54 protein-coding genes (2 of these 54 running past the window's edge) are annotated in these 56,856 nt (G+C 63.9%); 30 read left to right on the top strand and 24 right to left on the bottom strand.

The window, feature by feature from the left end:
* Positions 1-862, top strand: the final stretch of a protein-coding gene (locus YUA_RS0113475; RefSeq protein WP_027531173.1) for an NAD(P)/FAD-dependent oxidoreductase. Its footprint begins 1,049 nt before the window's first position; only the last 862 of its 1,911 coding nucleotides appear in the window; its start codon lies beyond the left edge, outside the window; it ends in the stop codon at positions 860-862.
* A gap of 140 nt (positions 863-1,002) precedes the next feature.
* On the opposite strand, the gene ald is transcribed toward YUA_RS0113475, so the two are convergent.
* Positions 1,003-2,118: an alanine dehydrogenase gene (gene ald / locus YUA_RS0113470; RefSeq protein ID WP_027531172.1), complete on the bottom strand. Its 1,116-nt coding sequence runs from the start codon at positions 2,116-2,118 to the stop codon at positions 1,003-1,005.
* A gap of 134 nt (positions 2,119-2,252) precedes the next feature.
* Here ald and YUA_RS0113465 point away from each other — a divergent pair, with 134 nt between their 5' ends.
* A complete protein-coding gene (locus tag YUA_RS0113465; RefSeq protein WP_027531171.1) occupies positions 2,253-2,732 on the top strand; it encodes an Lrp/AsnC family transcriptional regulator in 480 nt (159 codons plus the stop codon).
* Positions 2,733-2,770: 38 nt separating this feature from the next.
* Here YUA_RS0113465 and YUA_RS43870 read toward each other — a convergent pair whose 3' ends face one another.
* Positions 2,771-3,187, bottom strand: a complete 417-nt coding sequence (locus YUA_RS43870; protein ID WP_245285168.1) for a low affinity iron permease family protein — start codon at positions 3,185-3,187, stop codon at positions 2,771-2,773.
* A gap of 111 nt (positions 3,188-3,298) precedes the next feature.
* On the opposite strand from YUA_RS43870, the gene YUA_RS0113455 reads away from it, so the two are divergent.
* On the top strand, positions 3,299-5,656 hold the full coding sequence (locus YUA_RS0113455; RefSeq protein WP_027531170.1) for an Orn/Lys/Arg decarboxylase N-terminal domain-containing protein: 2,358 nt from the start codon (positions 3,299-3,301) through the stop codon (positions 5,654-5,656).
* 6 nt (positions 5,657-5,662) lie between these two features.
* Positions 5,663-6,241: a GNAT family N-acetyltransferase gene (locus YUA_RS0113450; RefSeq protein ID WP_027531169.1), complete on the top strand. Its 579-nt coding sequence runs from the start codon at positions 5,663-5,665 to the stop codon at positions 6,239-6,241.
* A gap of 3 nt (positions 6,242-6,244) precedes the next feature.
* Here YUA_RS0113450 and YUA_RS51005 read toward each other — a convergent pair whose 3' ends face one another.
* From YUA_RS51005 to YUA_RS0113435, 3 genes are all read right to left on the bottom strand, one after another.
* Entirely contained in the window at positions 6,245-6,457 is a 213-nt protein-coding gene (locus YUA_RS51005; protein WP_027531168.1) for a hypothetical protein, read from the bottom strand.
* A 121-nt stretch (positions 6,458-6,578) separates the two neighbouring features.
* Complete coding sequence (locus YUA_RS0113440) at positions 6,579-7,019, bottom strand: flagellar basal body rod protein FlgC (RefSeq protein WP_027531167.1); 441 nt, start codon at positions 7,017-7,019, stop codon at positions 6,579-6,581.
* Positions 7,020-7,133: 114 nt separating this feature from the next.
* On the bottom strand, positions 7,134-8,183 hold the full coding sequence (locus YUA_RS0113435) for a hydroxyacid dehydrogenase (RefSeq protein ID WP_027531166.1): 1,050 nt from the start codon (positions 8,181-8,183) through the stop codon (positions 7,134-7,136).
* Between the two features lie 257 nt (positions 8,184-8,440).
* Between YUA_RS0113435 and YUA_RS0113430 the strand changes: the two genes are divergently transcribed.
* Together YUA_RS0113430 and YUA_RS0113425 are read left to right on the top strand one after the other, a co-directional pair.
* The gene (locus YUA_RS0113430) at positions 8,441-9,007 is read left to right on the top strand and encodes a thiamine pyrophosphate-binding protein (RefSeq protein ID WP_027531165.1); all 567 of its coding nucleotides are present in this window, start codon (positions 8,441-8,443) and stop codon (positions 9,005-9,007) included.
* Between the two features lie 8 nt (positions 9,008-9,015).
* On the top strand, positions 9,016-9,612 hold the full coding sequence (locus YUA_RS0113425; RefSeq protein WP_027531164.1) for a thiamine pyrophosphate-dependent enzyme: 597 nt from the start codon (positions 9,016-9,018) through the stop codon (positions 9,610-9,612).
* 75 nt (positions 9,613-9,687) lie between these two features.
* Here YUA_RS0113425 and YUA_RS0113420 read toward each other — a convergent pair whose 3' ends face one another.
* The 8 genes from YUA_RS0113420 to YUA_RS0113385 form a co-directional block, all read right to left on the bottom strand.
* Entirely contained in the window at positions 9,688-10,071 is a 384-nt protein-coding gene (locus YUA_RS0113420) for a DUF1236 domain-containing protein (protein WP_027531163.1), read from the bottom strand.
* A 114-nt stretch (positions 10,072-10,185) separates the two neighbouring features.
* Complete coding sequence (locus YUA_RS0113415; RefSeq protein ID WP_027531162.1) at positions 10,186-11,073, bottom strand: 2-hydroxy-3-oxopropionate reductase; 888 nt, start codon at positions 11,071-11,073, stop codon at positions 10,186-10,188.
* A gap of 210 nt (positions 11,074-11,283) precedes the next feature.
* Positions 11,284-12,069, bottom strand: coding sequence for a hydroxypyruvate isomerase (gene hyi, locus YUA_RS0113410; protein WP_027531161.1), 786 nt, complete (start codon positions 12,067-12,069; stop codon positions 11,284-11,286).
* Positions 12,070-12,080: 11 nt separating this feature from the next.
* The gene (gcl, locus tag YUA_RS0113405; RefSeq protein WP_027531160.1) at positions 12,081-13,871 is read right to left on the bottom strand and encodes a glyoxylate carboligase; all 1,791 of its coding nucleotides are present in this window, start codon (positions 13,869-13,871) and stop codon (positions 12,081-12,083) included.
* 152 nt (positions 13,872-14,023) lie between these two features.
* Entirely contained in the window at positions 14,024-15,826 is a 1,803-nt protein-coding gene (locus YUA_RS0113400) for an adenine deaminase (RefSeq protein ID WP_027531159.1), read from the bottom strand.
* 85 nt (positions 15,827-15,911) lie between these two features.
* Entirely contained in the window at positions 15,912-16,712 is an 801-nt protein-coding gene (locus YUA_RS0113395; RefSeq protein ID WP_027531158.1) for an NYN domain-containing protein, read from the bottom strand.
* Positions 16,713-16,816: 104 nt separating this feature from the next.
* Positions 16,817-17,656: an IclR family transcriptional regulator gene (locus YUA_RS0113390; protein ID WP_027531157.1), complete on the bottom strand. Its 840-nt coding sequence runs from the start codon at positions 17,654-17,656 to the stop codon at positions 16,817-16,819.
* A gap of 68 nt (positions 17,657-17,724) precedes the next feature.
* Positions 17,725-19,854 carry an acetate--CoA ligase family protein gene (locus YUA_RS0113385; RefSeq protein WP_027531156.1) on the bottom strand — a complete coding sequence of 710 codons (2,130 nt, stop codon included), beginning with the start codon at positions 19,852-19,854 and terminating at the stop codon, positions 17,725-17,727.
* 345 nt (positions 19,855-20,199) lie between these two features.
* Between YUA_RS0113385 and YUA_RS0113380 the strand changes: the two genes are divergently transcribed.
* The 4 genes from YUA_RS0113380 (at position 20,200) to YUA_RS0113365 (ending at position 24,551) form a co-directional block, all read left to right on the top strand.
* Positions 20,200-20,892 (top strand): GntR family transcriptional regulator, encoded by a 693-nt coding sequence (locus tag YUA_RS0113380; RefSeq protein WP_198029421.1) that lies wholly within the window; start codon positions 20,200-20,202, stop codon positions 20,890-20,892.
* A 66-nt stretch (positions 20,893-20,958) separates the two neighbouring features.
* Positions 20,959-22,692 carry an oxalyl-CoA decarboxylase gene (oxc, locus tag YUA_RS0113375; RefSeq protein WP_027531154.1) on the top strand — a complete coding sequence of 578 codons (1,734 nt, stop codon included), beginning with the start codon at positions 20,959-20,961 and terminating at the stop codon, positions 22,690-22,692.
* A gap of 66 nt (positions 22,693-22,758) precedes the next feature.
* Positions 22,759-24,036, top strand: a complete 1,278-nt coding sequence (gene frc / locus YUA_RS0113370; protein WP_027531153.1) for a formyl-CoA transferase — start codon at positions 22,759-22,761, stop codon at positions 24,034-24,036.
* A 332-nt stretch (positions 24,037-24,368) separates the two neighbouring features.
* Complete coding sequence (locus YUA_RS0113365) at positions 24,369-24,551, top strand: hypothetical protein (RefSeq protein ID WP_027531152.1); 183 nt, start codon at positions 24,369-24,371, stop codon at positions 24,549-24,551.
* Between the two features lie 12 nt (positions 24,552-24,563).
* Here the strand turns inward: YUA_RS0113365 and YUA_RS0113360 are convergent, their stop codons facing one another.
* From YUA_RS0113360 to YUA_RS0113335, 5 genes are all read right to left on the bottom strand, one after another.
* A complete protein-coding gene (locus tag YUA_RS0113360) occupies positions 24,564-24,788 on the bottom strand; it encodes a hypothetical protein (protein WP_027531151.1) in 225 nt (74 codons plus the stop codon).
* Positions 24,789-24,842: 54 nt separating this feature from the next.
* Positions 24,843-25,085 (bottom strand): transcriptional regulator, encoded by a 243-nt coding sequence (locus tag YUA_RS48135; protein WP_084292499.1) that lies wholly within the window; start codon positions 25,083-25,085, stop codon positions 24,843-24,845.
* A gap of 97 nt (positions 25,086-25,182) precedes the next feature.
* The gene (locus tag YUA_RS0113345; protein WP_026201564.1) at positions 25,183-25,392 is read right to left on the bottom strand and encodes a cold-shock protein; all 210 of its coding nucleotides are present in this window, start codon (positions 25,390-25,392) and stop codon (positions 25,183-25,185) included.
* 620 nt (positions 25,393-26,012) lie between these two features.
* A complete protein-coding gene (locus YUA_RS0113340; RefSeq protein ID WP_198029411.1) occupies positions 26,013-26,258 on the bottom strand; it encodes a helix-turn-helix transcriptional regulator in 246 nt (81 codons plus the stop codon).
* 5 nt (positions 26,259-26,263) lie between these two features.
* Positions 26,264-26,830 (bottom strand): DUF2975 domain-containing protein, encoded by a 567-nt coding sequence (locus tag YUA_RS0113335; protein ID WP_027531149.1) that lies wholly within the window; start codon positions 26,828-26,830, stop codon positions 26,264-26,266.
* 139 nt (positions 26,831-26,969) lie between these two features.
* Between YUA_RS0113335 and YUA_RS0113330 the strand changes: the two genes are divergently transcribed.
* Together YUA_RS0113330 and YUA_RS0113325 are read left to right on the top strand one after the other, a co-directional pair.
* Positions 26,970-27,407 carry a DUF2147 domain-containing protein gene (locus YUA_RS0113330; RefSeq protein ID WP_084292497.1) on the top strand — a complete coding sequence of 146 codons (438 nt, stop codon included), beginning with the start codon at positions 26,970-26,972 and terminating at the stop codon, positions 27,405-27,407.
* A 156-nt stretch (positions 27,408-27,563) separates the two neighbouring features.
* Positions 27,564-28,007 carry an SRPBCC family protein gene (locus YUA_RS0113325; RefSeq protein WP_027531147.1) on the top strand — a complete coding sequence of 148 codons (444 nt, stop codon included), beginning with the start codon at positions 27,564-27,566 and terminating at the stop codon, positions 28,005-28,007.
* 158 nt (positions 28,008-28,165) lie between these two features.
* On the opposite strand, the gene YUA_RS48130 is transcribed toward YUA_RS0113325, so the two are convergent.
* Positions 28,166-28,429, bottom strand: coding sequence for a DUF3551 domain-containing protein (locus tag YUA_RS48130; RefSeq protein ID WP_084292495.1), 264 nt, complete (start codon positions 28,427-28,429; stop codon positions 28,166-28,168).
* 192 nt (positions 28,430-28,621) lie between these two features.
* Positions 28,622-29,953 (bottom strand): Hsp70 family protein, encoded by a 1,332-nt coding sequence (locus YUA_RS0113315; protein ID WP_027531146.1) that lies wholly within the window; start codon positions 29,951-29,953, stop codon positions 28,622-28,624.
* Positions 29,954-30,249: 296 nt separating this feature from the next.
* Between YUA_RS0113315 and YUA_RS51000 the strand changes: the two genes are divergently transcribed.
* The 13 genes from YUA_RS51000 (at position 30,250) to YUA_RS0113250 (ending at position 45,277) form a co-directional block, all read left to right on the top strand.
* On the top strand, positions 30,250-30,387 hold the full coding sequence (locus YUA_RS51000) for a hypothetical protein (RefSeq protein WP_198029410.1): 138 nt from the start codon (positions 30,250-30,252) through the stop codon (positions 30,385-30,387).
* A gap of 249 nt (positions 30,388-30,636) precedes the next feature.
* Positions 30,637-31,926, top strand: a complete 1,290-nt coding sequence (oxlT, locus tag YUA_RS0113305; RefSeq protein ID WP_027531145.1) for an oxalate/formate MFS antiporter — start codon at positions 30,637-30,639, stop codon at positions 31,924-31,926.
* Between the two features lie 258 nt (positions 31,927-32,184).
* Entirely contained in the window at positions 32,185-33,519 is a 1,335-nt protein-coding gene (oxlT, locus tag YUA_RS0113300; RefSeq protein ID WP_027531144.1) for an oxalate/formate MFS antiporter, read from the top strand.
* Between the two features lie 179 nt (positions 33,520-33,698).
* A complete protein-coding gene (locus YUA_RS0113295) occupies positions 33,699-34,124 on the top strand; it encodes a CBS domain-containing protein (protein ID WP_027531143.1) in 426 nt (141 codons plus the stop codon).
* Positions 34,125-34,228: 104 nt separating this feature from the next.
* Positions 34,229-35,248 (top strand): 2-dehydropantoate 2-reductase, encoded by a 1,020-nt coding sequence (locus YUA_RS0113290; RefSeq protein ID WP_027531142.1) that lies wholly within the window; start codon positions 34,229-34,231, stop codon positions 35,246-35,248.
* An 11-nt stretch (positions 35,249-35,259) separates the two neighbouring features.
* Positions 35,260-36,033, top strand: a complete 774-nt coding sequence (locus YUA_RS0113285; protein WP_035970994.1) for a fumarylacetoacetate hydrolase family protein — start codon at positions 35,260-35,262, stop codon at positions 36,031-36,033.
* 325 nt (positions 36,034-36,358) lie between these two features.
* Complete coding sequence (locus YUA_RS0113280) at positions 36,359-37,765, top strand: hypothetical protein (RefSeq protein ID WP_027531140.1); 1,407 nt, start codon at positions 36,359-36,361, stop codon at positions 37,763-37,765.
* 258 nt (positions 37,766-38,023) lie between these two features.
* Positions 38,024-38,227, top strand: coding sequence for a hypothetical protein (locus tag YUA_RS0113275; RefSeq protein ID WP_035970948.1), 204 nt, complete (start codon positions 38,024-38,026; stop codon positions 38,225-38,227).
* A 54-nt stretch (positions 38,228-38,281) separates the two neighbouring features.
* Positions 38,282-38,926 (top strand): hypothetical protein, encoded by a 645-nt coding sequence (locus tag YUA_RS0113270; RefSeq protein ID WP_027531138.1) that lies wholly within the window; start codon positions 38,282-38,284, stop codon positions 38,924-38,926.
* Positions 38,927-39,117: 191 nt separating this feature from the next.
* Positions 39,118-40,113, top strand: coding sequence for a nitronate monooxygenase family protein (locus YUA_RS0113265; protein ID WP_027531137.1), 996 nt, complete (start codon positions 39,118-39,120; stop codon positions 40,111-40,113).
* A 25-nt stretch (positions 40,114-40,138) separates the two neighbouring features.
* Positions 40,139-41,110, top strand: coding sequence for a zinc-binding dehydrogenase (locus YUA_RS0113260; RefSeq protein WP_027531136.1), 972 nt, complete (start codon positions 40,139-40,141; stop codon positions 41,108-41,110).
* A 237-nt stretch (positions 41,111-41,347) separates the two neighbouring features.
* Positions 41,348-42,721 (top strand): cation diffusion facilitator family transporter, encoded by a 1,374-nt coding sequence (locus YUA_RS0113255; RefSeq protein WP_027531135.1) that lies wholly within the window; start codon positions 41,348-41,350, stop codon positions 42,719-42,721.
* Positions 42,722-42,946: 225 nt separating this feature from the next.
* Positions 42,947-45,277 carry a PAS domain-containing sensor histidine kinase gene (locus YUA_RS0113250; RefSeq protein ID WP_027531134.1) on the top strand — a complete coding sequence of 777 codons (2,331 nt, stop codon included), beginning with the start codon at positions 42,947-42,949 and terminating at the stop codon, positions 45,275-45,277.
* A 3-nt stretch (positions 45,278-45,280) separates the two neighbouring features.
* On the opposite strand, the gene YUA_RS0113245 is transcribed toward YUA_RS0113250, so the two are convergent.
* The gene (locus YUA_RS0113245; RefSeq protein WP_027531133.1) at positions 45,281-46,174 is read right to left on the bottom strand and encodes a LysR family transcriptional regulator; all 894 of its coding nucleotides are present in this window, start codon (positions 46,172-46,174) and stop codon (positions 45,281-45,283) included.
* 225 nt (positions 46,175-46,399) lie between these two features.
* Between YUA_RS0113245 and YUA_RS0113240 the strand changes: the two genes are divergently transcribed.
* From YUA_RS0113240 to YUA_RS0113220, 5 genes are read left to right on the top strand one after another with little or no spacing between them, the layout of a single operon-like run.
* The gene (locus YUA_RS0113240; protein WP_027531132.1) at positions 46,400-46,888 is read left to right on the top strand and encodes a formate dehydrogenase subunit gamma; all 489 of its coding nucleotides are present in this window, start codon (positions 46,400-46,402) and stop codon (positions 46,886-46,888) included.
* Complete coding sequence (locus tag YUA_RS0113235; RefSeq protein WP_027531131.1) at positions 46,885-48,441, top strand: NADH-quinone oxidoreductase subunit NuoF; 1,557 nt, start codon at positions 46,885-46,887, stop codon at positions 48,439-48,441. The genes YUA_RS0113240 and YUA_RS0113235 overlap by 4 nt, the downstream gene beginning before the upstream one ends.
* 10 nt (positions 48,442-48,451) lie before the next feature.
* A complete protein-coding gene (fdhF, locus tag YUA_RS0113230; protein WP_027531130.1) occupies positions 48,452-51,325 on the top strand; it encodes a formate dehydrogenase subunit alpha in 2,874 nt (957 codons plus the stop codon).
* 4 nt (positions 51,326-51,329) lie between these two features.
* Complete coding sequence (gene fdhD / locus YUA_RS0113225) at positions 51,330-52,160, top strand: formate dehydrogenase accessory sulfurtransferase FdhD (RefSeq protein WP_027531129.1); 831 nt, start codon at positions 51,330-51,332, stop codon at positions 52,158-52,160.
* Positions 52,147-52,383 (top strand): formate dehydrogenase subunit delta, encoded by a 237-nt coding sequence (locus YUA_RS0113220; RefSeq protein ID WP_027531128.1) that lies wholly within the window; start codon positions 52,147-52,149, stop codon positions 52,381-52,383. The genes fdhD and YUA_RS0113220 overlap by 14 nt, the downstream gene beginning before the upstream one ends.
* Here YUA_RS0113220 and YUA_RS0113215 read toward each other — a convergent pair.
* The 3 genes in view from YUA_RS0113215 to YUA_RS0113205 are tightly spaced (each overlapping or abutting the next) and all read right to left on the bottom strand, a layout consistent with a single transcriptional unit that may run on beyond the window.
* Positions 52,349-55,327 carry a bifunctional [glutamine synthetase] adenylyltransferase/[glutamine synthetase]-adenylyl-L-tyrosine phosphorylase gene (locus tag YUA_RS0113215; RefSeq protein ID WP_027531127.1) on the bottom strand — a complete coding sequence of 993 codons (2,979 nt, stop codon included), beginning with the start codon at positions 55,325-55,327 and terminating at the stop codon, positions 52,349-52,351. The genes YUA_RS0113220 and YUA_RS0113215 overlap by 35 nt on opposite strands.
* Positions 55,324-56,784, bottom strand: a complete 1,461-nt coding sequence (locus tag YUA_RS0113210; RefSeq protein WP_027531126.1) for an ATP-binding protein — start codon at positions 56,782-56,784, stop codon at positions 55,324-55,326. Before YUA_RS0113210 ends, YUA_RS0113215 begins: the two co-directional genes overlap by 4 nt.
* On the bottom strand, positions 56,768-56,856 hold the final stretch of the coding sequence (locus tag YUA_RS0113205) for a response regulator transcription factor (protein ID WP_035970992.1). The gene runs 592 nt beyond the window's last position; the window shows 89 of its 681 coding nt (coding positions 593-681); its start codon lies beyond the right edge, outside the window; its stop codon occupies positions 56,768-56,770. The genes YUA_RS0113210 and YUA_RS0113205 overlap by 17 nt, the downstream gene beginning before the upstream one ends.

The raw sequence follows: 56,856 nt of genomic DNA, 5'->3' as shown, positions 1-56,856 counted from the left end.
CGAGGGCGCGCGCTGGCTGCTCGCGCATCTGCCGCTCTATGTGCAGTGGTATCGCTTCAACATGTTCTGGCGCTACGGCGACGGCCTGTTGCCGTTCCTGCGCAAGGACCCGGCCTGGCCGCATCCGGAGCGCGCCGTCAACAAGGGCAACGACCGGCATCGCCAGGAACTGACCGACTTCATCCTGACCGAGCTGAAGGACCGGCCCGACCTGATCGAAAAGTGTGTGCCGACCTACCCGCCCTATGGCAAGCGCATCCTGCTCGACAACAACTGGTTCACGACCTTGCGGCGGGACAATGTCGAGCTCGTCACCGACGCGATCGACCATTTCGACGAAACCGGCATCGTCACCGCCGACGGCAAGCACCGCCCCGCCGACATCATCGTGGTCGCCACCGGCTTCAAGGTTGCGGAGATGGCGGCGCGCCTCAACATCAGCGGCCGCGACGGCAAGAACCTGCGCGATGCCTGGGCCAACGACAATCCGACGGCGTTCCTCGGCCTCACCGTGCCGGATTTTCCCAACTTCTTCTGCATGCTCGGCCCGAACGCTGGCCCGGCCCATGGTGGCAGCGTCATCTTCCAGTCGGAATGCCAGAGCCGCTACATCTCCGCCTGCCTCGTCGACATGATCGAGCGCGACGTCGCCGCGATCGATGTGCGCCGAGAGGTGCTCGACGACTATGTCCGCAAAGTCGATACCGAGCACGAGGCGATGATCTGGACCCATCCCGGCATGAGCACCTACTACCGCAACTGCAGTGGCCGCGTGTTTTCGGCGATGCCGTGGCGGTTCGTGGATTACTGGCGCATGACGCACGATCCGGATCTGCGGCAGTACAGGCTGACAAAGGCGTGAGGCAATTCGTCAGCATGGACTCTGGCCGAAGCTTGAGTGGCGCTCGTCCCCATCGTCATTGCGAACGAAGCGAAGCAATCCAGAGTCTTTCCGCGGAGGGATTCTGAATTGCTTCGCTACGCACAGCAATGACGGCCCTATCAGGCCGCCAGCCCACTCCCGACCGGCGCGAATTCCATCCCAAGGCTCTCCGCCACCGCCTTGTTGGTGATGCGGCCGCGATGGACGTTCAGACCGTTGCGCAGATGCGGACTTTCCAGCACTGCGGCAAAGCCTTTGTTGGCGAGCATCAGGCCGAACGGCAGCGTCGCATTGTTCAGTGCCTGGCTCGACGTCACCGGCACCGCGCCTGGCATGTTAGCCACGCAATAATGCACGACGCCGTCGACCTCATAGGTCGGCTCCGCATGCGTCGTCGCATGCGAGGTTTCGAAGCAGCCGCCCTGGTCGATCGCGACGTCAACCAGCACGGCACCCGGCCGCATCGACGACAGCATCGCACGCGTGACGAGCTTTGGCGCACTGGCGCCGGGCACCAGCACCGCGCCGATCACGACGTCCGCGCCAAACACCTCGTCTTCGACGGACTCGATGGTCGAGAAGCGGGTGCGCACACGACCGGCGAAGAGATCATCGAGCTCGCGTAAGCGCGGGATCGAGCGGTCGATCACGGTGACTTCGGCGCCGAGGCCTGCGGCCATGCGCGCGGCCTGCGTTCCCACGACACCGCCGCCAAGAATGACAACGCGCGCCGGCTGCACGCCTGGGACACCGCCCAACAACAGCCCGCGACCGCCAGCCGATCGCTTGAGCGCGGCGCCGGCGGCCTCGATGGCGAGGCGGCCGGCGACTTCGCTCATCGGCGCAAGCAAGGGAAGGTGACCGGCCGCGTCGGTGACGGTTTCATAAGCAATCGCAGTGCAGCCCGAGGCAAGCAAGCCCTTGGCCTGTTCGGGATCGGGCGCAAGATGAAGATAAGTAAACAGGATCTGGCTTTCGCGGAGCCGGGCCCATTCGCTCTTCTGCGGCTCCTTCACCTTCACGATCATGTCGGACTCGGCGAAGAGGTCGCGCGCGCTCGCAGCAATGGAGGCCCCTGCCCGCTGATACACCTCGTCGGACGCGCCGATGCCGCTGCCCGCGCCAGTCTCGACCGTTACCAGATGCCCGGCCGCGACATATTCGCGAACGGCGCCCGGGGTAAGCCCGACGCGATATTCCTGGACCTTGATCTCCTTGGGCACACCGACGCGCATCCTGGGCTCCTTTTTGATTCACCCTGTGATCGTAGCGACGAGGCCGGTTTGGTTTCGTGCAAATATCCGCTAGCTTTGGCCTTCCCGCGCCGGTTTCGGTCGCGGAAGTGTCCTTTCACGCTGGAAACGAAACCTTGGCCCTCGACCGGAAAGATCTCGCCATCCTCGCGGAACTCACGACCAATGCGCGGGCCAGCCACACCGAGCTCGCCAACAAGGTTGGCCTGTCGAGCACCGCGCTGGCGCGGCGGCAGAAGACGCTGGAGGATGACGGCTACATTCAGGCCTACCAGGCCGCGCTGGATCTGGCGCAGTTCGGCCTCACCACCACGGTGCTGGTGCGCATTGCGCTGGAGAGCCAGAGCGACGAGGCGCTGAAAGCGTTCGAGGCCGAGGTGATGAAGTGCCCCTCCGTCGTGCGCTGCTTCCTGATGTCGGGCACCGACGACTACATCCTGATCGTGCTCGCCCGCGACATCCAGGATTTCGAGCGCATCCACCGCACCGAGCTGTCCCGCCTGCCGCGCGTGGCGCGGGTGCAATCGAGCTTCGCGCTGCGCGAGGTCGTCAATCGCGCGGTACCGACCGTGGTGTTCGGCGAGACGAAGCGGTAGCCAACGCGTCCTCCTGGAATTCGCCGACCAGTCTGCGCTCAATTGCCGCGCGTCTCGCGTCGCTTGGATTCGATCTCCGATTCCGGCTTTTCCTCGATGCCGACGAGGTCTTTCCGCGGAGCATTTGCTCGAATGAGCTCGTCAAGCTTCAGCTGGAGTGCGGTGCTGTCCCTGTTCTGTGTGTTCTGTATCAGGAACACCATCAGAAACGTGACGATGCTGCTGCACGTGTTCATAATCAGCTGCCAGGTATCGGAGAAGTCGAAGATCGGGCCACTGACCAGCCAGACCACCACGAAGCAGACCGCGAAAGCGAACGGCCCGGGACGGCCGCTCCGGGTTGCGATTTCCGAGGCAAGTCGCGAAAACCAGTGCTCTTTTCGTCCCTGTGTCAAATCGGCACCGGCAGCCGGATATCTGCCGTTCCCTCGAATCCACCTGCTGAGCCCCGGCACGATGCGGGCATCGGCAGTCAACCAGCCAGAACCGCGAAGGTTTCAGCGACGGTCATAGAACTGTCATCGAATGTGCAGAGACCTGTCCGTCTCGCACATTCGGGACACGCCATGGACTATTTCAAGCGCTTCAACTTCCTGTTCGCCGCACCTGTGTTCGACGCCGACGACCTCGAGGGCATCCGCTTCAACCAGATCGTCGAGGAGATCCAGCGTTCCGGCTTCGAGGTCGTCAGGGCCCGCAAGCTGGAAGACGCCGAAATCGCGGTGCAGACCGATGCCGCCATCGGCTGCATGGTGGTGGATTGGGGCAAGAAGGGGCTTGAGGGCAAGACCTCCGCGCTGATCAACCTGATGCGGCGCCGGGGCCTCGACTTCCCGATCATCCTCCTGATCCGGCGCAAGCGCTTCGAAGACCTGCCGGTCGAGGTGCTCGACTTCATCGACGGCTATGTCTTCCTCTCCGAGGAGACACCGACCTTCATTGCCAAGAATCTGATCAGCCGGCTCAAGCAATATGCCGAGACGCTGAAGACGCCTTTCTTCGGTGCGCTGGTCGACTACGCCGAGGAGGGCAACCAGCTCTGGACCTGTCCCGGTCACAATGGCGGCGTGTTCTACAACCGCAGCCCGATCGGCCGGGTCTTCGTCGAGCATCTCGGCGAATCCGTGTTTCGCGACGACCTCGACAATTCGGTGCTCGATCTCGGCGACCTCCTCACCCATGAGGGGCCTGCCCTGAAGGCGCAGAAGGAAGCGGCGGCGATCTTCGGTGCGGAAAAGACCTATTTCGTGCTCAACGGTACCTCGACCTCGAACAAGGTCGCGCTCGGCGCGCTCGTCACCGACGGCGACCTCGTGCTGTTCGACCGCAACAATCACAAGGCCGCCCATCATGGTGCGCTGATGATCGGCGGCGGCATCCCGGTCTATGTCCCGACCATCCGCAACGCCTGGGGCCTGATCGGCCCGATGCGCTGGGACATGCTCGACGAGAAAGCCCTGCGCGAGACGATCCGCAATCATCCCCTGGTCACCGACAAGGACGCCTGGCGCAAGGAGCGGCCGTTCCGCGTCGCCGTGGTCGAGCAATGCACCTACGACGGCACGATCCACAACGCCGAAATGATCCTGAAGCGCATCGGCCATCTCTGCGAATACATCCTGTTCGACGAGGCCTGGGCCGGCTTCATGAAATTCCATCCGCTCTATGCTGGCCGCTTCGCGATGGGCCTCGCCAACCTCCCGCCGGAGGCACCCGGCATCATCGCGACGCAGTCGACCCACAAGCAACTCGCGAGCTTTTCGCAGGCCTCGCAAATCCACATCAAGGACCGCCACATCCGCGGCCAGAAGCGCCGCGTCGAGCATCGCCGCTTCAACGAAAGCTTCATGCAGCACGCCTCGACCTCGCCGTTCTATCCGCTGTTCGCCTCGCTCGACGTCGGCGCGCAGATGATGAAGGGCCGCTCCGGCGAAGTGCTGTGGGACGACACAATTCGGCTGGGCATCGAGCTGCGCAAGAAAATCCGCGCGATGCGCCGGGAGTTCGAGGAGAAGGAGCAGAACGCGGACCGGCGCTGGTTCTTCGAGCCATTCGTTCCCGATCGCGTCGCCATCCCTGACGTCAGCCGCCCCGGGTCCGCGCATAACGTCGCCTGGGAGACGCTGTCGACCGACGAACTCGCCACCAATCCCGCGCTCTGGCAACTCTCACCTGACAGCAATTGGCACGGCTTTCCCGGCATGGCCGAGGGCTTTGCCATGACCGATCCGAACAAACTGACGCTGCTCACCCCCGGCTTCGACCGCGCCACCGGCACCTATGCCGAGCACGGCATCCCCGCCCCGGTCGTCGCGCAGTACCTGCGTGAAAACCGCATCGTCCCTGAAAAGAACGACCTCAACTCGCTGCTCTTCCTGCTCACCCCGGGTGTCGAGGCGAGCAAGGCCGGCACGCTGATCTCCGGCCTCGTCGCGTTCAAGAGGCTGCACGACGACAATGCGCTCCTCGCCGACGCAATCCCGGAATTCTATCAGCGGCGGCAGGCGCGCTATGCCGGCGTGCGGCTGCGTGACCTCTGCGGCGAGATGCACGGATTCTTCCGCGCCGCCGACGTCAGCACGCTCCAGGCGCGGCAGTTCATGCCCGAGCACATGCCTGAGATCGCGATGTCGCCGCGCGATGCCGCTCGCTTCCTGTTCAAGAACGACGTCGACTATCTGCCGATCGAGGCGATCGCCGGTCGCATCGCCACCACGCCCTTCGTGGTCTATCCGCCTGGCATTGCCACCATCGTCCCCGGCGAGCGGCTGACGGAGCGGGCAAAGCCCATGGTGGATTATCTCAAGATGTTCGAGACTTGCTTCAATACATTTCAAGGCTTCGATGTGGAGATCCAGGGCGTCTACAAGGAGGTCGATGCGCGGGGGCGCATCGGGCTCTATACTTACGTCGTTGCCGAGTAGGTGCCGATGAACGAAACAGCGATTGCACGCACCGATGACGAGCCGGTTCTGGTCCGGCCGTCGCGCGAGAGCGATATCGAGGCGATGCTGGCGATCTACCGCCATCACGTCCGCAACGGCGTGCCGCGCGATGTCGAGGGAACCGGCGCGCCGGAGCCCGATGATCTGCGCGACCGGCGCAAGAATTTGAAGCAGACCCGGCTGCCACATCTGGTCGCGACCTATCGCGGCGAGGTCGTCGGCTACGCCTATGCGGTGCTGTTTCGCAAGCGACCGGCCTATCGCTACACGGCCAAGCACTCGATTTACGTCCACCACGGGCATCTCGGCCGCGGGGTCGGACGGCTGCTGCTCCAGGACCTGATCGATGCGTGTGCGGCCGCCGGCTTCCGCCAGATGATCGGCTATATCGATGCCGACAACGCGCCCTCGCTGGCCCTGCACGAGAAGTTTGGATTTTCGCGCGTCGGCCTGCTTTGCGGCGTTGCCTATCGGCACGGCCGCTGGTCGGACACCGCCATGGTGCAGCGTTCGCTCGGCGCCGGCGTAACCGCGCCGCCATCGCTGACGACACCCGGACGTTAAACCCTACGAGGGAAAGTCAGCCGGTCTGACCTGGATGCGGTCGGCATGCAGCGACCAGTGATGCAACGCCTGGTCCTTACAAAACCTCGCCTTCGCCCGCTCCCTGGCTTCGTCCTCGTCGGCGGCGTCGATCTCGAGCGCCCCCTGGCAAACCTCGATCTGCCGCCCGTACTGGCCGAGCACGTCCTTCATGAACCTGACGACATAAGTTGACATGGGACCTCCTGCCTGCCCCGGCGGCACTCTAGCCCTATTTAGCCCGGCTGAGGAAAGGAGATTTTGACGCGGATCAAAGTCCGGCGAGGTTCCCGCCGCCGATTCAGGCGGCGGTTCGGCATCACGTCTTGATGTCGAGAAGCGACTCTGTCGTTTCCGAGTAAGCTTGAATAACCTTCGCATTGGCGATGAAGCTGTACTTTGCGGTCGCCAGTTGAACGAATTCACTGGCGAGATCGACGTTCGGCGCTGCGACCAGGCCATCCTGGTTTGCGTAGGGAGCGCTTGGGTCGGATTGTGCGGTATAGCTCGGCGAAACGGTCGACACCGTCGCAACCGTACCGCCCGGCGTCGAGCCACTCGATTGGTCGACCTGATCGACCCGCAACGGCACATAAGCCGCGGGATAAGCCGAACTCGTGCTCGAACTGCCGGCACCGGCCGCTGCGCCTGACGCAGGGAGCGGGCCGGTCGTACTGACATTGGCGATATTGCTCGCGGCCACGCTGACACGCAAACTCGCTGCAGAAAGTCCGGATGTAGCAATCGAAAATATGCTCATGGACTCTCATCTACAGGACAAGTCATACGCGTTCATTCACGCCATCGATAAGATGCCCCGCTTTGCATTTTGATCGTGGTAACCAATGATTGGAGCGCAATAGCCCTTCGCGCCCTATCCCGGCGTGACGCCAAAGGCCTGCTTGAAGCGCTCGGCATAAACAGGCCAGACCTCGGGATTGATGGTGCGCGGCGGACGCTTGCCGTCGAGCGTCTCCAGCACCTGCTCGGCGGCGATACGGCCCATATTCTGGCGTGCCTCGTTCGTGACGCCTGCCGTGTGCGGGCTCGCGAGCACGTTGTCGAACTGGAGCAGCGGGTGCTCCGGCGGCGGAGGCTCCTTGGACCAGACGTCGAGGCCGGCACCCGCAATGCGCTTGTCGCGCAGCGCCCCAAGCAGCGCGTCCTCGTCGTGAATGAACCCGCGCGCGGTGGTGATGAAATAAGCGTGTGGCTGCATCAGGCCGAACTCGCGCACGCTGATCATGCTGCGGCTGCCCTTGTTGAGCGGACAGGAGATCGAAACGAAATCGGCGCGGCGCAGCAGCTCGTCGAGCTCGACCTTCTCGCCGCCCCGCGCGGCCATCACCTCGGCCGTGAGGTAAGGATCGTAGGCCAGCACCTTCATGCCGAGCAGGCCCTTGCAGAGTGCTGCGATGCGGCGGCCGACATTACCGAGACCAATGATGCCGACGGTCTTGTGCTCGACCTCGTTGCCGACGAGCTCGTTGCGGTTGACATTGGATTCACGGCGCAAGCGACGGTCGGACTGGATGATGCGCTTGGACAAGGTCAGCATCATCGCCAGCGCGTGCTCGGCGACCGAATGCGCGTTGCCGCCCGACTGGTTCACGACCAGCACGCCCGCATCCGTGCAGGCCTCGACGTCGACGGGGTCGAAACCGGCGCCGTTGCTGGAGACCAGCAGCAGGTTCGGCGTGCGCTTCAGGAAGGAAGCGTCGACATGGAAATGCGGCGCCAGCTCGTCGCGGGCGGCGCCGATCTGGTAGACATGGGCCGCGCTCAGGATCGGGGCGTAGAGGTCCTCGGGGCTCTCGTTCTCGATGCGGTCGAGCCGCACGTCGGGCCGCGCCTTCAGGATGTCGACGTAGATCGGATTGGCCAGGTATTTGACGTAGAAGACACGCTTGCTGTTGACCGACATCCAGGACCCTTCCGGTTCTCTCGTGGAGACCCGCAAGGCCTGCGCGATGCGCGCCCCGTCCATGCGTCCCTCCCGCTTTCTCATTATCCCACTTATGGCATGGCGGTGCCGGTCACGGCAGGCCGTCTGGCGCAGATCACGGTGCCGGCCCGGACATGTTGACAATCCTGCCCGCTCCGTCAAGTTTCGGCAGACCGCCGCGACGATCAAGACAATGGTCAAATCCAAGAAACCTGCGCGGCTGAAGGGAGAACGCGATGGCGACTGCGGAACAGCAGACCTCGTCCCAGCCGGGACCAGGGTCCGGCGACAGAAGCTGGCACAGCATCGTCCTGCAGACCCTGAAGCGGAACGAGATCAGCATCATTCCCTACGTGCCCGACCGCGTGCTGACGCCGTTGATCAAGAATTTGCACGCCGATCCCTTCTTCACGACCTTTGCGACCGCCCGCGAGGAAGAGGCCGTCGGCATCGTCTCGGGCGCCTGGATGGGTGGACGACGCGGCGCGGTCCTGATGCAGACCTCGGGCTTTGCGACGCTCGCCAACACGCTCGCCTCGCTCGCGGTGCCCTACCAGATTCCGCTGATCATGTTCGTGTCCGAGCGCGGCACGCTCGGCGAATTCAATTACGGCCAGTCGCTGGTCTGCCGCACCATGCGCCCGGTGCTGGATTCGCTCGCGCTGGAGCACCACACCATCACCCGGCTCGACGAGCTCGAATTCATCGCCGACCGCTCGATCAAGCAGGCCGTCACGACGCAGGCGCCGGTGGCGCTGATCCTCAACCCGCTGCTCACGGGCGGCAAGGTCTTTGACAAGTGAGCCCGGCCATGAACGCGCCCAACACCAAAGTGATGAACCGTTTCGATGTGACGAAGCGCCTGATCGCGAAGTTGAAGCACGAAGAAGCGGTAGTCGGCGGCATCGGCAACACCAATTTTGATCTCTGGGCCGCCGGCCACCGGCCGCAGAATTTCTACATGCTGGGCAGCATGGGTCTCGCCTTCCCGATCGCGCTTGGCGTCGCGCTGGCCCAACCCGACCGCCGCGTCTTCGCGCTCGAAGGCGACGGCTCGCTGCTGATGCAGCTCGGCGCGCTCTCGACCATCGCGGCGCTGAAGCCAAAGAACCTGATCATGATCGTGATGGACAACGGCATCTACCAGATCACCGGCGCGCAGCCGACGCCGGCCGCGGGTGTTGCCGATCTCGTCGCCATCGCCTTGGGCTCGGGTCTCGGCAAGAGTGCCTGGGCGGCGGACGAGGAGGATTTCGAGCGGCTGATCGACGAGGCCATGTCGGCCGACGAGCCCAGCCTGATCGCGCTGCGCATCGACGATAAGCCCGGCGTCGGCACCACCCGCAGGGATCCCGTGCAGATTCGCGAGCGCTTCATGCATGGCCTCGGCGTGCGCGAGCCGCTCTGATCGCCAGTCCTTGACGACAGAGCCCCGCGGAGTGCCACCCCGCGGAGCCCGATGTTCCAGTCGCTTATGCGCCGATCAGTCGATGATCTTGACAACGCGGCGCGTGCGCGGCTCGACGATCACGCGGCGATCGTTCACGACCGCATAGCGATACTCGGTGTAGTTCGGCACCGGACGCAGCACCACGGTCGGGGGCAGCGGCTCGCCGACGACGACGCGCTCGTGGACCACGACCGAGTCATCGCGTGGGATTCCGCCGAGGATCGCATTCGGAATTTCCAGGCCCGCGCCGACGGCCGCACCCACGGTGCCGCCGACCATCGCCCCGACCGGACCGCCGACGTCGCCGCCCGCGCGCGCGCCGTTCCTGGCGCCCTCTTCGGTCGTCGACTGAGCAAAGGCTGCACTCGACGCCAGCAGCGCCGCGGCAGCCAACGAAATCGCAAGACGGGTCTTCATGTCCACACTCTCCAGTGTTTGTTGATGCGACTTCAACCGCGGGGCTGGAACATTGTTCCAGTTCCGCTGCGACGAAAGTCGCATCACATCCGGAGAGCGTTACCGCGTAACAGTTCAGGTCGCGGCGATTTCGTGCCCCGCCATCAGTTCCAGCGCCCGCACCATCGCCGAATGATCCCAGCCCTTGCCGCCATGCGCGGTGCAGGACGAGAACAATTGCTGCGCCACCGCCGTGCTGGGCAGGAACAAGCCGAGCGCGCGGGCACCTTCGAGCGCGAGATTGAGATCCTTCTGGTGCAGCTCGATACGGAAGCCGGGATCGAAATTGCGCTTCACCATGCGCTCGCCATGCACTTCGAGAATCCGCGACGAGGCAAAGCCACCCATCAGCGCCTTGCGCACCAGCGCGGGGTCGGCGCCGGCCTTGGACGCGAACAGCAGCGCCTCGCTCACCGCCTCGATCGTCAGCGCGACGATGATCTGGTTCGCGACCTTCGTCGTCTGACCATCGCCATTGGCGCCGACATGCGTGACGTTCTTGCCCATCTTGTCGAAGATCGGCTTCATGGTGTTGAAGGCCCGCTCCGGCCCGCCCACCATAATGGTGAGGCTCGCCGCCTTGGCGCCGACCTCTCCGCCCGACACCGGCGCATCGAGATAGTCCGCGCCGAGCGCCTCGATCTTCTTCGCGAACTCCTTGGTCGCAAGCGGCGAGATCGAGCTCATGTCAACCACGATCTTGCCCTTGGAGATGCCGCCCGCGACGCCATCCTTGCCGAACAGCACGGCTTCGACATGCGGCGTATCCGGCACCATGATGATGACGGCGTCGGCCTCCTCCGCCACTTCCTTCGCAGACTTGCATGCGACGCCGCCCGCCGCTACCAGCTCCGACGCGACCGGCGCGACGTCATGCAGGAGAACGCGATGGCCTGCGGCCAGAAGATGGCCGGCCATCGGCCGTCCCATGGTGCCAAGTCCGATAAAGCCGATGTCGATCATGTCTTGATTTCTCTCAGTTGCGTTGGCGAAATCCAACCACGTGCTCGGTGCACCTCTCCCGCTTGCGGGAGAGGTCGGCACGCAGTGCCGGGTGAGGGTTCTATCCGTCCAGGGATCTTCACCGCATCTCCCGAACCCCACCGCGGAGATACCCTCACCCCAGCCCTCTCCCGCAAGCGGGAGAGGGAGCGCACTGCCGCTGTGACGTCCTCAGGTCTCGAAAGTCTGCGCGGCGTGCCAGGAGAGGCCTTCCAGCGTCGTGGTTCGCGGCTTGTATTCGCAGCCGACCCAGCCGCGATAACCGATCGCGTCAAGATGGCGGAACAGGAAGGGATAGTTGATCTCGCCAGTGCCGGGCTCGTTGCGGCCGGGATTGTCGGCGAGCTGGATGTGCGCGATCTGCGGCAGATATTCCTGCATGGTGCGGGCGAGATCGCCCTCCATGATCTGCATGTGATAGATGTCGTACTGGATGAACAGATTGTTCGACCGCACTTCGGAAATCAGCTGCACCGCCTGCTCGGTGCCGTTGAGGAAGAAGCCGGGAATATCGAGCGTGTTGATCGGTTCGACCAGCAGCTTGATGTTCTCCCGCGCCAGCGTCGAGGCGGCAAAACGCAGATTGCCAACCAACGTCTCCTGCAGTTCGCGTGGATCGGCATCGACAGGCGCAATGCCAACGAGGCAATTAAGCTGGTCGCAATCGAGCGCCTTGGCGTAGTCGATGGCGCGGAACACGCCGTCGCGGAATTCGGCGGTGCGATCGGGCATGATCGCGATGCCGCGCTCGCCGCCGGCCCAGTTGCCGGCGGGCAGATTGTGCAGCACCTGGGTCAACCCGTGGGCCTCAAGCTGCTCGCGCAGAAGCGCCTTGTCGAAATCATAGGGAAAGAGATATTCAACCCCGGAAAAGCCCGCCGCCTTCGCCGCGGCAAAGCGGTCGACAAACGGCATCTCGTTGAAGAGCATGGTGAGGTTGGCGGCGAATTTCGGCATGATGCTGTCCCCTATTCAGCCGGTTGCAACACGCCGGGTCGCTTCTTCCCGACCTCGTCGAGCGGCAGGTCCAGCACCTCCTCGAACTCGACGATGTTGTCGATCTCCGTACCCATCGCGATATTGGTGACGCGTTCGAGAATGAACTCGACAACCACGGGCACGCGGTGCTTCTTCATCAACTCGCGCGCGGTCGCGAATGCGGCTTGCGTATCCTTGGGATCGGTGACGCGGATCGCCTTGCAGCCGAGGCCTTCGGCGACCGCGACGTGGTCGACGCCGTAACCATTGAGCTCCGGCGCGTTGACGTTCTCGAATGAGAGCTGGACGTGATAATCCATATCGAAGCCGCGCTGCGCCTGGCGGATCAAGCCTAGATAAGAGTTGTTCACGACGACGTGGATGTAGGGCAGATTGAACTGCGCCCCGACCGCGAGCTCCTCGATCAGGAACTGGAAGTCGTAATCGCCTGAGAGCGCGACGATGTCACGATCCGGGCACGCCGCGCGCACGCCAAGCGCGGCCGGCAGTGTCCAGCCGAGCGGCCCCGCCTGGCCGGCATTGATCCAGTTGCGCGGCTTGTAGACGCCCAAAAACTGCGCGCCTGCGATCTGGGAGAGGCCGATTACGGTGACATAGGTGGTGTCGCGGCCGAACGCCTTGTTCATTTCCTCATAGACTCGCTGCGGCTTGATTGGGACGTTGTCGAAATGGCTTTTGCGCAGCATGGTCTTCTTGCGGTCGCGGCAGGCCGCGGGCCACGCCTGGCGCTCGCGGAGCCTGCCGGAACGCCGCCACTCCCTGGCGACGGTGACGAAGAGCTCGAGCGCTGCCTTCGCGTCCGAGACGATGCCGAGATCGGGATTGAACACGCGACCGATCTGGGTCGGCTCGATATCGACATGCACGAAGGTGCGGCCCTTGGTGTAGGTCTCGACCGAGCCGGTGTGACGGTTGGCCCAGCGATTGCCGATGCCAAGCACGAAATCGGACTCCAGCATGGTGGCATTGCCGTAGCGGTGGCTGGTCTGCAAGCCCACCATGCCGGCCATCAACACGTGATCGTCGGGGATCGCGCCCCATCCCATCAGCGTCGGGACCACAGGCACGTTGGCGATCTCGGCGAATTCGACCAGCAGATCCGACGCATCGGCATTGATGATGCCGCCACCCGCCACGATCAGCGGACGTTCGGCCGCATTGAGCATCTCCAGCGCCTTCTCGATCTGTTTTCGCGTGGCGGTCGGCCTGTAGACCGGCAGCGGCTCATAGGTCTCGTCGTCGAACTCGATCTCGGCGAGCTGTACGTCGAGCGGCATGTCGATCAGCACCGGCCCCGGCCGGCCCGAGCGCATCACATGAAAGGCCTGGCTGAACACGCGCGGCACCAGCGCCGGCTCGCGCACCGTCACCGCCCATTTGGTCACGGGCTTTGCGATCGACTCGATATCGACCGCCTGGAAGTCTTCCTTGTAGAGCCGTGCGCGCGGCGCCTGTCCGGTGATGCAGAGGATCGGAATGGAATCGGCGATCGCCGAATAGAGCCCAGTGATCATATCGGTGCCGGCCGGCCCCGAGGTGCCGATGCAGACGCCGATATTGCCGGCCTTGGCCCTGGTATAGCCCTCGGCCATGTGGGAAGCACCCTCGACATGGCGTGCCAGGATATGGCGGATCGATCCGCGCTTCTTCAGCGCCGAGTAAAGCGGATTGATCGCCGCCCCGGGAACGCCGAAGGCGGTGGAGATGCCTTCCTTCTCCAGGATGCGCACGGCCGCATCGATAGCTCGCATCTTCGCCATATCGGACCTCGCTTGGTTTAAGTCAGCGAGCGAGATCATCGGGTGCGCAGGATGCGATCTCAACGAGATCGATTTTATTTTCCACGATGCGGCAGCCGTGGAGAAATTACGGTAGTCTCAATCAGTTAGATCGAGAAATACGTGAAAGCAGATCACTCGAACAGCGGCGCCAGCTCCATCTGCGGCACCAGCACCAGACCCTTGTCGGTGATGCGGATTTCGGGAATGACCGATAGCGGAATCAGATTGAAGCCCATGTAGGGGATGGTGCATCCGGCCTCGGCCCATTCCTGCTTCAGCACCTTGACCTCTTCGGCCACCTCCGTGACGCGCTTGTCGGAGAGCAGGCCCGCGATTGGCAGCGGGACCAGCGCCCTCACCTTGCCGTCGGCGACGACGCAGACACCACCCTGCTGCGCCTTGATCGCCGCGATCGCCACCTGCATGTCGCCCTCGTTAGTTCCGGCAACGATGATGTTGTGGCTGTCATGTCCGACGCTGGAGGCGACCGCGCCACGCTTCAGACCAAAATCCTTCAGCAGGCCATAGGCGACGTTGCCTGCCGACTTGCCGTGGCGCTCGACCACCGTGACGAAGCACAAGCCATAGCGGGCGAACAGCGACGGCCAGTCCCTGGCCGGCTCGATCGCGACTTTCTCATGGATCAGCGTAATGCCCGGCAGCGCGGTCTTGATGGCGTTGACGGTGCAGGCCTTCGCTGGCAATTCCGGCGTCAGCTTCAGTTTCTCCGGCAGCTTCACGGTGACATAGGCCGCCTTCGGGTATTGATAGCGCTGCGACAGCGCTTGATCGAGCCGTGGCGTGATCTTGCGGTTCTCCACCACCAGCTCGCCACCATACCAGGTCGATTGCGGCTTGAGATTGTCGTCCATCAAAACGAGATCAGCGCGGCGGCTGCCGCCGAGGCCACCGATATCGCCTTCCATGTTGAACCGCGTGGCACCGTGCAACGAACCCATCGACCAGGCCTGCTCCGGCGACATCCCGGCTTTCACCGCTTCGCGCACCACCCAGTCGAGGCCGAACAGAAGCAAATCATCGGCGTCGCGATCGTCGGTGCACACAGCGGTCCGCTTGTGCGAGGCGCCAAGCTCGGTGATGGTGCGGATCGCCTGCGGCAGCGAGTGCCAGGGCGTGGTCGGCGGTCCGCCGCGCAAGAACACCCAGACGCCGGCGTCGAGCAGATCGTCGGCGATGTCGCGGTCGATCGCTTCATGCGTGTCGGTAACGCCGCTCGCCGCATAGGCGGCGACGAATTCGCGGCCATAGACATGGCCGGAGACCGGCCGTCCGCGCTTCAGGGCCGCCGCCAGGATCGCATGACTGCGCTCGTCGCCCATCGTCACAGGCACAAAGTCCATCTTCTCGCCGAGCCCGACGGCTTCGGGCCAGCGGTCGAACAGGCCGGCGATCTTGTCGGGCGTGAGATCGCCGCCCGCCGTCTCCAATTCAGCCGATGTTGCCGGCACGGTCGAGGGCACCGTCAAGAAGATCGAGAGCGGCGCTTCGCGTGCGTCCTCCAGCATCGCCTCGACGCCGGCGACGTCCATGACGTTGCCGATCTCGTGACTGTCGCAGAAGATCGTGGTGGTGCCATTGAGGAGTGCGGCCTCGGCATAGGCGCAGGCCGTCACCATCGAGGATTCGATATGGATGTGCGGATCGACCAACCCCGGCGCGATGATCCCGCCGGCGGCATCGTAAACCGGAACGTCGCTCCACGCCTTCTTCGCCGTGCCGGCCGGTTTCACGGCGGCGATACGGCCGCCGGTGATCCAGACCTCCCGCTCGGGATGAATGCGTTCCGAATAGGTCGAGAGCACCCGCGCCCCCGTAACGACGAGGTCAGGCGCGATGCGCGCCGAGGCGACATCGGCGAGGCGGCGCGTCATCGCATGCAGCGGCGCGACTGCAAAACGGGTGAGTTTGGTCATCAGGACCCTCGCGTGGCGTTACGGTCCAACGATGGTTACGCCCTGCGCCGAGCCGGGCAAGCTCAAATATCAAGGCACACCCTGCTTACGCCTTAGGCGTCGAACCGCCTGCGGCCCCCGACCGAGCAGGTCTGCGCCGGTTCCGCGTTTTCGGCGGCGGTGCGGCAGCGGGCTTGACCCGAATCCGCATCGAGCGGCCCTTTGACTCGTCGATCTCGAACGAATTCGTCTTCCGCACGAGGTCGCTCAGCTTGCGGAAGCCAAAGGTCCTCGGGTCGAAATCGGAAGCCAAATTGGCAAGCTGCCGGCCGACTTCTCCGAGCGTCACCCAGCCGTCTTCGCTCTCCATCTGGGTGATGACCTTCTTGATGATAGGAGTCGCGGCATCGGGCGGCTGAAGCGATGTCGATCGTAATGCGGCGTCCTGGGTGTTCGCCGGGACGGCAAGCAGGTTCTCCGTGTAAACGAACCGTCGGCAGGCCTGCCTGAAGCTCTCCGGCGTCTTGTGTTCGCCGAACCCAAAGACATCGACGCCCTGCTCCCGGATGCGGGCGGCGAGGCGGGTAAAATCGCTGTCGGACGAGACCAAGCAAAAACCATCGAACCGGCCGCTGTGCAGCAGATCCATTGCGTCGATGACCAGCGTGATGTCGGACGCATTCTTTCCCGTCGTATAGGCAAACTGCTGCTGCGGGATGATGGCGTGTTTCGACAGGATATCGGCCCAGCCCCTGGACCGCGCATTGGAGAAATCGCCGTAGATGCGGCGAACACTGGCTTCGCCAATCTTGGCAATCTCCTCGAACAGACCATCGGCGATCTTCGCGGAGGTATTGTCGGCATCGATCAGAACAGCGAGACGGGGCGAACGGAACTCAGACGGCATGACATTCCCCAAAAGGACGCGACAACGGTGGATGGATATACCGATGTCGGGGCTCTTGCCGCCATACCTGATTTATTGAAGGCGGGCCAAGGAGCGCATCCGGCTCAATCAACCTTGATCGCCGGCGTCACGCCCCCGAGCGCGGCCGTGAGTTCCGCAGCGACATCGCGCACCACGCGGCCGATCTCCGGCAACCGCCTGTCGGTGATGCGGCTGGTCAGCCCCGAGACGGAGATCGCCGCCAGCGGCTCGGCAAGCGCGTTGTAGACCACGGCTGCGACGCAGCGCAGGCCCGTCTCGGCCTCCTCGTCGTCCACCGCAAAACCCTGCTTTCGGATCGTCGCGAGCTCCTTGAAGAGGTCGCTTGGCCGCACGATGGATTTTTCCGTCAGCCTGGGCATGCCGTGATGGCGAATGACGGCGCCGACATCCTCGTCGGAATAGGTCGCAAGCACGGCCTTGCCGACGCCTGAGGTCACCATCGCGACGCGGCCGCCGACCTTGGTCAGCGAGCGCATGATCTCGCGGCTCTCCATGCGGGTCAGCACGATGATGAATTCGTCGTCGACAACCGCAAGATTGGCGGTCTCGCGGGTCAGATCGCGCAGCTTGCGCAAATAAGGAATGGCTTGTGCGGTAAAATTGCGCCGCCGCGCAAAGCTGGCGCCCACAGTAAAGCTGCGCACGCCGACATGCCATTTGGATTCGGCGCGGTCGAACTGCACGAAGCGGCGGCTTTCCAGCGTCGCCAGCAGGCGGTGCACGGTCGAGGCTGACAGGCCGGTACGGACGGCGAGATCGCTCAGCCGATAGCCTTCGTCGTCCTCGGCCAGCGTCTCGAGGATCGACAGCGCGCGGTCGACCGACTGCACGCCGCCGTCACGATCGGCCTCCGATGCCGATCGTGTTTCGAGCGATTTGCGCCTGATCACGTTCTTGCCCATCGCGACCTGACCGGTCTCCACCTCTCCCCGAGAACGGCCGAGAACTGGGAGAGGTGGAAGTCTTCGTCTCAGAGCAGGCCCGCGCCGCGGGCCCACTTGTATTTGGCGCCGAGCACCTCGACCGGCAGCTCGGTCGAGTAGGCATAGGCCGGGATGCCGTTCTGGTAGAGATATTCGGCGGCTTCCTCGACCTCGACGTCGCCAGCGAGCGAGGCAACGATCGGCTTCACAAAACCCTTGGCCTCCATCTCCTTCTTCACCTCGACCATGTTGCGGGCGAACACCATCGGCGGCGTGACGATGGTGTGCCAGTAGCCGAGGATCAGCGAGTGGATGCGCTCATCCGTCAGACCGAGCTTCACCGTGTTGACGTAGGTGATCGGCGGCTCGCCACCGGTGATATCCACAGGATTTCCGGCCGCGCCAAACGGCGGGATGAACTTGCGGAAGGCCGCGTCGAGATCCGGCGGCATCGACATCAGCGACAGGCCGTTGTCGACGCAGGAGTCCGACAGCAGCACGCCCGAGCCACCCGCACCGGTGATGATCAGCACGTTCTCGCCCTTCGGCGTCGGCAGCACCGGCACGCCACGGGCGAATTCGAGCAGCTGCCGCAGCGAGCGAGCCCGGATCACGCCGGATTGCGCCAGGACGTCCTCGTAGATCTTGTCGTTGCCGGCGAGCGCGCCGGTATGCGACGAGGCCGCTTTCGCGCCCGCCGAAGTGCGACCGGCCTTGAGCACGATGACGGGCTTCTTCTTGGAGACGCGCTTGGCGGCTTCCGCGAAGGCGCGGCCATCCTTGAGGTCTTCGCAGTGCTGCGCGATCAGGTTCGTGTTCGGATCCTGTTCGAAGAAGGCGAGCAGATCGTCCTCGTCGATGTCGGACTTGTTGCCGAGGCCGACGATCGCCGACACGCCCATTTTCGCCGAGCGCGAGAAGCCGATGATGGCCATGCCGATGCCGCCCGATTGCGACGACAGCGCCGCGTGGCCCTTGACGTCGTAGGCGGTGCAGAAGGTCGCGCAGAGATTGGCGGGCGTATAGTAGAAGCCGTAGATGTTCGGCCCCATCAGGCGAATGTCGTACTTCTTGCCGACCTCGACGATCTCGGCCTGCAGTTCCGGCGCGCCGGCTTCGGCGAAGCCCGACGGGATCAACACCGCACCCGGGATCCTCTTCTCGCCGCATTCGGTCAGCGCCGCGGCCACGAACTTCGCGGGGATCGCGAACACCGCCGTATCGATCACGCCCGGCACGTCCTTGACGCTCTTGTACGCCTTGTAGCCGAGGATCTCGGAAGCCTTCGGGTGGATCGGATAAATCTCGCCCTTGTAGCCGCCGTTGATGAGGTTCTTCATCACGGAGTTGCCGATCTTGCCGTCCTCGGCAGAGGCGCCGACCACGGCGACCGCCTTCGGCTGCATGATGCGGCTCATGGCCGCGACGATCTCTTCGGTCGGACGCGGCTTCGGCTTGGGCACATAGGCGAAGTCGACGACGATGCGCACGTCGGCCGCAATCGCGTCCTTGGCGGTGGCGAACACAGGGTTGAGGTCGAGCTCGACAATCTCAGGGAAATCCGTGACGAGCTGCGAGACCTTGACGATGATTTCGGCGAGCGCCGTGCGGTTCACCGGCTCGCCGCCGCGAACGCCCTTCAGAATCTCATGCGCCTGGATGCCGTCGAGCATCGAGAGCGCGTCTTCCTTGGTCGCGGGCGCGAGGCGGAAGGTAATGTCCTTCAGCACTTCGACCAGCACGCCGCCGAGGCCGAAAGCGACCAGCTTGCCAAACGAGCCGTCGGTGATCGAGCCGACGATGACTTCGGTGCCGCCGGCCAGCATCTGCTGCACCTGGATGCCCTCGATCTTGGCATCGGCCTTGTACTTCTTGGCGTTGCCGAGAATAGTCTCGTAGGCCTTCTCGGCATCCTGCGCCGTTTTGACGCCGACGATGACGCCGCCGGCCTCGGTCTTGTGGAGAATATCCGGCGAGACGATCTTCATCACCACCGGGAAGCCCATCGCGGACGCCATCTTGCCGGCCTCGCCAGCCGACTTCGCTACGCCCTCCTTCGGCACCGGAATGCCGTAGGCGTCGCAGACCACCTTGCCTTCCGGCGCGGTCAGGCTGGTGCGGTTGTCGGCCTTGACCTGGTCAAGGACCTTGCGGACGACGTCTTTGGAATTGGACATATGGCTTCTCCCTTGACCTTCAGTTCTTGCTTTGCAAAGCGCGCGTCATGCGGCTGCCCGTGATACTTGCCATCGCCGCGCTCTGTTCCGTGCTGCGGAACGGAGCGGCGAAATGCCTTGATGACTCCGCCAGCTTGGATCAAAAATGGCTAGCGATGGCATTTGGTATGCCAGAAGCCAACTTGTCAAGTCAGAGCACCACTTAGAACGCCGCAAAAAATAGCCAGCTTGACATTCTGGCATGTGGTATGCCAAAAACTTTCCAGCAATATTCCTGTAAAAGACGACTCCCACTGGAGGAGAATCGTCGTGTCACTGCGGAAACCAACCAAGGCGTTGCCGAACATGGCCGAGGCAGACATCGCAATCGTTCGTATTGCCCCGGAGAGCAGCTTCAAGAACAAGGCGTATGACGCCTTGAAGGAAGCCATCCTCAAGATGGACATCTACTCGACGCCCGAGCCGGTGATGCTGGACGAGCGCGCATTGTCCGAGCGTCTGGGTGTCAGCCGCACGCCGATCCGCGAAGCCATCGCAATGCTCGAGCAGGACGGTTTCGTGAAGACCGTGCCGCGCCGCGGCATCATGGTGGTGCGCCGGACCAAGAGCGAGATCGTCGACATGATCCGCGCCTGGGCGGCGCTGGAGAGCATGGCGGCGCGCCTCATCACCACCACCGCACGCAAGAAGGACATCTCGGCGCTGCGCGACTATTTCAAGGACTTTGGCAAGGACCGCCTGCCCGAGGATCACGTCGAGGAATATTCGCGCGCCAACATCGCCTTCCACCAGGCGCTGATCTCGTTGTCGGAATCGCCGGTGCTGGTCGATCTCACCAACGATCTTCTGTTGCACGTGCGCGGCTATCGCCAGCTGACGATCGGACGCAAGGACCGCACCGCGACGTCACTGCCCGAGCATCTCGGCATGATCGAAGCGCTCGAGGCACGCGACACCGAGCTCGCCGAGAAGCGCGCTCGCGACCACACCCTTGGCCTTGCCGCTTATGTCGAAGCGCACGGTCAGGAACTCTTTTAACCAGCAACATTCACCAGAAGGGCGAAAAATTCGCCCCGTCATCTTGAGACCAGGGAGACAAGGCCCATGCTGAACACCGCGACCAAGTCCGAAGCACCGGGCACCGAGCAGGAACTGACGGATGGCTTTCATCTCGTCATCGACGCTCTCAAGCTGAACGGCATCAACACCATCTATAATGTGCCGGGCATCCCGATCACGGATTTGGGCCGCATGGCCCAGGCCGCCGGCATTCGCATGATCTCGTTCCGCCACGAGCAGAACGCCGGTTATGCGGCAGGCATTGCCGGTTACCTCACCAAGAAGCCCGGCATCTGCCTCACCGTCTCCGCGCCAGGCTTCCTCAACGGTCTCACCGCACTCGCGCACGCCACCACCAACTGCTACCCGATGATCCTGATCTCGGGCTCGTCCGAGCGCGAGATCGTCGACCTCCAGCAGGGTGACTACGAAGAGATGGACCAGCTCGCGATCGCAAAGCCGCTGTGCAAGGCGGCCTATCGCGTGCTGCACGCCCAGGACATCGGCATTGGTCTCGCCCGCGCCATCCGCGCCGCGGTCTCGGGTCGTCCGGGCGGCGTCTATCTGGACCTGCCGGCAAAGCTGTTCGGCCAGGTGATGAACGCCGACGCGGGCCAGAAGTCGCTGGTCAAAGTGATCGACGCGGCGCCTGCTCAGATCCCCTCGCCCGCTTCGATCAAGCGCGCACTCGACGTGCTGAAGAGCGCCAAGCGTCCGCTGATCATCCTCGGCAAGGGCGCGGCCTACGCGCAGGCCGACGAGGAGATCAAGACCTTCGTCGAGAAGAGCGGCGTTCCCTTCCTGCCGATGAGCATGGCCAAGGGTCTCCTCTCCGACACGCATCCGCAGTGCGCAGGTGCTGCCCGTTCCACCGTGCTGAAAGAATCCGACGTCGTGCTGCTGATCGGCGCGCGGCTGAACTGGCTGCTCTCGCACGGCAAGGGCAAGAACTGGGGCGAAGCGCCCAAGAAGTTCATCCAGGTCGACATCGAGCCGCGTGAGATGGACTCCAACGTCGAGATCGTTGCGCCCGTCGTCGGTGACATCGGCTCGGTCGTCGCCGCCTTCAACCAGGCAATCGCTTCGGGCTGGACCGCCCCGCCCGCCGAATGGACCAAGGCCATCGTGACCAAGCGCGACGAGAACGTCGCCAAGATGGCGCCGAAGCTGATGAACAACAAGTCGCCGATGGATTATCACGGCGCGCTCGGCGTGCTGAAGAACGTCATCAAGGATCATCCCGAGGCGATCCTCGTCAACGAGGGCGCCAACACGCTCGACCTCGCCCGCGGCGTCATCGACATGTACCGCCCACGCAAGCGTCTCGACGTCGGCACCTGGGGCGTGATGGGCATCGGCATGGGCCAGGCGATCGCGGCCGCGCTCGAGACCGGCCACCCGGTGCTCGCAGTTGAAGGCGACTCGGCCTTCGGTTTCTCCGGCATGGAGGTCGAGACCATCTGCCGCTACAACCTTCCGATCTGCGTCGTCATCTTCAACAATGACGGCATCTATCGCGGCACCGACGTCAACAGCGTCAACGCCGATCCGGCGACGACCGTGTTCGTCAAGGGCGCCCGCTACGACAAGATGATGGAAGCCTTCGGCGGCGTCGGCGTGAATGCGACCTCGCCCGACGAACTCAAGCGCGCCGTCAACGAGGCAATGGCCTCGGGCAAGCCGACGCTCATCAACGCGGTGATCGATCCGGCCGCCGGCTCGGAGAGCGGCCGCATCGGCAACCTCAATCCGCAGAGTGTTCTGCAGAAGAAAAAGTAAGTCCACCCCTCAACCCTTTATTCCCTGTGGTTAGCAGGGGCAGACATAGAGTACGGAGCAATACAAATGACCAAGGCGCTCGAGGGCGTTCGCATTCTCGATTTCACCCACGTCCAGTCCGGACCGACCTGCACGCAGCTGCTCGCATGGTTCGGCGCCGACGTGATCAAGGTGGAACGCCCGGGCGTGGGTGACATCACCCGCGGCCAGCTGCAGGACATCCCGAACGTGGACAGCCTGTATTTCACCATGCTCAACCACAACAAGCGTTCGATCACGCTCGATACCAAGAACCCCAAGGGCAAGGAAGTCCTCACCGAGCTCATCAAGAAGTGCGACGTGCTGGTCGAAAACTTCGGCCCCGGCGTGCTCGACCGCATGGGCTTCCCCTGGGAGAAGATCCAGGCAATCAACCCGAAGATGATCGTCGCCTCGATCAAGGGCTTTGGCCCCGGACCGTACGAAGACTGCAAGGTCTATGAGAACGTCGCGCAGTGCACCGGCGGCGCCGCCTCCACCACCGGCTTCCGCGACGGCCTGCCGCTCGTCACAGGCGCGCAGATCGGCGATAGCGGCACCGGCCTGCACCTCGCGCTCGGCATCGTCACCGCGCTCTATCACCGCACCCATTCGGGCAAGGGCCAGCGCGTCACGGCCGCGATGCAGGACGGCGTGCTCAACCTCGCCCGCGTCAAGCTGCGCGACCAGCAGCGCCTCGCCCATGGTCCGCTCAGGGAATACAGCCAGTTCGGCGAAGGCATTCCGTTCGGTGATGCCGTGCCGCGCGCCGGCAACGATTCCGGCGGCGGCCAGCCCGGCCGCATCCTGAAGTGCAAGGGTTTTGAGACCGATCCGAACGCCTACATCTACTTCATCACCCAGGCCCCGGTCTGGGAGAAGATCTGCGACGTGATCGGCGAGCCGACCTGGAAGACCGATCCGAATTACGCCAAGCCGGCGGCCCGCCTGCCGCGGCTGAACGAAATCTTCGCCCGCATCGAGCAGTGGACGATGACGAAGACCAAGTTCGAGGCGATGGAGATCCTCAACAAGGACGACATCCCCTGTGGCCCGATCCTGTCGATGAAGGAGATCGCGGAAGACCAGTCGCTGCGCGCGACCGGCACCGTGGTCGAGGTCGATCACCCCACCCGCGGCAAGTACATCTCGGTCGGCAACCCGATCAAGCTGTCGGACTCCCCGAGCGACGTGGAGCGCTCTCCCCTGCTCGGCGAGCACACCGACGAGATTCTGCGCGCGGTGCTCGGCTTCAGCGACCACCAGGTCGCCGAAATCCACAAGTCCGGCGCGCTCGACCCGCCGCAGAAGCAGGCGGCTGAGTAAGCGGGCCTTACAGAGAATGACGAAAGGCCGCCGGTTTCGGCGGCCTTTTTGCTGACTGCCTCCACGTTGGAACAACCAACGCTGAACTAAAAAATCGACATCGAGGAACCGACGCGACCGCCAGCCGTTAATCGTTCGATCGGCGTGTTCTCAAAAACGCGAGCGCGCCGCCCCCAGCGAGTGACTAAGCGCCTCGCAGAAGACCTACCCAACGCTGAACAATTGTGCGCCCATCGTTCTGAGGGCGACAGTCGATCCATATCAGCTTGCGGGCGGGAAGCATTGCGTCCAGCAGCTGTCGTCACACGCTCGCTGATCACATCGAGGTCGAAATGTTGAGAGATCAAACCGCTGATCGAGCCAAGCGTGAAGCCAACAAGGTGTTCAAGCGCGTCGAAACGCAGAAGCCGATGAGTGACTACGCGAAGGACCAGCACTCCTTCAACGAGAACCGCGAGCGGCTGAAGGCGGAGCGATTGGCCCGCGAGGCCAAGCCGAAAGGCAGCGAAGACTAGGATAGACGCACTCTAGAGCATCGACAGCACGACGACGCCGTCTTCGAGCTCTCCCGAATCCAGCCGCGTCCGCGCGATGCGCTCGAACTCCGTCCGGTATTTTTGAAGGTAGCTGAAGGCCTGCTTCTGCGTCGCAAAGGTAGTCGCAAGTCGGCACATCTGTCGGCCCGCGCCGAGCGCGAGGAAGAAGGTGATGGTGCCACCGCCGTCCGATTTGACTCTAGGCACGATCCGCACTCCCTGGCATGTGACCGGCCCTCTCCCGTCGTTCGTCAGCGAAGTTGAAGTCGGCTATTGCGGCGGCTTCCTCTTGCGCTTGGTCGGACTCGCGGCCGGCAACGATGCTTGAAGGGTTGCGTCGGCCGCTTCCTTGGCTTCGCGCAACTCCCGAAGGCGCGCCATGTTCTTGCGAACGTCGACAGCCTGCTTTTCGGCATCGGCCATCGCTTGCGCACCTTCTTGAGCAGCCAAGCGTTGACGGTTCAAACGCGCGATGCCTTCAGGTGACGGTTCAGCCGATTTTCTGGCGCTCATCCTTCACCCTTCTGGCAACGAACAAAACCCGCTCAATCCAGGGATCGAGCGGGTCGCATGGCCGTTTCAGTACATCCGTGAAACGGCACTGGAGGACTTAAGCCAGCGAGAGATTCTCAGCGCTGACCTTGCCCCGCATCTTGTCGGTCTTGGCCTCGAAGTTGACCTTTTGGCCTTCAGCGAGACCCGCAAGACCCGCCCGCTCGACCGCGCTGATGTGAACGAACACATCGTTGCCGCCGTCGTCGGGCTGAATGAATCCAAAGCCCTTCTGGCCGTTGAACCACTTCACAGTACCTGTCGTCATTTTTCTTCTCCAAAGCGCACAAACGCGCATTCCGCGTGATGCTCACGCAGAACCAATTCAATTCGTCGATGTCTCTGGAAAAGGAGCCCGCGGGCGCGTTCAACAAGGCACAGCGGCAAAACGAACCCCCCAGAGTTATACCTCATCACCAACATTTGCAAGGCTTGCCCCGATTTTATTGCGGTTGCCGCATTAGCGGAACATTTTCAGCCTTTGTGGACTAGACCTCGCAGGCAGCTGAGTTGAGGTCGAGGGGCCTCGGCAAGTGCCGATTTGACCTCCCGTGTCAGGTCGCGTCCCCTCGATAAGCACTCCACGCGACCATGTCCGATCGACCTCATCGCGGCTCCTGCCATCTCCGATCCAATCGTCCCCGTGCACGCGGCTGTCGTGCGGGCCTGGTCGACCAAGGCAGCCTCAACAAAGGGAGCGGCCTGTGCAAGTTTTCGTCCGCGACAACAATGTCGATCAGGCACTGAGACCAGAGGCAAAAATCCGGCTTGAATGTTTCGGAGTGTGAACCGGAGCCGAGATGCTCTCAAATTGTACGGACATCGCGCGGTATGCATGCCGCGTCGTCACGGCTCGCCAGAGTTTGCTGCTGCCTGGCCGTAGAAGGCTCAGCTCCCCTCGCCTGCATCCCCATCGCTCTCCTCGCCCGCGACATACTCGAGGATGTCTCCGGGCTGGCAGTCAAGTTCGCGGCAGATCGCGGCCAGGGTCGAGAAGCGCATCGCTCTCGCCTTGCCGGTCTTCAGGATCGACAGGTTCTGGATGGAAATGCCGATTGCGTCGGCGAGGTCACCGAGGCGGCGCTTCCGCTTCGCAAGCATGACATCGAGGTTCACGACGATCGGCACCAGCATTCACCTCAGATCGTCAGTTCGTTGTCGGACTGCAGCAGGATGGCGTGCTCGATGACGAATTTGAGCGCCATCAGAAACACGCCGCCTGCGATCGTGCCGATGTCCACGTTATAGGACGGCAGGAAGAACTTGATGTCGCCGATCTCGTGCAAGGCATAAGCCACCGCGTTGCTGGTGATCAGGTCAATGAACGGCCAGATCACCAGAATGATCCCCATCCACCACACGCCCTGAAGCGTCTCCGACACGAAGATCCGGCCGCGCGCGAATCGATGCACCATGCGGTGGAGGATGCCGATCAACACCGCGAAGAACGAGAGCTGAACCGAAAACAGCGTCCAGAACAGCAGCTGGCCCTGGCGCGACATCTCGAGCGGATTGGCGACAAGGCCCGCGCATTTCGCTTGCTCCGGACTAAGGCTGGCCGCGATCGACGCCGAGGCGGTCGTGTTGGCGCGATAGGCAAGCCACACGATCACCGGCAACGCCGCCCAGAGCACCCAGAACGCAAGATCGAGACGTCGAAACCAGCGCTGCCGGCCCCCGCGTACCGATGTCCCCACCGCATCCATTTCCAAGCACTCCGCTGATCCAAGGCCGCTTGCCAGCCCCCATTATGCATGTTTGGTCAGATTGACTCAACCTTAAACGCGATATATTGATCGTTTATCATGAAATAATTCATGAAAATTGACCTAATATGGAGCTCCCATGCATTCCACCCTCGTCCGGCACGTGCTCGCAGCGCTGTTGTCCATCCAGCCGCTCGGACATGCCGAAGCCGCAACAGTCAGCGAGCCCGCCGGCGTCTGGCTGACACAGTCTGGCGATGCGAAGATCAAGGTGAGCCGTTGCGGCAACGCGCTGTGCGGCCGGGTCGTCTGGCTGAAAGAGCCGCTAGATAAGAAGACGGGGAAGCCGCAGCTCGACGACCACAATTCCGATCCGGCGCTGCGCGGCCGGAAGATCGCCGGCATCTCTCTCTTCATCAACATGCAGGCGGCCGGCGCCAATAAATGGTCGGGCAGGATCTACAACGCCGACGACGGCAAGACCTACGCGAGCACGGTGACCTTGTTGCCGTCAGGCAATCTCAACGTCCAGGGCTGCATGGGAACATTGTGTGCAGGTGAAGACTGGACGCGATGAGCCGCAGATCGGCCACGCAATAAGCGAAGCCGCCGGTTCCGGCGGCTCTAAAATCTGCGATGCCGTGTCGGATCGGCAGCATCTCGTCCGTCCTCGGTGCATGAATGGGCAACAGACGATAACGTCGAGCCCATCAGTTCAAAGGGAATAACGACCATGCCTAGCACCGTACGCCTGCACCGCGTTCTCACGACCAGCCCGGACAAAATCTATCGCGCCTTCCTGGAGGCGGATGCGCTGGCAAAATGGCTTCCGCCCAATGGCTTTACCTGCACCGTGCATCATCTGGAGCCGAAGGTCGCAGGCACCTTCAGAATGTCGTTCCGGAATTTCACGACGGGCAACGGCCACGCCTTCGGCGGCGAATATCTGGAGCTCGTCCCTGGCGAACGTCTCCGCTACACCGACAAATTCGACGATCCGAACCTGCCCGGCGAGATCCAGGTGACGGTGACGCTGAAGAAAGTCCTTGTCGGCACCGAGCTCGACATCACGCAGGCCGGCATTCCCGACGCGATCCCGCCGGAAGCCTGCTATCTCGGCTGGCAGGAATCGCTGCGCAACCTGGCGCGGCTCGTGGAGCCGGAGATCAAGCAATAGCTCATAGGTCGAGCAAGCGAAGGCGGGCGGTCACGCGCCCGCCTTCGGCTTGAGCCCGCCATCCGCGGTCCGGCTCGGACTGTGTCCGATCAGCGCCAGACCGCAGGCGATCGACTCGAACTGGTCGCCCGACATCAGCCGCTCGTTGTCATCGCGCTTTAGTAGACGCCGCCTTGCTGTCGTCGGGTATTGTGGCCAGGCGATCCCCGCCAATATGGGTTCTCCAGGCACATGGCCGAGAGTCCCGAAGCCGTCGCCCGGCACTGATCCATCGAAGTGTAGCTGCAGTCGACGACGATGAGGCCCCGCTGGTGCCACGATTGAAGGCAGACCGGGTAACGCGGATCGTAGCGTTGAGCCGAGGCCGGGACGACTCCGAGAACCGTCGCGCCCGCCAGGATCGTCCAACAAGGTATGCGCATCTCGTAAACTCTCTCCGGATTTCAGACCGGCGAGCACGACAGCATGGTTTTGCCCGCCACGCTATTGGATCGTTGCGTTCACCGTGATGACCGATCTTCCGGAACCATATGGCCCTCTCCCGGTTACGCTCCGAAGACGTCAACCGCCATTGATTTGAGTCAAAGCTTCGCAACGTGGAACCATTGCGGCCCCTATACGCCTGCCCCCGACTTGAGCCCACCGTCCGCGGTCCAACGGTCCGGTTCAGCACTGTGTCCGATCAGCGCGAGGCCGTAGGCGATCGACTCGAACTGGTCGCCCGACATCAGCCGTTCGTTGCCGAACCGATCGGCAAACAGCTTTCGCACCGCCGGCACGAACGAGGTGCCGCCGGTCAAGAACACCTTCTCGATCTCGCGCGCGGTGATGCCGGCCTCGCCCAGCACCTTGTCGACCGTGGCGCCCAGGCGGGCGATGTCGTCGGCAATCCAGGCCTCGAAGTTTTTCCGTGTGATGGTCGAGCCGATCTCGACACCGCCGCCCCTGAAGCGGAAATCCACCTCGTCCTTGGCCGAGAGCGCGACCTTGGCGTCCGACACCGCGCGGTACAGCGAAAAGCCGAGATCGAGGTCGACGATGGTGATGAAATCCTCGAGCAGCGCCGGCTTCAGCGCGGTGCGCGACAATTCCCTGAGCTCGCGCAGATCGCCATTGCTCTTCATCAGCGCGAGCTGATGCCAGCGCGCGAGATTGGTGTAGTGGCCGCTCGGGATCGGCAGCACCTTGTCGAACGAGCGGAAGCTCGAGCCTTTGCCGAGCCGCGGCGAGACGACGTGGTCGACGATGCGATAATCGAACGTGTCGCCCGCAATGCCGATGCCGGCATGGCCGAGCGGCTCGGCGCGCAAGACGCCGCCGGCGCGTGAGAATCGCATCACCGAGAAGTCGCTGGTGCCACCGCCGAAATCCGCAACGAGCACGGTGGCATCGCGCTCCAGCCGGCGGGCGAAGGAGAACGCCGCGCCCACGGGCTCATAGACATAGCGCGCATGACCGGCGCCGAGGCGCTCGAAGGCGGCGCGGTAGCGCTGCATGGCCAGATCGTCGTCGGGATTACCGCCGGCAAAGCGCACGGGCCGGCCGACCGTGATGTTGGCCGCCTCGAAGCCGAATCTGTCGCCGCCATGGCGCGCCAGCGTCCGCAGGAACGCTGCCAGAATATCCTCGAACTTGAAGCGCTGCCGGAACACCTGGGTGGTGTTGAAGGTCGAGCTCGCCGCAAAGGTCTTGAACGACTGCAGGAAGCGGTAGACGTGGCGCCCTTCGAGAAACTGCTCGATCGCCCAAGGGCCGCCTTCGGCCTGGGCGCCGGCGCCCGGTCGGTCTTCCCAGAAGCACAAGGCCGAGACATAGACGCTATGGCGTTGTCCGCCATGGTCGAAGCGGATGGCCTCGACCCTGCGGTCGTCCACTGCAATGGCGACGACCGTGTTGCTGGTCCCAAAATCGATACCGATCGAGACGGCGGGCGAGGCGCTCGACATGAACCACTCTGCGAGATGCTTGAAAAGGGGGCGAACCACTAGCTGTTTTGCACTGCGGTGCCAAGAGCCGGGTTCGGGGCCAGATCCGTAGTGGCCGAGACACGCTTCCCTACTCTTTAAGCCCGAAACCGCGCGTTTTGAGCCCCAAACGGCCTGTTTTCACGAAGTATTATGCTGCAATGCGACAATTCACATGCTGCTATGCAATGGCATGCATGGACAGTGGCATCTGGTATACATAGATTGGCTCTAGAAATGAGACAGCATTACTGACCGTCTCGAGAAAGGGAATTCCGATGTCCAAGACCGCCTCCGTCGCGTTCGCGCCCTCCGCCTCGCTGTTCGCCCGCTTCATGGCCGCCGTCGATCGCTTCCTGATGGCGAGCGCCGAGATCTCCAACCACAACGGCGATCTCCCCCGCTTCGGCCTGTAAGGGTCCGGACGAGAGCCGGCGCGTCGAATTGTCGCGGCGGTTGTAAAACCACCGAACTCCTACTTTTGAAGGATGGCCCTGCTCTGCGGGGCCATTTCTATTTGGGAATCGGCACATTCGAGGAGCCTCGCAAACGAGGTTGCGTCAAAAGCGCACAATGGGCCAGCGCGCGCTTGAAGCTTGGCATAATGAATACAAGAATGCCGCCAACGCTCGCTCAAAAAAACAGAAGCGCTCATTGGAGGATTCATGACGGACATGGTGCAAACAACAGCGGCTCCTGCAGCCGCACGCGTCAGCGACACGTATCGCTGGGCGCAACTGGCGATCGGCGTAGCGGCCATGGTGATGATCGCCAATTACCAATATGGCTGGACGTTCTTCGTCCCGGACATCCAGAAGAAATTCGGCTGGGATCGCGCTTCGATCCAGTGGGCCTTTACTCTGTTTGTTTTGTTCGAGACTTGGCTGGTGCCGGTCGAAGGATGGTTTGTCGATAAATACGGTCCGCGCCTCGTCGTGCTCGTCGGCGGCGTGCTCTGCGCGGTCGGCTGGGCGATCAACGCGCAGGCCACCACGCTCAACGGCTACTATCTCGGCATGATCATCGCAGGCATCGGCGCTGGTGCCGTCTACGGCACTTGCGTCGGCAACGCGCTGAAATGGTTTCCCGACAAGCGCGGACTTGCCGCGGGCATCACGGCCGCCGGCTTCGGCGCGGGCTCCGCGCTGACCGTCGCGCCGATCCAGGCCATGATCAAGGATAGTGGTTTCCAGACCACCTTCCTCTATTTCGGCCTGGGCCAAGGCATCATTGTCGCCATTCTTGCCTTCTTCCTGGTTGCACCGAAGGCGGGACAAGTGCCTGCTGCGGTCCAGAATGCGACGCTGGTGCAGAGCCGCCGCAACTACCAGCCGACCGAGGTGCTGCGTCAGCCGATCTTCTGGTTGATGTACTTCATGTTCGTGATCGTCGGCGCCGGCGGCTTGATGGTGACGGCGAATTTGAAGCCGATCGCGGTCGACTGGAAGGTCGACGCCGTACCGGTCACGCTGATCGGCATGACGATGACCGCGGTGACGTTCGCAGCGACCATCGACCGCGTGCTCAACGGCCTGACGCGTCCGTTCTTCGGCTGGATCTCCGACATGATCGGCCGCGAGAACACGATGTTCATCGCCTTCGGCATGGAAGGCGTCGGCATCTGGCTGCTTTACATGTTCGGCCACGATCCGATCTGGTTCGTCATCCTGTCGGGCTTCGTGTTCTTCGCCTGGGGCGAGATCTACTCGCTGTTCCCCTCGACCTGCACCGATACGTTCGGCGCGAAGTTCGCCACCACCAATGCCGGCCTGCTCTACACCGCCAAGGGCACCGCCGCGTTGTTGGTGCCGCTCGCGAACTACGTGCAGCAGACCTCCGGCCACTGGGACAACGTGTTCATCCTCGCGGCCGGCGCCAACATCCTGGCCTCGCTGCTGGCGATCGTGGTGCTGAAGCCCTGGCGCAGGACCGTGGTCGCGCAATCGACCGTCTGACCTCGCTCACGCGGATCCATCTCGCACGACGCCCGGCCTCGCGGCCGGGCGCTTTCGTTTTGGCCGAATATACAACGATGCCGGGAATCCGAAGGGAACCGGGCACTTTCTTGAGCCCGGCGGAAAGATTGGGCTTGCTTTCTGGAATATGGTATACCAAGGTCCTCGCCGCGCTTGCGACCATAAGCCACAATATTTGCGACACTGCGTCATATTGGCGGGAGTTTCGCAACCAGACAGGCGCTTGGGAGGTTGTTGATGATTTCCAGCACGGATGGCGCCGTCACGGCTGCGCCTCTTCGCACAAGTTTCCGTTGGCTCCAGCTTGGCATGGGCATCGTCTGCATGGCGATGATTGCCAACCTGCAATATGGCTGGACGCTGTTCGTCGATCCGATCGATCACGAACACCATTGGGGTCGCGCCGCAATCCAGCTCGCCTTCACCATCTTCGTCGTCACCGAGACATGGCTGGTGCCGGTCGAGGCATGGTTCGTCGACAAATACGGCCCGCGCATCGTCATCATGTTCGGCGGCGTGATGATCGCGCTGTCCTGGGTGCTCAACTCCTACGCCGATAGCCTTCCCCTGCTCTATACCGCAGCCGTCGTCGGCGGCATGGGCGCAGGCGCAGTGTACGGCACCTGCGTCGGCAACGCGCTGAAATGGTTTCCCGATCGCCGCGGCCTCGCCGCGGGCGCAACGGCCGCCGGCTTCGGCGCGGGCGCAGCTCTCACCGTGGTGCCGATCGCGACCATGATCGTGACGAGCGGCTATCAGCACGCGTTCCTCACCTTCGGCATCGGCCAGGGCGTGATCGTGTTCGTCCTCGCTTTCTTCATCCAGCCGCCGCGGATTTCGATCCCGCCGAAGAAGAAGCAGCTCAACCTGCCGCAGACCAAGATCGACTTCACGCCGCCGCAGGTACTGCGCGCCCCTATTTTCTGGGTGATGTATCTCGTCTTCGTCATGGTCGCTTCCGGCGGCCTGATGACCGCGGCGCAGATCGCGCCGATCGCGCACGACTTCAAGATCGCCGACACGCCGGTCTCGCTCGCCGGCTTCCAGATGGCGGCCTTGACCTTCGCGATCTCGCTCGACCGCATCTTCGACGGCTTCGGCCGTCCCTTCTTCGGCTTCGTCTCCGACACGATCGGCCGTGAGCACACCATGTTCATTGCCTTCGGTACCGCCGCGCTGATGCTGCTGACGTTGTCGGCCTATGGACACATCCCGATCGTGTTCGTGCTTGCGACCGCGGTCTATTTCGGCGTGTTCGGCGAGATCTACTCGCTGTTCCCCGCCACCTGCGGCGACACCTTCGGCTCGAAGTTCGCGACCACCAACAACGGCATGCTCTACACCGCGAAGGGCACCGCCTCCCTGCTCGTCCCGCTCGCAAGCGTGATCTCGACCGCCTACGGCTGGAAGGCCGTATTCGTGGTGGCGGTGGCGCTGAACGCGACGGCCGCGCTGATGGCGCTGTTCGTGATCAAGCCGCTGCGCCGCTCCTTCATCCTGGGCAAGGAAGCCGAGAGCGTCGACACCGCGACCGCGAGTGCCAAGACCAGTGCGAAGACCGAGACGGCTTGAGCCGCCACACGCCTTCACGACGGTCAGAAGGGGCGCAGCGATGCGCCCTTTTTCTTTGTGCTCCCACGACAACGTCAGCATTCCTGCCGCAAGAATTTTCGGATGAACCAAATCGAGTGCTTGACGATTGGCATTATGTATACCACACTCGATCCGTCATTCACCCTAGGGAGGTTGCAATGCTGGTCGGAGACATTCTGCGCAAGAAGACGCCGCGCGTTGTCACGGTGCGGATGAACGAAACAGTGGGTATCGCCGCGAAGCTGATGCGAGCCAACAATATCAGCGCGCTGGTGGTGAAGGACGTGGTCCGCTCGGAGGGAAACACCGCGGTCGGCATGTTCACCGAGCGTGACGTGGTGCGCGCCGTCGCCGAGCACGGCGCCAACGCCGTCAACGTCAAGGTCTCGCAACTCGTCTCGGTGCAGCAGCTTGTCTCCTGCACCTCCTTGGACACGATCGAGCACGTCAGGCATCTGATGAACCGGAATCACATCCGGCACCTGCCTGTGATCGACGACTACAGCCTCGTCTCCGTCATCAGCATGCGCGACATCGCGGCTGCCATGGACCAAGCGATCAACGGTACGCCGCAAGCAGCTTAAGGCGGCAACTACTCTTCCCCTGCGACTACCGGCCCCGGCTCGGATATTTCCGAGCCGGACCGGATCTTTCGTCCCAAAATTCCGGTACCCCCCGCGAGGATTTCATGAAGATCTGCATCTACGGCGCCGGCGCGATCGGCGGATATCTCGGCGTGCAGCTGGCGCGCGCAGGCGCTGATGTCAGCCTGGTCGCGCGCGGCGCGCACCTCGCCGCGATGCGCGAGCGCGGCCTGACGCTGCTCGCCGGCGAGGAAAAGCACACCGTCCATCCCCGCTGCACCGACAACGCGGCCGAGCTCGGCGTGCAGGACTACGTCATCGTCACGCTGAAGGCGCATTCGATCACCGGCGTGATCGAGAAGATGCAGCCGCTGCTCGGGCCGCACACCCGCATTGTCACCGCGGTCAACGGCATCCCCTATTGGTACTTCCACAAGCACGGCGGCGAGTACGAGAACTCGACGCTGGAGAGCATCGATCCCGGCGGACGGCAATGGCGCGAGCTCGGCGCCGAACGCGCCATCGGCTGCATCGTCTATCCCGCCACCGAGCTCGAGGCGCCCGGCGTGATCCGCCACGTCTACGGCAACAATTTTCCGCTCGGCGAACCCTCCGGCGAGATCGCTGCCGACGTGCAGCGCCTCGCCGATCTCTTCGTCGCCGCCGGCCTGAAGGCGCCGGTGCTCGATCGCATCCGCGACGAGATCTGGCTCAAGCTCTGGGGCAATGTCTGCTTCAACCCGATCAGCGCGCTGACGCACGCCACGCTCGACGTGATCTGCACCGATCCGTCCACGCGGGCGCTGTCGCGCGCGATCATGGTGGAGACGCAAGCGATCGCCGAAACCTTCGGCGTCAAATTCCGCGTCGATGTCGAGCGCCGCATCGAGGGCGCCCGCAAGGTCGGCGCGCACAAGACCTCGATGCTCCAGGATCTCGAGCGCGGCCGCCCGATGGAGATCGACCCGCTCGTGACCGTGGTGCAGGAGATGGGCCGCTTGACCAAGATCCCGACGCCCGCCCTCGATTCCGTGCTGGCGATGGTGACCCAGCGCGCCCGTGTCGCCGGCCTCTATGACGGCGTCTCGGCACCGACCGATCCTCGCGCACTGGCGGTGGCGTGATGGCGGGCGAGATGAAACAGTGGCTCCGTTTCCGCCATGCCGGCACCACCGGCTTCGGCACGCTGACCACTTCAGGCATCAGCGTGCATGAGGGCGAGATGTTCGGCCGCAACGTAAGCACCGGCAAGACGCTGGCGCTGTCGGAGGTCGAGCTGCTCGCGCCCTGCGCGCCCAGCAAGATCGTCGCACTCTGGAACAATTTTCACGCGCTCGCGGCAAAGCTCAATCAACCCGAGCCGCCGGAGCCGCTCTATCTGCTCAAGGCCACCACCACCATCACGACGCCCGGCGCCGTGATCCGCCGTCCCTCCTACTACGACGGCAAGACGACCTATGAGGGCGAGCTCGGCATCGTCATCGGCAAGACCTGCGCCCGCGTCTCGCCGGCCGAAGCCGACAGCTTCATCTTCGGCTACACCTGCGTCAACGACATCACCGCCAACGACATCCTGACCAGCGATCCCACCTTTCCCCAGTGGGCCCGCGCCAAGGGCATCGACGATTACGGCCCGTTCGGTCCGGTCATCGCGACCGGCCTCGATCCCGCAAAACTCACTGTTCGCACCATCCTCAATGGCGCGGAGCGGCAGAACTATCCGATCGCGGACATGATCTTCAGCGCGCAAGCGCTCGTCAGCAAGATCTCCCACGACATGACCCTGCTCGCCGGCGACCTCATCGCAGTCGGCACCTCGGTCGGCGTCGGCGTCATGAAGGAGCCGGTGAATATTGTGACGGTGGCGATCGACGGCATCGGCGAGTTGACGAACGAGTTTCGGCTGTAACTCTCTCTGTCATTCCGGGGCGCGACGAAGTCGCGAGCTATGATGCGCAATTGCGCATCTGAGAATCCATCGGGCGGCAGTGGCGCGGATAAATGGATTCCGGGCTCGGCGCTACGCGCCGCCCCCGGAATGACGGCTAAGGGCGTTGCCCCCATTTTCAGGAAACCCCTGCATCCCCTTGCGCCCTCCTCCACCAACCGGCTGACGCAACCATCGGTGGATTGCGCATCCCGGAAACGTTCGGCAACCCGCCCGGCCCTTGATCTCGCTTCCGCTCTCCAATAGCAATCATGGCGAAAATGTGTGCCGGCGTGAGGACGTCACGATGTGGCTGTTTTTCCTGGTTGCCTGGTTTGTCCTGCTTGCCGCCATCGCGTTTGTCGCCCCGCAGACGTTTGGTTACGACATCACCTATTTGCCCGCCCTGTTTACGGGCCAGCCGATGCCGCAGCGCATCGCCATCGGCGCGATCCTGGTGGTCGGGCTGGCGCTGATCGGCGCCTCCGCCTGGCGTCTCTCGCGCCAGGACCGGCGGCTCGACAAGCTGCGCGACCGCCTCAAGAAGACCCGGGAAGACGTCGTCGTCGCGCACGCCCTGCAAAACCACCTTGATACGACCGTCCAGCACCTGATCGAGAGCGATCCCAGGGAGGCCGTCTCAGCCCTGCACGACAAGCTCGGCGAGACTGAGCAGCGCGCACTGCTCCAGCGGGGCCGCAACCAGTCCACCGACATGCACGACCAGCTCGCCGAGATTCGCCGCCGCCAGCAGGGGCTGCGCGAGATGGTCGGCAAGGTCGCCGATCAGCGCCGCGCAGTCGAGCCCGTCTTCACCGAGATCCGCGACCGCCAGAACCAGCTCGAAAGGTCGCTGCTCGACCTCGAGTCCGACGACCGCAAGAACAATCTCGCCGACCGGCTGAAGGACATCGCCCGCGACGTATCGACGCTGCTCGGCCGGGTCAACGCCGTGCAGGACACTTTTGCGACGCTCAACCAGTACAAGGAAGATCTGGCGAAATCCCACGCCGAGCTGGTGCCGCTGCGCTCATCCGACGCCGGCATCAATGCCCTGATCGGCGAGCTCAGCCTCAGTCATGATCGCCTTGCCAAAAGCGTCGACGAGCTCGAGACCGGCGGCTCGGCCCCGCTCAGCGCTCGCGTCGAGACGCTGTCGAAAAACAAGATCGAGATCGAGCAGCGCCTGGCCCGTATCGACGACAGCGCCAACATCCTCAAAGCCATCCGGCTCGATTTCGAGGAGCTCGTCCAGCGTCAGGCCCAGCTCGACCGCTCGCTCGCCGACGTCGAGACCGATCCCGACGGCAAGACGCTCGTCGACCGCCAGAACGCGCTGAACGATTTCGTCCTTCAGTCGCGCCAGCGCCTCGGCGCCTTGCAGGAGACGCTGGCCACGCTCAACGCCTTCAAGGCGGAGCTGTCGAAATCCCAAGCCGATCTCGTCCCGCTGAAAGCGCCGGTGTTCGGCATCGAGGCCATGATCACTGAGGTCAGCTCCACCCGCGATCTCCTGGCCAAAACCGTCGGCGAGATCGAGGCCAATGGCGATGTCACCCTCACCTCGCGTGTCGATGCGCTGACGAAGAGCAAGCGCGAGGTCGAAGACCGCCTCGCCCGCATCTTCGACAATTTCAACGCGCTCGACGCGCTCCGCAAGGACATTGGCGGCATCTTCTCGACGATCCGCAACAGCCTGAACAGGATCGGGTGAGATCCTCCTGTAGGATGGGTAGAGCGGCAACGAAACCCATCATCTCTCCACGCGCAAACGGCCGATGGGTTTCGCTTCGCTCTACCCATCCTACGGACTGAGGAACGCACCGCTTCGAAACATTCCGACACACATCACATCTCCGCGCGCCGCCAACATGTCGCGGGGATGCCGCACTGTGGACGCATTCCGCCGCCCTTCTGTAAGCCGTGTCTGGGGGCACGGCTCAGCCGTGTTTGGACCAAACCTGCTAGGGGTATGACTGTGAAGAAGATTGTAATTGTTCTGGGTGCGACGCTTGCTCTGGTGACGGCTGCGAACGCTGCGGATCTGCCGCGCCGCCAGCCCGTACCGGTCTATCCGGCCGAGCGGGCACCGATCGGCAAGATGCCGATCGGCAAGAGCCCGATTGGAAAGGCACCGATCGGCAAGGCGCCCGGCCCGGTCGCGGCGCGCTATTGAGGCGCAACGGACGACGCGCAAAAATCTAAGCGGCCGACAATCGAGGGGCACTGCGTGACGAACAAACCTGATCGAACGGGACCCTGCATCCTTGCAGGGTTCGCGCTTGCGGCGATGCTAGCATGCATGATGCCCTCGGCCTCGGCCCACGAAGCGAACAAGCGCGTTGCCGATGCCAATGCGCTTGCCACAACCGACACCGCATCGCAGCCGCAGACGACGCGGCGCTCCGTCGCGCGTGCGGAGAAAGGTCCCTATTACGTCGACTTCCGCGCGCGGACGGCCGCGAGCTGGGGCCATGCCTTCGTCTGGTATGGCAAGACCAGCGAGCGCGCGGTCGAGGTCGCGGGCCTGACGCCCTCGGGTGATACCTGGGCCTACGTGCTCGGTCATCTCACTTGGGTGCCATCAGAGACCGGTGCGAGCTACGGCGATCTGGATCCGGAATATCTGACCGCGAGCTATCGCGTCTATCTGAACGAGGCCGACGCCAAGCGCGTCTTCGCCTACATCAAGAAGCTGCAGGCAAGTTCGCCGGTCTGGAACGCCGAGACCACCAACTGCACCGGCTTCATCGGCGACATTGCAGAGTACATGGGCTTGAAGGTCCCCTATCGCTGGCAGCGCCCGGAAAACTTCGTCAACAGCCTGAAGGACATCAACGGCGGCCGCCAAATGGTACGGTTGTCGGCGGAGTAGCGGCGCAGGTACCTCCGCCGCGTCGTCCCGCCTCCCGGACAAATGTACCGGAAATTATCCGTCCCACGGAATCTCCCTCGCGCCCGCATGATCGCTCCGCACGCCCCGCTGATAGACTTTTCGCGACCCCGGCGGCATCCTCCCGCCATCAACCGATAACAAAGCCTGCCACGCAGGCGGGGGAAACAGCGATGCTGCAAACACGTTTTACAAAACTCGTTGGCGTCGAGCACCCGATCGTCCAGGGCGGCATGCAATGGGTCGGGCGCGCCGAGCTGGTTGCCGCCGTTGCCAACGCCGGTGCGCTCGGCTTCATCACGGCGCTGACCCAACCGACGCCGGAGGACCTGAGGAAGGAGATCGCGCGCTGCCGCGACCTCACCGACAAGCCGTTTGGCGTCAACCTCACCATCCTGCCCGCGATCAAACCGCCGCCTTACGCCGAATACCGCGCCGCCATCATCGAAGCCGGAATCACCGTGGTCGAGACCGCCGGCAACAAGCCGCAGGAGCATGTCGACGAGTTCAAAAAGCACGGCGTCAAGGTCGTGCACAAATGCACCAGCGTTCGCCACGCGCTCTCGGCCGAGCGGATGGGCGTCGACGCCATCTCGATCGACGGCTTCGAATGCGCCGGCCACCCCGGCGAGGACGACACCCCCGGCCTGATCTTGATCCCGGCCGCCGCCAACAAGGTCAAGATCCCGATGATCGCCTCCGGCGGCTTTGCCGATGCCCGCGGCCTCGTCGCCGCCCTGGCACTCGGCGCCGAGGGCATCAACATGGGCACCCGCTTCATGGCGACCAAGGAGAGCCCGATCCACCAGCTCATCAAGGAGAAGATCGTCGCCAATGACGAGCGCGAGACCGAGCTGATCTTCCGCACCATGCGCAACACCTCGCGCGTCGCCAGGAACGAGATCTCGACCAAGGTCGTTGCCATGGAGAAGGAAGGCGCCAAGTTCGAGGACATCCGCGAGCTCGTCGCCGGCGCCCGCGGCAAGATGGTCTATGCGACCGGCAATTCGGACGAAGGCATCTGGTCGGCCGGCCAGGTGCAAGGTCTGATCCAGGACATCCCGAGCTGCGGCGAGCTGATCTCCCGCATCGTGCGCGAAGCCGAGGCGATCATTCGCAGCCGGCTCGAAGGCATGATCGCTCAACCAAGCGCGCAAGCGGCGGAATAATCACTTCAAGAAGCGAGAGCAATTCATGAAGGCTTATGTCTACGGCCCTGACGGCGCTAAGATTTCCGACGTCGCTCAACCAAAGCCTGAGGGCACGCAAGTGCTCGTGCGCGTCCGCGCCTGTGGCCTCAATCGTGCCGACACCGGCATGCGCAGGGGCCACGCCCATGGCGCGGCCGGCGGCGTCGGCACCGTGCTCGGCATGGAATGGGCCGGCGAAGTCGCCGGGCTCGGACCGGATGCGAAGGGTGTGAAGGTCGGCGACCGCATCATGGGCTCGGGCGGCGCGGCGTTCGCGAAGTATACGCTCGCCGATCACGGCCGGCTGTTCCGCGCCCCCTCGAACATGAATTTTGAGGAGGCCGCCACCCTCCCCGTCGCCCTGGCGACGATGTACAACGCCGTCGTCATGGTCGGCGGGGTACAGCCGGGGCAAGCCGTGCTGATCCAGGGCGCGAGCTCCGGCGTCGGCCTGATGGCGATGCAGATCGCCAGGCTCAAAGGCGCCAGGCTGGTGATCGGCTCCTCGACCGATGCCTATCGCCGCGGCCGGCTGACGGAGTATGGCGCCGATCTCGCGGTCGACTCCTCCGATCCAAAATGGGTCGACGAGGTGCTGAAGGCGACGAACGGCGAAGGCGTCGACCTCATCGTCGACCAGGTCTCGGGCAAGGTCGCCAATCAGAACCTCGCCGCGACGAAGGTTTTGGGCCGCATCGTCAATGTCGGCCGGCTCGGCGGCACCCATGCCGATTTCAACTTCGACCTGCATGCCGCCCGCCGCATCAGCTATATCGGCGTCACCTTCCGCACTCGCAGCATCGAGGAGGTCCGTGAGATCTTCGACGAGGTCAGGAAGGACATCTGGGGCGCGGTCGAGGCGCGAAAGCTCCAGTTGCCGATCGACAAGGTCTACGGGTTCGACGACATCGACAAGGCGTTCGAGCACATGGAGGCGAACAAGCATCTCGGGAAGATCGTGGTGACGATGCCGTAGCCGTCGTTCCAGATTCCGGTCCCGTAGGGTGGGCAAAGCGTAGCGTGCCCACCATGCGGTCGATCAGAAGACACCTGTTGGTGGGCACGGCGCTGCGCGCCTTTGCCCACCCTACGGGACCAGGTCCTTGACCACCCAGAAATGACGCAACCGACAGTCCCGCTCCTGCAACTCACTAGCGACTACTCCTGTGGATCGTCGCTTGATGTTCACCGCCGCCCTGCTAAATCCCCGGACATGAGCGGACAACACGACAAGACATCGGTCGCGGCAATCTCGATCCTCGCCAGCGGCGGCATGGCGGTGGCCAAATTCGTGGTCGGCATCGCGATCGGGTCGCTGGCGCTGATCTCCGAAGCGCTGCACTCCTCGATCGATTTGGTCGCAACCATCATCACCTGGGCGGTGGTTCGGATCTCCGACAAGCCTGCCGACCACGAGCACCATTACGGCCACGGCAAGCTCGAGAGCATCTCCGCGCTCGGCGTCACCGCGCTGCTCTACGTGCTCGCCGGCGGCATCCTGGTCCAGTCCTATAGCCACCTTCGCGAGGGAACCCCGCCGCCGACGATTTCGGCGGTGCCATTTGTCGTGCTGGTGGTCGACATCGTCGTCAACCTCTGGCGCGCCCGCGCTCTGCACCGCGCCGCCCGGGAGACCCGAAGCGAGGCGCTCGCCGCCGACGCGCTGCATTTCGCCTCTGATGTCATGGGCTCGTGTGCCGTGATCGTGGGCCTGATCCTCGCAGCCTTCGGCTTCTGGTGGGGTGACGCTGCTGCAGCCGCGGTCGTGGCAGTCATGATCGCGGCTCTCGGCCTGCGGATGGCAAGCTCCACGGTGCAGACGCTGGTCGACCGCGCGCCTGAGGGCGCATTGGAGAAGGCCACCGCCGCGATCCGAGGCGTCCCCGGCGTGATCGACGTCGAGCGCCTGCGCGTGCGCATGGTCGGGGCGACCACCTTCATCGACAGCATCGTCAACGTGCCCAGGACCTATCCGATTGACCGCGTCGAGGAGATCAAGCGCAACGCGCAAGCCGCCGTCTCCAAGACCTTCGGCGATGCCGACCTCGCCTTCACCGCAGTGCCGGTCGTCCGCGACAACGAGACCGTGCGCGACCGCATCATGGTGATCGCGCACAATTCGGGCCTCGCCATCCACCACGTCACGGTGCACGACCTCGTTGCCAAGCTGATCGTCGGCATCGACCTCGAGGTCAATGCCGACATGCAGCTCGAGGCGGCCCACGATGTCGCCAACACTCTGGAACAGAACATCCAGGAGGAGTTCGGCGCGGACGTCGAGGTTGACGTCCATATCGAGCCGCTGGAACCGGAACTGCCGTTCGGCGTCGATGCGGCGCCGGAACGGGTACAGACCATCGCCGCCGCGCTGACCGAATACGCCGCCGGCGGCGAGATCCACGACATCCATAACGTGCGCGTCCGCGACACCGAGGGTGGCGAGATCGTCAACTTCCATTGCCGCGCCATGCCGTCGATGACCGTCATCAAGGTGCACGAGCAGGTCGATGCGATCGAGCGCAGGCTGCGCCGTGCGTTCCCGAGCGTGAAACGCGTCATCAGTCACGCCGAACCGCCGCGCGCGTGACGCGGAATGTGCGAGGAGTCACACGTTCTCGTTTCGGACTCATGACGCATGTGAGTTTGCGGACTCGCGGCGCGCAAACTCTGCATTGGATAAGAATTATTTCGCGTTAACGTTTCGTTGACTCTCGACAGCCTGCGCAAACTGGATTCAAATCGCTGTGATTCGAAAGCGACGTGGGGCTGCTTTCGAACATCGTTGCAAGCTGGTTTTCAGGGGGCCGAAGGCATGGCGCGCGCAGACGCCGCGAACGCGTGCGTCCAATCCGATTCGATCAAGGGATTGGCGCAATCGATCGCGAAACCTGCCTATCATCGGCTCCTGATCGCGGAGCCGGCGCTGCGTCGCGCCGTGCCGACGCTTATCATCGCCTTCCTCATCACGATCTGCCTCGGCGCATTCGTCCAGGTCGTCGACCAGACACGCCAAAAGCGCCTGGTGATCCAGAACGACATCTCATTCCTCGCCGAACTGCTCGCCGAGCGCATTGACCGCGTCACCTCCGTGCGCGCGGAGCGGCTGAAGAACATCGAAAACCTGCCGACGCTGCTGCCCGACATGATCCCATCCCGGGCCAGAGTCTCGGGCCGCCACGTCGTCGTCACCTCGGCCGGAATCGACCGCCGCATCCTCGCCCGCATTCCGATCGACAGCGATCCCTCAGGCAACGACCGCCTGCTCGATGCGATCACCACCGCGCAGTTGCTCGCAGCACCACCGCGCGACAATGACGTCTCCAACATGCCGCTGCCGAACGGCAACGCCGCGATGGCGACCTCGCGGCCGATCAAGTCGCTGCCGGGCCTCGTCACCGTGATCCAGGAGCGCAACGAGCCGATCTGGGGTTCGGACGCCGCGCTCTCGGTGACACTGTCGGCGACCACCGGCTTCGTCGTCCTGATCCTCGGCTTCGCCTTCCACTGGCAGTCGACCCGCGCTCGCGAGGGCGACCTCATCAACGATGCCGTGCGCGGCCGGATCGACACCGCGCTCAACCGCGGCCGCTGCGGCCTGTGGGACTGGGACCTGTCGCGCGGCCGGATCTTCTGGTCGCAATCGATGTTCTCGATGCTTGGCCTCGACGGCCGCAACGAGCTCCTCACCTTCGGCGAGGTCAACGCGCTGGTGAAATCGGACGACATCGACCTGTTCGCGATCGCCGACCAGCTCATCTCCGAGAAGATCGACCACATCGACCAGACCTTCCGCATGCAGCATGTCGACGGCCACTGGATCTGGCTGCGCGTCCGCTGCGAGCGGACCCACGATGCCAGCGATTCCGGCATGCACCTGATCGGGATCGCGGTCGATATCACCGAGCAGAAGAGCCTCGCCGAGCGCACCGTGGAAGCCGACCTTCGCCTGCGCGACGCGATCGAGACCATTCCGGAAGCCTTCGTGCTGTGGGACGCGACCGACCGCCTGGTGCTCTGCAACTCGCACTTCCAGCGCCTGCACAAGCTGCCCGACACGGCCGTGATCCCCGGCACCTCCTACGAGACCGTGCTGGAAGTCGGCCGCATGCCGGAGGTCCGCACCCGCCACAACGAGACCGCAAGCCAGGGCCCGGGCGCCCGCACCTTCGAGGCCCAGCTCGATGACGGCAGCTGGCTGCACATCAGCGAGCGCCGCACCAAGGACGGCGGCTACGTCTCGGTCGGCACCGACATCACCCGCATCAAGGAGCACGAGCAGAAGCTCGTCGACAACGATCTGCGCCTGCGCGCCACCGTCATCGACCTCAAGCGCTCGCAAGCGGCCCTGGAACGCCAGACCATCGAGCTCGCCGACCTCGCCGAAAAGTATCAGCGCGAGAAGACCCGGGCCGAGGAAGCCAACCAGACCAAGTCGAAATTCCTCGCCAATATGAGCCACGAGCTGCGCACACCGCTCAACGCCATCATCGGCTTCTCCGAGATCATGGGCTCGGGCATGTTCGGCGAGCTCGGCAGCGAGAAGTACCAGGAATACTGCCACGACATCCTGACCAGCGGCCATTACCTGCTCGAGGTTATCAACGACATCCTCGACATGTCCAAGATCGAGGCCGGCCGCATGAAGCTCGACATGGAAGAGCTCGACCTCGCACAGACGCTCGCGGAATCCCTGCGCGTCGTCGCCGGTCGGGCGCAGGACAAGAATCTGGCGCTTGACGCCGACATCGAAAAGTCCATCTCCGTCGTCGCCGACCGCCGCGCGACCAAGCAGATCATCGTCAACCTGCTGTCCAACGCCGTGAAGTTCACGCCCGACGGCGGACGCATCGTCGTGCGCAGCCGGCAGTTCGAGGACAGGATCGTGCTGATGATCGCCGACACCGGCATCGGCATCGCGCCGCACTCGCTGGCGCGGCTCGGACGCCCGTTCGAGCAGGTCGAGAGCCAGCTCACCAAGACCTATCACGGCTCCGGCCTTGGGCTCGCGATCGCCCGCTCGCTGGCGCAGCTCCATGGCGGCTCGATGCGGCTGCGCTCAAGGCTAGAAGTCGGCACCGTCGTCCGCGTGACGCTGCCGCGCGACGCCATCAAGGCGGCGTCCGGAATTTCCGCCGCGGCGTAACGCTTATGATTGCAGGCTCGGCGCCACTTCGCGCGCGACATTGACCAGCGCCGCGATCAGCGGAGTCATCGGATCGCGCTGCGGGATCACCAGACCGATGCTGTAGTTGACTTCGGGATCGGTGATCGGGATCGAGCGGACCTTGTCGGAGAGGCCGAGCGTCTCGGCGAGCTTGGCCGGCATCACGCTCGCCCAGCGCCCCGTCTTCACATGCGTGTACAGGACGAGCAGCGAGTTCGAGGTCAGTGTCGGCGTCGCCTCCGCGCCGACCGAGCGAAGCGCGCGGTCGATGATGCGGCGGTTCTGCATGTCGGGTGTCAGCAGGCACAGCGGCACCTGGCCGACTTCGGTCCAGGTCACCGTCTCACGGTCCCCGAACATCGCATCGGGTGCAGTCAGGAGGCGGTAGCTCTCGTTGTAGAGCGGAATGGTACGCACCTTCCCGATCGGCTCGTTCTCGATATAGGTCAGCCCGGCATCGACCTCGAGATTTTCGAGCAGCCCCAGCACCTCGGATGAGGTCGTCGACCGGATGCTGAAACGCACCTCAGGATGCCGCGCACGGAACGGCGTCGTCAGCGACGCGACCATGCCGAGCACGGTCGGGATCGCCGCGATGCGGATTTCGCCGGAAAGCTTGTCCTTGAGCGAGTTGATCTCCTGGCGCATCGCGCGGGCATCGCCCACGATCCGCCGCGCCCAGTCCAGCGCCCGCTCGCCCTCGGGGGTGAATCCCTGAAACCGGGACCCACGCTGGACCAGCATCACGCCAAGAATCTCCTCGAGCTGCTTGAGCCCGGTCGACATGGTCGGCTGGGTAACGCCGCAGGCCTCTGCCGCCCGTCCAAAATGCCGCTCCTTGGCCAGCGCCAGCAGCAGTTCAAGCTTGTCGATCAACCGGCCGTCCCCTCGGATTCTGTCGTGGCATACAAGCTATCACGCCGGGCCTGCACCAACACGCAAAAAACCGGCAACCGATACAAGTTTCATTAGTGCTCCGTATCGGCCGATTTGGCTTTCACATCGATCTGAATTCGCAATCGCAGCATGAGACAGCTTTATTGATCTTCGAACGATTCCAAATAGTTTGCACGGAACGGACGCTCAGATTGAGAACGAAGAATGACAGCGGTTTACGAGCCTTCTTACGAGCCTTGGGACCAGACGCGCGGCGCTGAGATCATCGCCGAACATGCCAAGCAGGAAGGCGCGACGCTCGTGATTCTGCACGCGCTCCAGGAGGCGTTCGGCTATGTGCCGGAGGCGGCGATTCCCATGGTGGCACAGGCGCTGAATCTGTCGCGCGCCGAAGTCCATGGCGTCTTCACCTTCTACCATGACTTCCGCCACAAGCCGGCTGGCCACCGTGTGCTGAAGCTGTGCCGCGCCGAGGCCTGCCAGGCCGCGGGCGGCGATGCGCTCGCGGCGCGCGCCGAAGCGAAGCTTGGCGTTTCGCTCGGCAACACGACGGCGGATGATCGCGTCACACTGGAGCCGATCTACTGCCTCGGGCTGTGCGCGACCGCGCCGTCCGCGATGCTCGATGGCCGCCTCGTCGGCCGGCTCGACGAGAAGCGCATCGACGCGCTGATCGCGGAGGCGCAGCGATGAACATGCGGATCTTCATTCCTCGCGATGCTGCTGCGGTTGCCGTCGGCGCCGATGAAAATGCCGTCGCCTTCGAGCAGATCGCGGCCAAGCGCGGTCTGCCGGTCGAGATCATCAGGACCGGCTCACGCGGGCTTTGCTGGCTGGAGCCGATGGTCGAGGTGGCAACCCTCAAGGGCAGGGTCGCCTATGGCCCGGTCAGCGCAGAGGACGTCCCCTCCGTGTTCGAGTCCATGGCGAGCAACGGACCGCACCCGCGGCGGCTCGGCGTCGCCGACGAAATTCCCTGGCTCAAGCGCCAGACCCGCCTCACCTTCGCCCGCTGCGGCGTGATCGATCCGCGCTCGCTCGAGGACTATCGCGCCCATGGCGGCTACAAGGGCCTGGAGCGCGCGCTGTCGCTCGGCTCGGATGCGATCCTGGATGAAGTCACCGCATCCGGCCTGCGCGGCCGCGGCGGCGCTGGCTTTCCGACCGGCATCAAGTGGAAGACGGTCGCGCAAGCCAAAGCCGACCGCAAATTCATCGTCTGCAACGCCGACGAAGGCGACAGCGGCACCTTCGCCGACCGAATGATCATGGAGGGCGATCCCTTCCTCGTCATCGAGGGCATGACGACGGCCGGTATCACCGTCGGCGCCACCAAGGGCTACATCTACATCCGCAGCGAATATCCGCACGCGGTCGAGGCGATGAATGCTGCCATCGTCGCGGCGCGGCGCGGCGGCTATCTCGGCGACAAGATCGGCGGCTCGACCTACAGCTTCGACATGGAAGTGCGCGTCGGCGCCGGCGCTTACGTCTGCGGCGAGGAGACTTCGCTGCTGGAGAGCCTCGAAGGCCGCCGTGGCCTGGTGCGCGCAAAACCGCCGCTGCCGGCGCATCACGGCCTGTTCGGCAAGCCGACCGTCATCAACAACGTGCTGTCGTTCGCGGCCATCCCCTTCATCCTTGCCGAGGGCGCCAAGGCCTACGCCGATTTCGGCATGGGGCGCTCACGCGGCACGATGCCGATCCAGCTTGCCGGCAACATCCGCCAGGGTGGGCTGTTCGAAACGGCGTTCGGCGTGACGCTCGGCGAGCTCGTCGACGACATCGGCGGCGGCACGTTCACGGGCCGCCCGGTTCGCGCGGTTCAGGTCGGAGGGCCGCTCGGAGCCTACTTCCCCCGCGCGCTGTTCGATACCCCGTTCGACTACGAAGCCTTTGCCGCGCGCGACGGCCTGATCGGTCATGGCGGCATCGTTGTGTTCGACGACAGCGTCGACATGCGCAAGCAGGCGCGTTTCGCCATGGAATTCTGCGCCGTCGAATCCTGCGGCAAGTGCACGCCCTGTCGCATCGGCTCGACCCGAGGGGTAGAGACCATCGAGAAGATCATCAACGGCGAACGGGTGGCCGAAAACCTCGCGCTCGTCGAAGACCTCTGCAACACCATGAAATTCGGCTCGCTCTGCGCACTCGGCGGCTTCACGCCCTACCCCGTGCTCAGCGCATTGAAGCACTTCCGGGAGGATTTCGTCCCGGCGCCGACCACGCTTCAGGCCGCGGAATAGGAGAACGACGATGTCTCTGATCGAAGAAATCGACTACGGCACGCCACGCTCCAAATCGGAAACGATGGTCACGCTGACCATCGACGGTAACCAGGTCACGGTGCCCGAGGGCACCTCGATCATGCGCGCCGCGATGGACGCCGGCCACCAGATCCCGAAACTCTGCGCGACTGACATGGTCGATGCATTCGGCTCCTGCCGTCTCTGCGTCGTCGAGATCGAGGGCCGCGCCGGCACGCCGGCCTCCTGCACCACGCCGGTGATGAACGGCCTCGTCGTCCACACCCAGAGTGAACGGCTGAAGAAGCTGCGCAAGGGCGTGATGGAGCTCTACATCTCCGACCATCCGCTCGACTGCCTCACCTGCGGCGCCAACGGCGATTGCGAATTGCAGGACATGGCCGGCGCCGTGGGCCTGCGCGAGGTGCGTTACGGCTACGACGGCGAGAACCACGTGTTCGCCAAATCCCATGGCGAGGTCAACGCCGCCTGGATGCCGAAGGACGAATCCAACCCCTACTTCACCTACGACCCCTCCAAGTGTATCGTCTGCTCGCGCTGCGTCCGTGCCTGCGAAGAGGTTCAGGGTACGTTTGCGCTGACCATCTCCGGCCGTGGTTTCGACAGCCGCGTCTCGCCCGGCATGAGCGAGAGTTTTCTGGGTTCCGAATGCGTCTCCTGCGGCGCCTGCGTGCAAGCCTGCCCGACCGCGACGCTGACGGAAAAGTCCGTCATCGAGATCGGCCAGCCCGAGCACTCCGTCGTCACCACCTGCGCCTATTGCGGCGTCGGCTGCACCTTCAAGGCCGAGATGCGCGGCGAGGAAGTCGTTCGCATGGTGCCGTACAAGGACGGCAAGGCCAATCGCGGCCATTCCTGCGTCAAGGGCCGCTTCGCCTGGGGCTACACCAACCACAAGGAACGTATCCTCAATCCGATGATCCGCGAGCGGATCGAGGATCCCTGGCGTGAAGTGTCCTGGGATGAAGCGTTCTCCTTCGCAGCGGCCAGGATGCGCGGCATCCAGAAAAAGTACGGCCGTGACGCCATCGGCGGCATCACCTCGTCCCGCTGCACCAACGAAGAAACCTATCTGGTGCAGAAGCTGATCCGCGCCGGCTTCGGCAACAACAATGTCGACACCTGCGCGCGCGTCTGCCATTCCCCGACAGGCTATGGCCTTTCGGTCACCTTCGGCACCTCCGCCGGCACGCAGGATTTCGACTCGGTCGAGAATACTGACGTCGCCATGATCATCGGCGCCAATCCGGCCTCGGCTCACCCCGTCTTCGCCTCACGCCTGAAGAAGCGGCTGCGCCAGGGGGCCAAGCTGATCGTGATCGATCCGCGCCGCACCGAGATGGTGGAATCGCCGCATGTGAAGGCGCTGCATCTGCCGTTGATGCCTGGCACCAACGTCGCTGTCGTGACGGCGCTGGCGCATGTCGTCGTGACCGAAGGCCTCGTCAACGAAGCCTTCGTGCGCGAGCGCTGCGACTGGAGCGAGTTCGAGGAATGGGCCGCCTTCGTTGCCCAGCCCAAGCACAGCCCGGAAGCCACCGCCATCCTCACCGGCGTCGATCCGCACACGTTGCGTGAAGCGGCCCGCGTTTACGCCACCGGCGGCAATGGCGCGATCTATTACGGGCTCGGCGTCACCGAGCACAGCCAGGGTTCAACCACGGTGATCGCGATCGCCAATTTGGCGATGGCGACCGGCAATATCGGCCGTCCCGGCGTCGGGGTGAACCCGCTGCGCGGCCAGAACAACGTGCAGGGCTCCTGCGATATGGGCTCGTTCCCGCACGAGCTTCCCGGCTACCGCCATATCGCGGGCGATGCCGTGCGGGAGCAGTTCGAGGCGATGTGGGACGTCAAGCTCAACCCGGAGCCGGGCCTGCGCATTCCCAACATGTTCGATGCCGCCATCGAAGGCACGTTCATGGGGCTCTATGTGCAGGGCGAAGACATCCTGCAATCCGACCCCAACACCAAGCACGTGGTGGCGGCGCTGTCGGCGATGGAATGCGTCATCGTCCACGACCTCTTCCTCAACGAGACCGCGAACTACGCCCACGTCTTCCTCCCCGGCTCGAGCTTCCTCGAGAAGGATGGCACCTTCACCAATGCCGAACGCCGCATCCAGCGCGTTCGCAAGGTGATGTCGCCGAAGAACGGCATGGCCGACTGGGAAGTCACCATCGCACTGGCCAGGGCCATGGGCCTCGAGATGAACTACAGCCATCCCTCGGAGATCATGGACGAGATTGCGGCGCTGACGCCGACCTTCGCCGGCGTCTCCTACGCCAAGCTGGAAGAGCTCGGCTCGGTGCAATGGCCCTGCAACGAGAAGGCGCCGGAGGGCACGCCGGTGATGCATATCGGCGGATTCGTCCGCGGCAAGGGCAAGTTCGTCGTCACCGAATATGTGGCGACCGACGAGCGCACCGGCCCGCGCTTCCCGCTGCTGCTCACCACGGGTCGCATCCTCAGCCAGTACAATGTCGGCGCGCAGACAAGGCGCACCGAGAACGTGGTTTGGCACGCCGAGGACCGGCTCGAGATCCATCCGCACGACGCCGAGCTGCGCGGCGTGCGCGACGGCGACTGGGTGCGCCTGCAGAGCCGCGCCGGGGAGACCACGTTGCGCGCGGAGCTCACCGACCGCGTCGCGCCCGGCGTCGTCTACACCACGTTCCACCACCCGGACACGCAGGCCAATGTCATCACGACCGACTATTCGGACTGGGCGACCAACTGCCCCGAATACAAGGTCACGGCGGTTCAGATCTCGCCGTCGAACGGCCCGTCCGACTGGCAGAAGAGCTACGATGAGCAGGCGCGGCACTCTCGCCGCATCGCGCCGGCCGAGGCCGCGGAGTAACCGTATGCACGTGCCGGTCCAGGCCATCGACCGCGAGATCTGGCGCGACGGTGTTGCGTCCGAAGGGACGCGGCTGATCCCCGAGGAGACGCCGCTGGCGCTGACCTATAATGGCGGCACCTACGCCGTCATGATGGGGACGCCGCAGAACCTCGAGGATTTTGCGGTCGGCTTCAGCCTGGACGAGGGCATCATCCAATCGGTCAACGACATCAAGTCGCTCGATGTGGTCCGCCTCGACGACGGCATCGAGCTGCGCATGTGGCTCGAGTCGGAGGGAGCTGCGCGCATCAGCGAGCGCCGCCGTCACATCGCAGGTCCCACTGGCTGCGGCATCTGCGGAATCGACTCGATTGCGGAGGCCGTGCGGCCCGCCGCCGTCGTGCCGCAAGGCCAGACCTTCACACCGCAGCAGATCATGACGGCGATGCAGGCGATCGCCCCCCTGCAATCGATCAACATGCAGACCCGCGCGGTCCACGCCGCGGCCTTCTGGTCGCCATCGAGTGGCATTGCCGCCTTGCGCGAAGACGTCGGCCGTCATAACGCGCTCGACAAGCTCGCAGGAGCGCTGGCGCGCAGCCGGACGGATGCGAGCATGGGCATGGTGCTGCTGACGAGCCGGGTCTCGGTCGAGATGGTGCAGAAGACAGCCGTCTTCGGCGCGCCTGTCCTGGTCGCTGTCTCCGCGCCCACCGCGCTTGCAGTACGCACCGCCGCTGCGGCCGGTATCACGCTGATTGCAATTGCCCGCAGCGACGGGTTTGAAGTGTTCACGCACCAGGGCCGCGTCACGGCTCATCGTGCTTCGGAGATTGTCGATGTCGTCGCCTGACCGCCTCGTCTACATGGCCAACCAGATCGGTACGTTCTTCCGCAGTCAGGGCCACAACAAGGCCGTGCCCGGGATCGCCGACCATATCAGGAAGTTCTGGGATCCCCGGATGAAGCGCGCAATCTTCGCGCATCTCGAAGCCGGCGGCACGGGGCTCGAGCCGAACGTGCTCGAGGCCCTGACCTCGCTCAAGCAGACGACTTCCCTTCCAGAAGCGCACTGAACACGCGCCGCACCTCGCCCTGCGTCTCTTTCACGCGCGCCTCCAGTGACGAGAAATCCGGAGCATCGCCGGCGCGCGCCATCACACGCTGAAGATCGGTGCCCGCCGTTTCCGGCCTGAAGCTGTCGCTGACGCAGAGCCGCAGGATCTGCGTCAGATCGTGATAGAGCCGCGCTGCGGCGCGCAGGATCTCCACCTCTGATTGCGGCAGCACGCCGAGTCTCGCGGCATTCTCCAGCACCTGCACCGTGCTGACATCGAGAATATCCGGCTTGTCATGGGCATGCACGAGCTGGAGATATTGCGCGATGAAGTCGATATCGACCACGCCGCCGGAGGCATATTTCAGGTCCCAATAATCGGTCTCGCCCTTCTCCTGCGCGATCGCGCGGCGCATGTCGGCGACGTCGTTGGCGGTGATCGAGGGGTCGCGACGGCGGGTCAGGACCCCGCGGATGATCTGCTCGATCCGCGCGGTGAATTCGGGCGACGCCGACACCACGCGCGCGCGCGTCAACGCCATGTGCTCCCAGGTCCAGGCCTCGTTGGCCTGATAGTCCGCAAAGGAGACGAGGCTCGATGCCACCGGACCGGCCCGTCCCGAAGGACGCAGCCGCATATCGATCTCGTAGAGCACGCCATAATTGGTGCGGGTCGTGAAGGCGCTGATCAGGCGCTGGGTGAAGCGGGCAAAGTAATGGGCGCCCTGGAGTGACTTCTGGCCGTCGGAGTCCGGGTTGTCGCTGTCGAAATCATAGAGCAGGATCAGATCGAGATCCGAGGACGCCGTCATCTCGCGGCTGCCGAGCCGGCCCATCGCGATGATGGCAGTCTCCTGCCCCTTGATCCTACCGTGCTGGTCGGCGAAGCGATCGGCGACGAGGCCGTGAACGGTGTGGACGATGCCTTCAGCCACGTCGGCAAAGGCCGTGCTCGCCTGCTGCGCCGAGACGGTGCCGGAGAGGATGCGGGTGCCGATCAGGAACAGGCTCTCCTGCCCGAACAGGCGCAGGCGGTCCAGAAACTCCTCGTAGGAGCCCGCGTCCTGCACCGTAGCTGCAAGCCGCGTCGATAATTCCTGCTTGTCCGGCATCGCGCCGAAGAAGCGTGGATCGATCAGGCCGTCCATCAGCTGCGGCTGCCGCGCCAGCATCTCGCCTAGCCGGGGCGCAGCGCCCAGCACGAGCGCAACGAGCGCAACGAGATCGCGGTTCTGGCCGAGCAGCGTGATCAGCCGGCCGCCACGCTGGAGCGCCTGGAGGAATTGGTCGAACGCGACGACGGCACGGTCCGGTCCCTCGGCATGCGCGAGGCCGTCGATGAGGGCCGGCACGAACTCGACGAAGGCGTTTCGCGTCTGATCGTTGCGGAAGACGCGGTAGTCTCCGGTGAGCCAGTCGCGGACGGTCTGCGCCACGGCGGCGGGCTTCTTGAAGCCGAGCGTCGTCAGGTGTTGGAGCAGGCGTGGATCGTCGGGACCCGCACTATAGTCGAGCGCGGGCAGGCTTGCCGTGCCGGTCGGATCATCGCCTTCGAACAGTTTTTCGTAGTGGCCCTGCACGATCTCGAGCTGGCGCAGCAGGTCGCGCGCGAAGGTCTCGCGGCTGTCATAACCGAAGAACCAGGCGAAGCGTTCGACCGCCTCCTTGTCTTCGGGCAGCGCATGGGTCTGCTCGTCGGCGATCATCTGGAGACGGTGCTCGACCCGGCGCAGGAATTCATACGCCGTAGTCAGCTCGTCGCGGGCAGCGGAGGTGATCCAGTTGCTGGAAGCAAGGATGTTGAGCGCTGCGAGCGTCGGCCGCACCCGCAATTCGGGGTGGCGGCCACCAGCGATCAATTGCTGCGTCTGAGCGAAGAATTCGATCTCGCGGATGCCGCCACGGCCAACCTTGACGTTGTGGCCCTCGACCGAGATCTCACTCTGGCCGCGATAGGTCTGCATTTGCCGCTTCATGTCGTGGACGTCGGCAAGCGCGGCGAAGTCGAGGTGCTTGCGCCAGACGAAGGGAGCGATTTCAGCCAGCAGCGCCTCGCCTGCCCTGGCGTCGCCGGCGCAGGCACGTGCCTTGATCATCGCGGCGCGCTCCCAGGTGCGGCCTTCCCGCTCGTAGTAATGCAGCGCGGCGTCCCGCGAGATCGCCACCTGCGTCGAGGACGGGTCGGGACGCAGCCGCAGGTCGACGCGGAAGACGTACCCGTCATAGGTGCGCTGCTGAAGGATGCGCGCCATGCCTTGCGTCACCCCGACGAAGAACGGCTGCGGCTCGATGTCGCGGGCGAGGGTCGTGGCATCGGGATCGAAGAACACGATCAGATCGATGTCGCTGGAATAGTTCAGTTCGCCCGCGCCCATCTTGCCCATGGCGAGCACGATCAGGCCGGAGCCTTCCTCAGGCGCCTCGGGATCGGCTGGAAGGATTTTTCCACGTGCGGCTTCCTGCCGCAGTAGGTACTGCAGCGCCGCCTGCACCGAGGACACCGCGAGGTCGGTCAGCGCGGCTGTCACCCGCATCACCGGCCAGACCCCGCCGATGTCGCACAGCGCGATCAGGAGCGCCGCCTCCGCCTTCATGCGGCGAAGCAGTCGCATCACCTCCGCCTCGTCGGGCGCGGCGAGCACCGCGCCCCTCGCCTCCGCGATCAGCGCAGTGAGATGCGCATCCGGTTCGCATTCGAGCAACCGGATCAGGCGCAGCGGATCGGTGCGCACCAGATCGAACAAATAAGGCGAGAATTCCGCGATCCCGGCGAGAATGTTTCGGGCGAAAGGATGGACCAGCAAGGCTTCCAGACGAGCCGACTGTGCCGGCTCGAGCTCGGCCAGCCAGTTGTCAAAACGTCGTTCGTCGGTGGTGGAAGCGGCAATATGGGAAGCCTCCGCGAAGCGCGCGGCCAGGCTCTCACCATGCTTGTCCGCGTTTCCCGGCGCGGAGTGGTTCATGCCACCTTCTGTGACACATCCGGTATTGGAGGAGCAACCCTGTCGCCGGCCCCGGCGCGTGCAGGCAGCAGCAGCGTGGCGACGAGACCGGGCTGGGCATCACCCAGCCGCAATTCGCCACCATGCAATGTGGCAACGGCAGACGCGAGGCTGAGGCCGAGGCCGGAGCCCGGCATGGTGCGGCTCGCCTCCAGCCGGACGAATCGCTCCACAACGTGCTTGCGATCGGCCTCGGGGATTCCGGGGCCGCGATCGGTGACGCTGAGCAGCACCTGGTCGCCTTCGCGCTTTGCCTCGATCGTGATCTGACGGGCGTCCATGCTGACCACGGTTCCCGCCGACTGCGCGGCCGGCTTGCCGTATTTGATCGCGTTCTCGACGAGATTGGCGAGCGCCTGGCTGATCAATTCGCGATTGCCGTGAATGGGCGCCGTCTGGGTCTTCACCTTCAACGACATGCCGTCGTCTTCGGCCAGCGGCTCGTAGAGCTCCTGAATGCCGTTGGCGACATCGGCCGCGTCGAAATCATCCATGTTGCCGCGCGCCTGGCCGGACTCCGCGCGCGCGATCATCAGCAGCGCGTTGAAGGTGCGGATCAGCCCGTCGGATTCCTCGATAGTCCGTTCCAGCGCGGCACGATAGTCGGCCTCGCAACCCGACTTCGCCAGCGCCTCCTCGGCGCGGTTACGCAAACGCGTCAGCGGCGTCTTGAGATCGTGGGCGATGTTGTCGGAGACTTCCTTGAGCCCCTCCATCAGCGCCTCGATCCGCTCCAGCATGGCGTTGAGGTTTTCGGCGAGGCGGTCGAGCTCGTCGCCGCTGCGTCCCACCGGCAGGCGCCCGCTGAGATCGCCGGTCATGATGCGCTGGGCCGTGCCGGTCATGGCATCGATGCGCGTCAGCACCCTGCGCGCGACGAAGACGCCGCCACCGAGGCCGAGCACCACCACGATCAGGATCGACCATTGCGCGGCCTTGGCGACGATACTGAACAAGCGCCGCCGCTCGGCGAGGTCGCGGCCGATCAGGAGGCGGAAACCGTTCTCGAGTTCGGTGACGCGCACCAGCGCGCGATGGTCGCGGTCATCCGCGTCCTCGATGCGCCGGTAGGCGGTCTCCGACCAGCCGCGCGTCGCCATCACGCCCGGCGCCAGCGAGCCGACATTGCCGGCGACCGCCTGCCCGGTCGGCGTGGTCACGAGGTAGAGATTGGCGCCCGGCCGCAGCGCCCGATACCCGATCGAGCGCACGAGGCCGAACAGGCCGCGGCGGCCGTAGATCTCGTTGATCTCCGAGGTCTCGGCATTCACCGTCTGCGTGATCTCTTCGGTGATCAAACGCCGCGTGTTCCAGGCGAAATAGCCGAGCAGCGAGGCCGCGAAAATCGCAAACAGGAACAGGTAGACCAGCGTCAGCCGGAATGCCGTGGTGCGGACGAGTTTACCGAATGCCGTCACGGATCATGTACCCAGCGCCGCGGATCGTGTGCAGCAGCGGCCGCTCGAATCCCTTGTCGATCTTGGAGCGCA

Origin of the sequence: Bradyrhizobium sp. WSM3983 (assembly GCF_000473045.1) — a bacterium.
Classification (GTDB): Bacteria; Pseudomonadota; Alphaproteobacteria; order Rhizobiales; family Xanthobacteraceae; genus Bradyrhizobium.
The sequence above is the reverse complement of the archived record's forward strand: the minus strand, read 5'-3'. Positions and strand labels throughout refer to the sequence as shown.

What these genes read in the sequence shown, in the direction of transcription:
- YUA_RS0113395 (WP_027531158.1), bottom strand. Translation starts at nt 16,712, where the DNA reads ATGCCGTCTGAGTTCCGTTCGCCCCGTCTCGCTGTTCTGATCGATGCC.
- YUA_RS0113290 (WP_027531142.1), top strand. Translation starts at nt 34,229, where the DNA reads ATGAAGATCTGCATCTACGGCGCCGGCGCGATCGGCGGATATCTCGGC.
- YUA_RS0113345 (WP_026201564.1), bottom strand. Translation starts at nt 25,392, where the DNA reads ATGACGACAGGTACTGTGAAGTGGTTCAACGGCCAGAAGGGCTTTGGA.
- YUA_RS0113440 (WP_027531167.1), bottom strand. Translation starts at nt 7,019, where the DNA reads ATGAGCATATTTTCGATTGCTACATCCGGACTTTCTGCAGCGAGTTTG.
- fdhD (WP_027531129.1), top strand. Translation starts at nt 51,330, where the DNA reads ATGCACGTGCCGGTCCAGGCCATCGACCGCGAGATCTGGCGCGACGGT.
- YUA_RS0113265 (WP_027531137.1), top strand. Translation starts at nt 39,118, where the DNA reads ATGCTGCAAACACGTTTTACAAAACTCGTTGGCGTCGAGCACCCGATC.
- YUA_RS0113315 (WP_027531146.1), bottom strand. Translation starts at nt 29,953, where the DNA reads ATGTCGAGCGCCTCGCCCGCCGTCTCGATCGGTATCGATTTTGGGACC.
- YUA_RS0113275 (WP_035970948.1), top strand. Translation starts at nt 38,024, where the DNA reads ATGACTGTGAAGAAGATTGTAATTGTTCTGGGTGCGACGCTTGCTCTG.
- YUA_RS0113325 (WP_027531147.1), top strand. Translation starts at nt 27,564, where the DNA reads ATGCCTAGCACCGTACGCCTGCACCGCGTTCTCACGACCAGCCCGGAC.
- oxlT (WP_027531145.1), top strand. Translation starts at nt 30,637, where the DNA reads ATGACGGACATGGTGCAAACAACAGCGGCTCCTGCAGCCGCACGCGTC.
- YUA_RS0113330 (WP_084292497.1), top strand. Translation starts at nt 26,970, where the DNA reads ATGCATTCCACCCTCGTCCGGCACGTGCTCGCAGCGCTGTTGTCCATC.
- YUA_RS0113365 (WP_027531152.1), top strand. Translation starts at nt 24,369, where the DNA reads ATGTTGAGAGATCAAACCGCTGATCGAGCCAAGCGTGAAGCCAACAAG.
- YUA_RS51000 (WP_198029410.1), top strand. Translation starts at nt 30,250, where the DNA reads ATGTCCAAGACCGCCTCCGTCGCGTTCGCGCCCTCCGCCTCGCTGTTC.
- oxc (WP_027531154.1), top strand. Translation starts at nt 20,959, where the DNA reads ATGCTGAACACCGCGACCAAGTCCGAAGCACCGGGCACCGAGCAGGAA.
- YUA_RS0113255 (WP_027531135.1), top strand. Translation starts at nt 41,348, where the DNA reads ATGAGCGGACAACACGACAAGACATCGGTCGCGGCAATCTCGATCCTC.
- hyi (WP_027531161.1), bottom strand. Translation starts at nt 12,069, where the DNA reads ATGCCGAAATTCGCCGCCAACCTCACCATGCTCTTCAACGAGATGCCG.
- YUA_RS0113235 (WP_027531131.1), top strand. Translation starts at nt 46,885, where the DNA reads ATGAACATGCGGATCTTCATTCCTCGCGATGCTGCTGCGGTTGCCGTC.
- fdhF (WP_027531130.1), top strand. Translation starts at nt 48,452, where the DNA reads ATGTCTCTGATCGAAGAAATCGACTACGGCACGCCACGCTCCAAATCG.
- ald (WP_027531172.1), bottom strand. Translation starts at nt 2,118, where the DNA reads ATGCGCGTCGGTGTGCCCAAGGAGATCAAGGTCCAGGAATATCGCGTC.
- YUA_RS0113400 (WP_027531159.1), bottom strand. Translation starts at nt 15,826, where the DNA reads ATGACCAAACTCACCCGTTTTGCAGTCGCGCCGCTGCATGCGATGACG.
- YUA_RS0113430 (WP_027531165.1), top strand. Translation starts at nt 8,441, where the DNA reads ATGGCGACTGCGGAACAGCAGACCTCGTCCCAGCCGGGACCAGGGTCC.
- YUA_RS0113420 (WP_027531163.1), bottom strand. Translation starts at nt 10,071, where the DNA reads ATGAAGACCCGTCTTGCGATTTCGTTGGCTGCCGCGGCGCTGCTGGCG.
- YUA_RS48130 (WP_084292495.1), bottom strand. Translation starts at nt 28,429, where the DNA reads ATGCGCATACCTTGTTGGACGATCCTGGCGGGCGCGACGGTTCTCGGA.
- YUA_RS0113455 (WP_027531170.1), top strand. Translation starts at nt 3,299, where the DNA reads ATGGACTATTTCAAGCGCTTCAACTTCCTGTTCGCCGCACCTGTGTTC.
- YUA_RS0113260 (WP_027531136.1), top strand. Translation starts at nt 40,139, where the DNA reads ATGAAGGCTTATGTCTACGGCCCTGACGGCGCTAAGATTTCCGACGTC.
- YUA_RS0113280 (WP_027531140.1), top strand. Translation starts at nt 36,359, where the DNA reads ATGTGGCTGTTTTTCCTGGTTGCCTGGTTTGTCCTGCTTGCCGCCATC.
- YUA_RS0113215 (WP_027531127.1), bottom strand. Translation starts at nt 55,327, where the DNA reads ATGAACCACTCCGCGCCGGGAAACGCGGACAAGCATGGTGAGAGCCTG.
- YUA_RS0113250 (WP_027531134.1), top strand. Translation starts at nt 42,947, where the DNA reads ATGGCGCGCGCAGACGCCGCGAACGCGTGCGTCCAATCCGATTCGATC.
- YUA_RS0113340 (WP_198029411.1), bottom strand. Translation starts at nt 26,258, where the DNA reads ATGCTGGTGCCGATCGTCGTGAACCTCGATGTCATGCTTGCGAAGCGG.
- YUA_RS0113380 (WP_198029421.1), top strand. Translation starts at nt 20,200, where the DNA reads ATGGCCGAGGCAGACATCGCAATCGTTCGTATTGCCCCGGAGAGCAGC.
- YUA_RS0113425 (WP_027531164.1), top strand. Translation starts at nt 9,016, where the DNA reads ATGAACGCGCCCAACACCAAAGTGATGAACCGTTTCGATGTGACGAAG.
- YUA_RS0113240 (WP_027531132.1), top strand. Translation starts at nt 46,400, where the DNA reads ATGACAGCGGTTTACGAGCCTTCTTACGAGCCTTGGGACCAGACGCGC.
- YUA_RS0113295 (WP_027531143.1), top strand. Translation starts at nt 33,699, where the DNA reads ATGCTGGTCGGAGACATTCTGCGCAAGAAGACGCCGCGCGTTGTCACG.
- YUA_RS0113390 (WP_027531157.1), bottom strand. Translation starts at nt 17,656, where the DNA reads ATGGGCAAGAACGTGATCAGGCGCAAATCGCTCGAAACACGATCGGCA.
- frc (WP_027531153.1), top strand. Translation starts at nt 22,759, where the DNA reads ATGACCAAGGCGCTCGAGGGCGTTCGCATTCTCGATTTCACCCACGTC.
- YUA_RS0113415 (WP_027531162.1), bottom strand. Translation starts at nt 11,073, where the DNA reads ATGATCGACATCGGCTTTATCGGACTTGGCACCATGGGACGGCCGATG.
- gcl (WP_027531160.1), bottom strand. Translation starts at nt 13,871, where the DNA reads ATGGCGAAGATGCGAGCTATCGATGCGGCCGTGCGCATCCTGGAGAAG.
- YUA_RS0113450 (WP_027531169.1), top strand. Translation starts at nt 5,663, where the DNA reads ATGAACGAAACAGCGATTGCACGCACCGATGACGAGCCGGTTCTGGTC.
- YUA_RS0113285 (WP_035970994.1), top strand. Translation starts at nt 35,260, where the DNA reads ATGAAACAGTGGCTCCGTTTCCGCCATGCCGGCACCACCGGCTTCGGC.
- YUA_RS0113220 (WP_027531128.1), top strand. Translation starts at nt 52,147, where the DNA reads ATGTCGTCGCCTGACCGCCTCGTCTACATGGCCAACCAGATCGGTACG.
- YUA_RS0113335 (WP_027531149.1), bottom strand. Translation starts at nt 26,830, where the DNA reads ATGGATGCGGTGGGGACATCGGTACGCGGGGGCCGGCAGCGCTGGTTT.
- YUA_RS0113385 (WP_027531156.1), bottom strand. Translation starts at nt 19,854, where the DNA reads ATGTCCAATTCCAAAGACGTCGTCCGCAAGGTCCTTGACCAGGTCAAG.
- YUA_RS48135 (WP_084292499.1), bottom strand. Translation starts at nt 25,085, where the DNA reads ATGAGCGCCAGAAAATCGGCTGAACCGTCACCTGAAGGCATCGCGCGT.
- oxlT (WP_027531144.1), top strand. Translation starts at nt 32,185, where the DNA reads ATGATTTCCAGCACGGATGGCGCCGTCACGGCTGCGCCTCTTCGCACA.
- YUA_RS51005 (WP_027531168.1), bottom strand. Translation starts at nt 6,457, where the DNA reads ATGTCAACTTATGTCGTCAGGTTCATGAAGGACGTGCTCGGCCAGTAC.
- YUA_RS0113435 (WP_027531166.1), bottom strand. Translation starts at nt 8,183, where the DNA reads ATGTCGGTCAACAGCAAGCGTGTCTTCTACGTCAAATACCTGGCCAAT.